General features: G+C 47.2%; 46 protein-coding genes and 2 pseudogenes (1 of these 48 running past the window's edge). 31 read left to right on the top strand and 17 right to left on the bottom strand.

Annotated features, from left to right (window positions below):
* Both astD and HG547_RS17765 read left to right on the top strand, forming a co-directional pair.
* On the top strand, positions 1-1,006 hold the 3' portion of the coding sequence (gene astD / locus HG547_RS17770) for a succinylglutamate-semialdehyde dehydrogenase (protein WP_144346501.1). Its footprint begins 458 nt before the window's first position; only the last 1,006 of its 1,464 coding nucleotides appear in the window; its start codon lies beyond the left edge, outside the window; it ends in the stop codon at positions 1,004-1,006.
* 164 nt (positions 1,007-1,170) lie between these two features.
* Positions 1,171-1,974: a DUF1338 domain-containing protein gene (locus tag HG547_RS17765; protein ID WP_169548608.1), complete on the top strand. Its 804-nt coding sequence runs from the start codon at positions 1,171-1,173 to the stop codon at positions 1,972-1,974.
* Between the two features lie 144 nt (positions 1,975-2,118).
* Here the strand turns inward: HG547_RS17765 and HG547_RS17760 are convergent, their stop codons facing one another.
* From HG547_RS17760 to crp, 4 genes are all read right to left on the bottom strand, one after another.
* Complete coding sequence (locus HG547_RS17760; RefSeq protein WP_037427010.1) at positions 2,119-3,447, bottom strand: ATP-binding protein; 1,329 nt, start codon at positions 3,445-3,447, stop codon at positions 2,119-2,121.
* Positions 3,444-4,118 carry a response regulator transcription factor gene (locus tag HG547_RS17755; protein WP_037414152.1) on the bottom strand — a complete coding sequence of 225 codons (675 nt, stop codon included), beginning with the start codon at positions 4,116-4,118 and terminating at the stop codon, positions 3,444-3,446. Before HG547_RS17755 ends, HG547_RS17760 begins: the two co-directional genes overlap by 4 nt.
* Positions 4,099-4,446 (bottom strand): hypothetical protein, encoded by a 348-nt coding sequence (locus HG547_RS17750; protein ID WP_169548607.1) that lies wholly within the window; start codon positions 4,444-4,446, stop codon positions 4,099-4,101. The genes HG547_RS17755 and HG547_RS17750 overlap by 20 nt, the downstream gene beginning before the upstream one ends.
* A gap of 82 nt (positions 4,447-4,528) precedes the next feature.
* Positions 4,529-5,164: a cAMP-activated global transcriptional regulator CRP gene (gene crp / locus HG547_RS17745; RefSeq protein ID WP_011070954.1), complete on the bottom strand. Its 636-nt coding sequence runs from the start codon at positions 5,162-5,164 to the stop codon at positions 4,529-4,531.
* 421 nt (positions 5,165-5,585) lie between these two features.
* On the opposite strand from crp, the gene HG547_RS17740 reads away from it, so the two are divergent.
* Positions 5,586-6,365: a tetratricopeptide repeat protein gene (locus tag HG547_RS17740; RefSeq protein ID WP_169548606.1), complete on the top strand. Its 780-nt coding sequence runs from the start codon at positions 5,586-5,588 to the stop codon at positions 6,363-6,365.
* Positions 6,366-6,433: 68 nt separating this feature from the next.
* On the opposite strand, the gene thpR is transcribed toward HG547_RS17740, so the two are convergent.
* Positions 6,434-7,009 (bottom strand): RNA 2',3'-cyclic phosphodiesterase, encoded by a 576-nt coding sequence (gene thpR / locus HG547_RS17735; protein WP_169548605.1) that lies wholly within the window; start codon positions 7,007-7,009, stop codon positions 6,434-6,436.
* Positions 7,010-7,180: 171 nt separating this feature from the next.
* Between thpR and HG547_RS17730 the strand changes: the two genes are divergently transcribed.
* The 9 genes and pseudogenes from HG547_RS17730 to HG547_RS17685 form a co-directional block, all read left to right on the top strand.
* The gene (locus tag HG547_RS17730) at positions 7,181-9,367 is read left to right on the top strand and encodes an EAL domain-containing protein (RefSeq protein ID WP_055648512.1); all 2,187 of its coding nucleotides are present in this window, start codon (positions 7,181-7,183) and stop codon (positions 9,365-9,367) included.
* 206 nt (positions 9,368-9,573) lie between these two features.
* Positions 9,574-11,580 (top strand): TonB-dependent copper receptor, encoded by a 2,007-nt coding sequence (locus HG547_RS17725; protein ID WP_169548604.1) that lies wholly within the window; start codon positions 9,574-9,576, stop codon positions 11,578-11,580.
* 169 nt (positions 11,581-11,749) lie between these two features.
* On the top strand, positions 11,750-14,278 hold the full coding sequence (gene hrpB / locus HG547_RS17720) for an ATP-dependent helicase HrpB (protein WP_140907382.1): 2,529 nt from the start codon (positions 11,750-11,752) through the stop codon (positions 14,276-14,278).
* A 77-nt stretch (positions 14,279-14,355) separates the two neighbouring features.
* Complete coding sequence (gene mrcB / locus HG547_RS17715; protein ID WP_169548603.1) at positions 14,356-16,659, top strand: penicillin-binding protein 1B; 2,304 nt, start codon at positions 14,356-14,358, stop codon at positions 16,657-16,659.
* Positions 16,660-16,739: 80 nt separating this feature from the next.
* Positions 16,740-17,018 carry a peptidylprolyl isomerase gene (locus HG547_RS17710; protein WP_140907380.1) on the top strand — a complete coding sequence of 93 codons (279 nt, stop codon included), beginning with the start codon at positions 16,740-16,742 and terminating at the stop codon, positions 17,016-17,018.
* 54 nt (positions 17,019-17,072) lie between these two features.
* Positions 17,073-17,159 (top strand): annotated as a pseudogene (locus HG547_RS20770) (transposase); the annotation flags it as partial.
* Between the two features lie 507 nt (positions 17,160-17,666).
* Positions 17,667-18,041, top strand: a complete 375-nt coding sequence (locus tag HG547_RS17695; RefSeq protein ID WP_169548602.1) for a hypothetical protein — start codon at positions 17,667-17,669, stop codon at positions 18,039-18,041.
* Positions 18,042-18,127: 86 nt separating this feature from the next.
* Positions 18,128-18,730, top strand: a complete 603-nt coding sequence (locus HG547_RS17690; protein WP_169548600.1) for a hypothetical protein — start codon at positions 18,128-18,130, stop codon at positions 18,728-18,730.
* A 126-nt stretch (positions 18,731-18,856) separates the two neighbouring features.
* Positions 18,857-19,261: pseudogene (locus tag HG547_RS17685) on the top strand (transposase); the annotation flags it as partial.
* A 240-nt stretch (positions 19,262-19,501) separates the two neighbouring features.
* Here the strand turns inward: HG547_RS17685 and HG547_RS17680 are convergent.
* Positions 19,502-22,615, bottom strand: coding sequence for a M9 family metallopeptidase (locus tag HG547_RS17680; RefSeq protein WP_169548598.1), 3,114 nt, complete (start codon positions 22,613-22,615; stop codon positions 19,502-19,504).
* A gap of 449 nt (positions 22,616-23,064) precedes the next feature.
* On the opposite strand from HG547_RS17680, the gene HG547_RS17675 reads away from it, so the two are divergent.
* A complete protein-coding gene (locus tag HG547_RS17675) occupies positions 23,065-24,063 on the top strand; it encodes an NAD(P)H-quinone oxidoreductase (protein ID WP_169548596.1) in 999 nt (332 codons plus the stop codon).
* A 321-nt stretch (positions 24,064-24,384) separates the two neighbouring features.
* A complete protein-coding gene (locus tag HG547_RS17670) occupies positions 24,385-24,789 on the top strand; it encodes a hypothetical protein (protein ID WP_037414254.1) in 405 nt (134 codons plus the stop codon).
* A gap of 101 nt (positions 24,790-24,890) precedes the next feature.
* On the opposite strand, the gene HG547_RS17665 is transcribed toward HG547_RS17670, so the two are convergent.
* From HG547_RS17665 to cutA, 5 genes are all read right to left on the bottom strand, one after another.
* Positions 24,891-25,922 carry an aldose epimerase family protein gene (locus tag HG547_RS17665; RefSeq protein WP_169548594.1) on the bottom strand — a complete coding sequence of 344 codons (1,032 nt, stop codon included), beginning with the start codon at positions 25,920-25,922 and terminating at the stop codon, positions 24,891-24,893.
* 123 nt (positions 25,923-26,045) lie between these two features.
* Positions 26,046-27,191: a galactokinase gene (galK, locus tag HG547_RS17660; RefSeq protein ID WP_169548592.1), complete on the bottom strand. Its 1,146-nt coding sequence runs from the start codon at positions 27,189-27,191 to the stop codon at positions 26,046-26,048.
* Between the two features lie 298 nt (positions 27,192-27,489).
* Positions 27,490-29,130 (bottom strand): cation:proton antiporter family protein, encoded by a 1,641-nt coding sequence (locus HG547_RS17655; protein WP_037414248.1) that lies wholly within the window; start codon positions 29,128-29,130, stop codon positions 27,490-27,492.
* Between the two features lie 151 nt (positions 29,131-29,281).
* Positions 29,282-31,123 (bottom strand): protein-disulfide reductase DsbD, encoded by a 1,842-nt coding sequence (locus HG547_RS17650; protein WP_037414246.1) that lies wholly within the window; start codon positions 31,121-31,123, stop codon positions 29,282-29,284.
* A complete protein-coding gene (cutA, locus tag HG547_RS17645) occupies positions 31,120-31,443 on the bottom strand; it encodes a divalent-cation tolerance protein CutA (RefSeq protein WP_037414243.1) in 324 nt (107 codons plus the stop codon). The genes HG547_RS17650 and cutA overlap by 4 nt, the downstream gene beginning before the upstream one ends.
* 222 nt (positions 31,444-31,665) lie before the next feature.
* Here cutA and HG547_RS17640 point away from each other — a divergent pair, with 222 nt between their 5' ends.
* Positions 31,666-32,256 carry an FxsA family protein gene (locus HG547_RS17640; RefSeq protein ID WP_047539805.1) on the top strand — a complete coding sequence of 197 codons (591 nt, stop codon included), beginning with the start codon at positions 31,666-31,668 and terminating at the stop codon, positions 32,254-32,256.
* Between the two features lie 154 nt (positions 32,257-32,410).
* On the opposite strand, the gene HG547_RS17635 is transcribed toward HG547_RS17640, so the two are convergent.
* Positions 32,411-35,494, bottom strand: a complete 3,084-nt coding sequence (locus HG547_RS17635) for an efflux RND transporter permease subunit (protein ID WP_169548590.1) — start codon at positions 35,492-35,494, stop codon at positions 32,411-32,413.
* 3 nt (positions 35,495-35,497) lie between these two features.
* Complete coding sequence (locus tag HG547_RS17630; protein ID WP_169548588.1) at positions 35,498-36,580, bottom strand: efflux RND transporter periplasmic adaptor subunit; 1,083 nt, start codon at positions 36,578-36,580, stop codon at positions 35,498-35,500.
* 128 nt (positions 36,581-36,708) lie between these two features.
* On the opposite strand from HG547_RS17630, the gene HG547_RS17625 reads away from it, so the two are divergent.
* Positions 36,709-37,698 carry a LysR family transcriptional regulator gene (locus HG547_RS17625; protein WP_169548586.1) on the top strand — a complete coding sequence of 330 codons (990 nt, stop codon included), beginning with the start codon at positions 36,709-36,711 and terminating at the stop codon, positions 37,696-37,698.
* Here the strand turns inward: HG547_RS17625 and HG547_RS17620 are convergent.
* Complete coding sequence (locus tag HG547_RS17620) at positions 37,695-39,053, bottom strand: MATE family efflux transporter (RefSeq protein WP_169548584.1); 1,359 nt, start codon at positions 39,051-39,053, stop codon at positions 37,695-37,697. The two genes, HG547_RS17625 and HG547_RS17620, sit on opposite strands and share 4 nt — an antisense overlap.
* Before the next feature lie 227 nt (positions 39,054-39,280).
* Between HG547_RS17620 and HG547_RS17615 the strand changes: the two genes are divergently transcribed.
* The 11 genes from HG547_RS17615 to HG547_RS17565 all read left to right on the top strand — a co-directional run bounded on the left by HG547_RS17615 (position 39,281) and on the right by HG547_RS17565 (position 48,363).
* Positions 39,281-39,571: a co-chaperone GroES gene (locus HG547_RS17615; protein WP_011071021.1), complete on the top strand. Its 291-nt coding sequence runs from the start codon at positions 39,281-39,283 to the stop codon at positions 39,569-39,571.
* A gap of 58 nt (positions 39,572-39,629) precedes the next feature.
* Positions 39,630-41,267: a chaperonin GroEL gene (gene groL / locus HG547_RS17610; RefSeq protein WP_037414230.1), complete on the top strand. Its 1,638-nt coding sequence runs from the start codon at positions 39,630-39,632 to the stop codon at positions 41,265-41,267.
* 436 nt (positions 41,268-41,703) lie between these two features.
* Positions 41,704-41,940, top strand: a complete 237-nt coding sequence (gene hipB, locus HG547_RS17605) for a type II toxin-antitoxin system antitoxin HipB (protein ID WP_169548583.1) — start codon at positions 41,704-41,706, stop codon at positions 41,938-41,940.
* 3 nt (positions 41,941-41,943) lie between these two features.
* Positions 41,944-43,245 (top strand): type II toxin-antitoxin system toxin serine/threonine-protein kinase HipA, encoded by a 1,302-nt coding sequence (hipA, locus tag HG547_RS17600; RefSeq protein ID WP_169548581.1) that lies wholly within the window; start codon positions 41,944-41,946, stop codon positions 43,243-43,245.
* Positions 43,246-43,492: 247 nt separating this feature from the next.
* Positions 43,493-44,596, top strand: coding sequence for an AAA family ATPase (locus HG547_RS17595; RefSeq protein WP_169548580.1), 1,104 nt, complete (start codon positions 43,493-43,495; stop codon positions 44,594-44,596).
* Positions 44,557-45,258 (top strand): DUF4276 family protein, encoded by a 702-nt coding sequence (locus HG547_RS17590; protein WP_248278764.1) that lies wholly within the window; start codon positions 44,557-44,559, stop codon positions 45,256-45,258. Before HG547_RS17595 ends, HG547_RS17590 begins: the two co-directional genes overlap by 40 nt.
* 288 nt (positions 45,259-45,546) lie before the next feature.
* The gene (locus tag HG547_RS17585) at positions 45,547-45,849 is read left to right on the top strand and encodes a cytochrome c (protein ID WP_037429997.1); all 303 of its coding nucleotides are present in this window, start codon (positions 45,547-45,549) and stop codon (positions 45,847-45,849) included.
* Between the two features lies 1 nt (position 45,850).
* A complete protein-coding gene (locus HG547_RS17580; RefSeq protein ID WP_037429995.1) occupies positions 45,851-47,077 on the top strand; it encodes a sulfite oxidase in 1,227 nt (408 codons plus the stop codon).
* Positions 47,077-47,460 (top strand): cytochrome c, encoded by a 384-nt coding sequence (locus tag HG547_RS17575; protein ID WP_037414220.1) that lies wholly within the window; start codon positions 47,077-47,079, stop codon positions 47,458-47,460. Before HG547_RS17580 ends, HG547_RS17575 begins: the two co-directional genes overlap by 1 nt.
* Positions 47,457-47,792 (top strand): c-type cytochrome, encoded by a 336-nt coding sequence (locus HG547_RS17570; protein ID WP_169548579.1) that lies wholly within the window; start codon positions 47,457-47,459, stop codon positions 47,790-47,792. The genes HG547_RS17575 and HG547_RS17570 overlap by 4 nt, the downstream gene beginning before the upstream one ends.
* 100 nt (positions 47,793-47,892) lie before the next feature.
* Entirely contained in the window at positions 47,893-48,363 is a 471-nt protein-coding gene (locus HG547_RS17565; protein WP_248278763.1) for a hypothetical protein, read from the top strand.
* Positions 48,364-48,512: 149 nt separating this feature from the next.
* Here the strand turns inward: HG547_RS17565 and HG547_RS17560 are convergent, their stop codons facing one another.
* From HG547_RS17560 to HG547_RS17550, 3 genes are all read right to left on the bottom strand, one after another.
* Complete coding sequence (locus HG547_RS17560; protein ID WP_169548577.1) at positions 48,513-50,756, bottom strand: TonB-dependent hemoglobin/transferrin/lactoferrin family receptor; 2,244 nt, start codon at positions 50,754-50,756, stop codon at positions 48,513-48,515.
* 234 nt (positions 50,757-50,990) lie between these two features.
* Positions 50,991-51,491 (bottom strand): hypothetical protein, encoded by a 501-nt coding sequence (locus tag HG547_RS17555; RefSeq protein ID WP_169548575.1) that lies wholly within the window; start codon positions 51,489-51,491, stop codon positions 50,991-50,993.
* 185 nt (positions 51,492-51,676) lie between these two features.
* The gene (locus HG547_RS17550; RefSeq protein WP_169548573.1) at positions 51,677-51,928 is read right to left on the bottom strand and encodes a DUF2999 family protein; all 252 of its coding nucleotides are present in this window, start codon (positions 51,926-51,928) and stop codon (positions 51,677-51,679) included.
* 387 nt (positions 51,929-52,315) lie between these two features.
* Between HG547_RS17550 and katG the strand changes: the two genes are divergently transcribed.
* The 4 genes from katG to HG547_RS17530 all read left to right on the top strand — a co-directional run bounded on the left by katG (position 52,316) and on the right by HG547_RS17530 (position 57,200).
* Positions 52,316-54,538, top strand: coding sequence for a catalase/peroxidase HPI (gene katG, locus HG547_RS17545; protein ID WP_169548571.1), 2,223 nt, complete (start codon positions 52,316-52,318; stop codon positions 54,536-54,538).
* Positions 54,539-54,735: 197 nt separating this feature from the next.
* The gene (locus HG547_RS17540) at positions 54,736-56,229 is read left to right on the top strand and encodes an ATP-binding cassette domain-containing protein (protein ID WP_169548569.1); all 1,494 of its coding nucleotides are present in this window, start codon (positions 54,736-54,738) and stop codon (positions 56,227-56,229) included.
* A 174-nt stretch (positions 56,230-56,403) separates the two neighbouring features.
* Positions 56,404-56,700, top strand: a complete 297-nt coding sequence (locus HG547_RS17535; RefSeq protein WP_169548567.1) for a DUF134 domain-containing protein — start codon at positions 56,404-56,406, stop codon at positions 56,698-56,700.
* Positions 56,697-57,200: a NifB/NifX family molybdenum-iron cluster-binding protein gene (locus HG547_RS17530; protein WP_169548565.1), complete on the top strand. Its 504-nt coding sequence runs from the start codon at positions 56,697-56,699 to the stop codon at positions 57,198-57,200. Before HG547_RS17535 ends, HG547_RS17530 begins: the two co-directional genes overlap by 4 nt.
* The last annotated feature ends 471 nt before the right edge of the window (positions 57,201-57,671 follow it).

The following is a 57,671-nucleotide window of genomic DNA, read 5'->3' as shown; positions in this document are numbered from 1 at the left end:
TCATATAGTGCCAGCGTTGCTTGCGGGCAATACCGTGGTGTTTAAGCCTTCTGAATTGACGCCTAAAGTGGCCGAGTTAATGGTCTCTCTCTGGGAAAAGGCGGGTCTGCCCGCGGGTGTAATCAACTTAGTCCAAGGTGAAGTCGATACGGGTAAGGCGCTGGCGTCGCACCCACAACTCGACGGGCTGTTCTTTACCGGCAGTTCTCGCACCGGTCACCTGTTGCACCAGCAATATGCGGGTCATCCGGGTAAGATCCTCGCCTTAGAAATGGGCGGTAATAACCCGCTGATTATTAAAGGCGTCGCCGATATTAAAGCGGCGGTGCACGATATTCTGCAATCGGCCTATATTTCATCAGGCCAGCGTTGTACCTGTGCCCGCAGGCTCTATGTTGAGCAAGGCGAGCAGGGCGATGCCTTAGTAGCCAAGCTGGTTGAAGCGGTGAAACAGATTAAAGTCGGCCCTTGGAACGCGCAGCCACAACCATTTATGGGTTCAATGATTTCCGAAGCGGCAGCGAAAGGTATGGTTGCGGCGCAGGCTAACTTGCAGAGCTTAGGCGGCGTGTCGCTGGTTGAACTCACTCATTTGCAGGCGGGAACGGGCTTAGTCTCACCCGGGCTTATCGATGTCACAGCGGTGAGCGAGTTACCCGATGAGGAATACTTTGGACCATTGCTGCAATTAGTGCGCTACAGTGATTTTGACCAAGCGATTAAGCTGGCTAACCAAACCCGTTATGGCTTATCCGCAGGTATCTTGGCCGATAGCCGTGATGATTATGAGTATTTCCTTGCTCGCATTCGTGCGGGGATTGTGAACTGGAACAAGCAGATCACTGGTGCTTCGGGTGCTGCGCCCTTTGGTGGCGTAGGCGCTTCGGGTAACCACAGGGCGAGTGCATTTTATGCCGCAGACTACTGTGCTTATCCCGTTGCCTCCGTTGAGGCCGATGCGGTGAGCCTACCTGCAAGTTTAAGTCCAGGGTTAAGTTTAGAGTGACATCATTGAGGAAGAACCTAGGTTCTTCCTTTTTCATTACAAGCAGTAACGTTACTTGGGCTGCTACTGAGCGCCGTTGTGCAGCAAGTAGCTAGGGTCGTTACATTGAGTGCGAGCGGCAAAACAATACGCACTATAGTCGCAGCACAATAAAAGGAGTTTTTATGCACACAGATATCAATGCGTTATTTGCCGCCCTCTGGCAAGACTATATTCAAATGACCCCATCTGCGGCCAAGGTGCACGAGCTACTTGGACACGGCAAGCCGATTATCAACGACCATATCGCTCTGCGTACTTTTAATATCGCTAAGGTGAATTTAGCCGTATTAGCAGAGCACTTTACTTCTTTAGGTTATGTGGCCTGCGGTGACTATAAGTTTGAACAGAAAAAACTGGTGGCAAAGCATTTTGAGCACCCAGATGCGACTCAACCTAAGGTGTTTATTTCTGAGCTATTGGTGGAAGAGTTTAGCCCATCACTGCAAAGCACCATTCAAGGTTTGATTGCCCAAGTGGATGAGCAAGCGACGAAAGCGGATAACTTTATCTATTCGGGTCGCCATTGGTCACTGGATGCTAAGACCTATGAGACGCTGCTCGAAGAGAGCGAATATGCGGCTTGGGTGGCGGCCTTTGGTTACCGCGCCAATCACTTTACTGTCTCTATCAACCACCTCGAGGGTTTTGATACCTTAGAGTCGGTAAATAATGCACTCAAGCAAGCGGGTTTTGTGCTCAATAGCTCAGGTGGCGAAATCAAAGGTTCACCAGAGGTGTTACTGGAGCAATCATCGACTATGGCCGATAAAATCGCTGTGGTATTTAGCGATACAACGGTTGAGATCCCAAGCTGCTTCTATGAATTCGCCCTGCGTTATCCAAAGGCGAATGGTGAGCTGTATACCGGCTTTGTGGCCGCATCAGCCGATAAGATTTTTGAGAGCACCAACGCGAAAAAAGCCTAATGAATTAGGTTGTTGCTGACTTAATCTCAAACAAAAACGCCATCAATTGATGGCGTTTTTTATGGGTGGCACTTAGAGCAAGTAGCTAGAACAACAATAGTTAGCTCAACACATGTTCGCTAAGCACTCTTAGCTAAGCACTCGTTAGCCAAAGACTAGTTCAATACTGAGGCCAGATAAGTGGCTGCTGTGTTTAAACTTAAGTTCAATGCCATATTGCTCGGCAATTTCCTTCACTATCGATAACCCTAGGCCATGGCCCATGACGGATTCATCAAGGCGCGTGCCCCTTTGGGTGAGTTTATCGAGTTCGTCGTCAGCAACACCTGGGCCATCATCATCGATGCTAAGGCAGAGTTTGTTTTGCGCCTTCCACAGTTTTACCGTGACTTGGCTACCCGCCCATTTAAAGGCGTTATCGAGCAAATTCCCTAAGAGCTCCATACCATCTTCCCTATGAATAGGCAGGCGCTGGATACTAGGATCGAGCTCAAAGTCGCAGTTAATGTTTTTGCTTCTGTGCACTTTGTTGAGGGTATTGGCGAGGCTGTGGAGATCCCTCGGCACCACTAACTGGGCGGCAGGTAACATATCACCGGTGATCCGCGCCGCCGCAAGCTTACGCTCGACCATTTTATGGATAGCGTCGAGTTGCTGTTGCAGCGCCATGGCGGTATCGGGATCTTTTAGCCCTAAGGCTTCTACCTGTTGCTGCATCACTGCCAGTGGGGTTTTGAGCCCATGGCTTAAGTTGCCTAAGTTATTGCGGCTACGTTCAATTTGCTTGGCGGTGTATTCTAATAACTCGTTGTAGGTCTTTGCCAGCGGTTGCACTTCGGGCGGAATGTTATTCAGCTCTAAGGCGTTAATCTCGCCTTCTTGTAGCCGTGACAGTGCATGTTGGATCTGTTTAACGGGTTTAAAGGATTGGCGCAGGATCAGGAATATACCCGCGATCATGGCCACTAACATGGCGAGGTTAACCCCAAGCTTAGTGCCGTAGACTTCACTAAATACCCGTCTACCAATACTCAAATCTTGTGCGACAGTGAGCGTAGCGGTCACATTGGCACTGCTGGAATTTAATCCAAGAGATAACAACTGCATATCATTATTTTTAGGTCCCTTTGCCTGCCAGACACGGGTCTGGTTTGGCGCTAAAGGTTCGATATCGAGCTGCATATCCCACAGGGAGCGAGAGCGGATCACTTCATTGGGCAGGTTTAGCTGGAAATAACGCCCCGAATAGGCGGGGCGGTAGAAGCTCGACAGTTGGCTCTGATCGATGTGGATTTCCCCATTATTGAAATGGGTTGCCAGCATAATGTGTTCTAAATCTTCTTCTAAGCGATTGATAATCGAGTCGTGAAACGCTTGGCGCAGCATGGACTCAAATAAGACGAGTCCAACTACTGTGCCTAATACCAATAAGCCCGTTAACCATAAACTGAGCTTAGTGCGAATCGAGATCATGCAGTCACGCCGTGGAAGATATAACCTTGACCGCGGCGGGTTTCTATCGCAGTTTTACCGAGTTTTTTGCGCAGATGAGTCACGTAAACTTCAACCACATTACTCTCTTTCTCGTCGTCAAACTGATAGAGCTTGTCCGTCAGTTGAGCCTTAGATAACAGCTTCTTAGGTGACATCAGGAAGATTTTTAACAGCCTGAATTCCATGGCGGTCAATTCATATAAATGCTCGCCAACGCTGACGGTTTGTTCGGCTTCATCTAAGGTGACGCCGCCATAGCTCAACTGTTTGCTGGAATTATTTAAACGGCCATGGGCGCGATGAATAAGCGCTTGGATACGCGCTAATAGCTCCTGTGCGTGGAAGGGTTTTCCTAAATAATCATCGGCACCGGCATTGAAACCTTCGACCTTTTCATGCCATTGGCTGCGGGCGGTTAACATAATAACAGGGGTGCTAATGCCTTGATTACGCCAGCCTTCGAGTAATTCCAGCCCATTGCCATCGGGGAGGCCAATATCTAAGATCACGCAGTCGTATTGGGTTTCTTTAACGAGGTAATCGGCTTCAACCGCTTTGTCAGTAATATCGGTAACGTAGCCAGCCTGTTTGAGTTGTTTCTCCAGTTCGGAGACCAACATCGGATTATCTTCAACGAGTAGCAGTTTCATGTTTTCGACATTCGCTCGGTAGTGCGGTGGAGTGTTCAAGTTGACCGTTGGTGGCATCAATACTCAGATTCACTATTTGGCCGCGTTGCACTTTGATTTGCAAATCATAGCGCCATTTATGATCTTCTTGATAGAGATGTGCGTCAATTAGTTCACCGTGGCAGAATTGATTGACCACGGCTAGGGTGCCATTGAGTGATAGAATTTGCCCAGAGTTGACTAAAGCCTTGGCTTGATAATGTTCTAATTCAATCGGTTCGGCGTTAATTATTGTTGGATGCACCAGCGTAAACAGACTGAAAAAACAGATAAATAACAGCCGTTTCATTTATGCTCCCCAATAAAAAATGGCCTAGATTTTATGCTAGGCCACTTTAATGAAACAGGCTTAAATCAAGCTGAAGTCTAACTTAACGGGTGCCATATACCACAATGGTTTTACCGTGTGCTTGAATGAGATTTTGTTCTTCAAGCATCTTTAAGATACGACCCACAGTTTCGCGGGAACAACCAACGATCTGACCAATTTCTTGGCGAGTGATCTTAATTTGCATGCCGTCTGGGTGAGTCATGGCATCAGGTTGTTTTGCTAAATGCAACAATGTTTGGGCTATACGGCCTGCCACATCGAGGAATGCTAAATTACCGACTTTCTGGCTAGTGCTCTGTAGGCGGTATGCCATTTGAGCCGAAAGCTTCATCAGAATTTCGGGGTTAACTTGGATTAATTGCTTGAACTTCTTGTAAGAGATTTCAGCAATTTCACATGCTTGTTTTGCACGAACCCAGGCTGTACGTTCAGCTTGTTCTTCGAACAATCCTAACTCACCGATAAAGTCGCCTTGATTAAGATAAGATAGGATCATTTCCTTACCTTCTTCATCTTTAATCAATACCGCAACAGAACCTTTTACGATGTAATAAAGGGTATCTGAGTCTTCACCAGCATGGATCAAGGTGCTTTTAGCGGGATACTTATGAATGTGACAGTGTGATAAAAACCATTCCAAAGTTGGGTCCGGTTTTGGCTTACCAATCAGAGCCATGTCGATGTTCCTCGATTGATTAAAACGAAAGTAAGAATATTCTAAATAAGCATTTTACGTCAATTACACCCATAAAAACTTGATGGACATCTTAGTTTAGAATGAGTGAATAAATGCAATTAACCAACTAAAATTAGAGCTTATTTTGCTACTTTAGTGATATTAGTCAACTAAATCGGTGTCAAACTCACTGGATTCACTTAACTCTGTAGAGTTAATCACATCTTATAAAGGCTTTTAAGGGTTTTTTGTGAGTAAAATAATCGTAAACCTTAGTGGCCTGACATGGTGAGTCGAGCAATTTAAAAATCAGCGGTGATTTTTCCCTTTATTTAAGGTCAATTGAACCTATTTAGACTCGACTTATGGGGTTAATTCTGGCTAACTTGGGGGCGCGGTTGTTTTTCGAAGAGGTTACCACGTGAAATACAGACAATGGGTTTTCGGTGCAGGATTGACTTTATCCGTTGGATTAAGTTCTGCTGCATACGCATTTTCTATCCCGCAGCCCGCAAATGAAATTGCGGCGAGTAAATTTGTGCATATTCAAGTTCAGGCGGAGCAAGGTGATGCCGATGCGCAATTTTTACTGGGACTGATGTTTCTCTCTGGACGTTATGTGCAGCAAGAAGTGCCATCAGGACTGCACTGGATAACTCTCGCCGCCGAGCAACAACACGAAAAGGCGCAGCAAACTTTGGCGGATCTCTCTTTTGAAGGCCAATTGATTAAACGAGACTTAGCTGTAGCCGAGCGTTGGTATAAGGATATGGGGGAGCGTGGTAATCGTTGGGCACAGTTTCGTTTAGGCTTTATTTACGCTTCGGGTGGTGATGGCATTAAGCGCAATTGCGGCAAAGCGGTAGAGCAATTTTCCCGTGTTGGCGATGATATTGCCCTTGGCAATGTGGCTTGGATTCTCGCAACTTGCCCTGAGGCCGAATACCGTGATGGCAATAAAGCGCTTCAGTTATCTCTACAGCTCCTTAAGGTCAACGAAAACGACCCCACTAATCTCGACAACTTGGCCGCGGCCTATGCGGAAGTGGGCGATTTTGGCGCTGCCGTTTCGACGCAGCAAAAAGCGATTGCAGCTTTGAAGATGACGGCTGAAGCGACTAAAACCGATGAATTTAAGCAGCGTTTACATAGCTATGAGCAAAAACGCGCCTACCGTGAGACACTGCGTTTGCTCGATTAAACCCGTTAGTGTTTTATTATCTTTATCAGCCCGGGCTATGCTCGGGCTGATTGTTTCTGGCGTCTTATTTATTGGGCGGATTCAGGCTGTTCGAGCGGCCAAGAATGTAAGATGCGATATTCCACCCCACGATTACCGCTTGAAGAAAGGTACAAATGAAGCTGCTCGGGAGCGAGCGTTAGTTCAGTTATCGGTGTATTCGCTAGATCTTTGAGGGGAAGTTCGTTATCAAAGGTGCTCAAAGACTTGGCTTTTCTAAACAAGCTGATATGCGGTCGAAATGGATGTTCGCTCTGATGCAATTGCAACTGCTGCGCTAAATCTTGCGCCTGTGATGCCAGTAACGCCAACGCAGGGCTAACCCTATCTCCCTTTAAACAACATACCTGTGCCTTGGGCCAAACGGCGAGCTTATCCAGTTGTACAGTAAATCGTGGCCGATGCAGTTTATCAACGGCTTCGAGCAGTTGCGTCTTTTGAGACTGATGGACTAAGCCTAAAAAAGCGAGGGTGAGATGAAAATTCGCTTTGCTTACGGGTTTTGCATGGGGCGTTAACTGTTCTGCTAAGCATTGCTGCAATTGCAGCAGTGGCATGCGTTGAGTCTCATTAAGGGCGAATCCAAGAAATAGTCGTTGTAACACTCTTTATCTCCGCTACCTGCTCAAATGCCAAACATAAGCTATGCTTTTGTTTGGTAATACAGAAAGGCCCGTGGTCATTATTCATCATCGGCTTTCGATGACTTGAATTTGTTTCTGGGAAGTGTAGCAATAATACCTTAAATGGAATTGTAGGTAAGGAAATCCCTTTTCATGTCAGATGGTTTAGCAAATTCACTCCAACAGGCATTAGTGACGATTTTTAGCGAAACGCCGCTAGAAACCCTAGAGCAAAATGTTGATAGAGCATTAGAGGCGATTACACTTCAGTTGCACTGTGATGGGGTGTTTGTGCTAACGGGGAGTTTATCCCTCGACCATTTACGCACCCGTAATTTGTATTTAAAACCGCAATTTAGCCAGGGCCAGCAGACTCGCGTTTGGCCGCTCGCGCGTATGCCTTTTTTTCGCTCCCTTGTGAGAAACCCCAAGCTGCTGAATCTACCCGATGTGAACACATTACCGCCAGAAGCTCAGGCGGAGCGGGCATTGTTACGGGATTGGGATGTCAAAAGTCTACTGGTGTTACCCCCCGTCGTATTTGGCGAAACCCGTATTGCCCTTGGGGCGGTAAATTGCTCCGAATGCTGTGAGTGGACCGAGGAGTTTATTCAGGAGTTTCAACATGCTGCGGTGATGATTGGTTCGGCGATGGAGCTGACCCGTATCGCCCATGATATGTTAGCGAGTGAAAACAAATATCGCGAAGTCTTTAATCAATTGCCCTTGGCTTGTGCTTTGCTCGATAAACAAAATCAACTGACGATGCTGAACAAAGTGGCGCTGCAAACCTTGCCAGTGCAGCATGGATACGATTTATTCAGTATGGTGCGCGATGAAGAGCACGCGATGCTCTCCGATACCTTGCATATGGTGCGTGAAGGCGTATTAGGACAAGCTTGGTGCGAATTGCCGCTTAAATCGCTGCATCAATTAGAGTGGTTAAGGCTCAGTTTTAGTCAGATCCACGGTGATAAGGACACCCTGGTTATGATTGCCGAAGATGTGAGTGAAAAGTATCGGCTGGCCGATGAGCTCTCTTTTCATGCTAACTATGATGCTCTTACCGGATTGCCCAATCGGCTGCACTTTGAGGCATTACTCGATAATTTGCTGCATAGCAAAGATGATATGCCAACCTGTGTTGCCTTTATCGATGTCGATCAATTTCAAGTAATCAACAATGTTAGCGGTCATCAAGCGGGGGATAAGTTACTGTGCCAGTTGACATTGCGGCTTAAACAACTGGTGCGTAAGGGCGATATTGTTGCTCGGCTTGGTGGTGATGAGTTCGGTATTTTAATGCATTACTGCAATGTGGATTCGGCGCAGCATATTGCTAAGCGGATTTGTACTCAGTTAGCAACTCACGAATTTATCTGGGAAAACCGCTGCCACAATGTCAGCGTCAGTATGGGGATAGCTAAGTTCGACAGGTCGGCCTCTGATATTTATACCGTGATGAGCCATGCTGATGCGGCCTGTCGACTCGCCAAAGATAAGGGGCGAAATGGCTGGCATTTATACAGTGCTAAAGATCCTAAAATGACCCGTCTTTACACTGAAATGATGGCCTCGGTAGATATTGTTAGTGCCCTCGCGTTAAATCAATTTGAGCTTTATTTTCAAAGTATTGCACCACTAAATTGCGAAGAGCCAGGATTACATTTAGAAGTGCTGCTCCGTATGGTGCAGCCCAATGGCAACATTGTTTCGCCAGCAATTTTCCTACCTGCCGCTGAGCGTTATAACTTGGCCGCCAAAGTAGACTTGTGGGTCATTGATAATCTACTGAAGTGGGGGAGCAGCCATTTAGCGATTTGGCAGCAATTGGGGCTGGTATCCGTCAACCTTTCGGCGACGTCTTTGGGTGATAGCGAGTTTATGAATTGGCTTGAAATGCGGCTAATGACTGAACCTGAGTTGGTGGATAAACTCTGCATTGAGATCACCGAAACCGCCGCCGTAAGCCAATTAGATCAAGCAACTAAATTGATTGAAGTGCTTAGGCCATTAAATTGCCAGCTCGCACTGGATGACTTTGGTGCGGGATTTTCAAGTTTCGCTTATCTAAAACGTTTAAATGTGGATTACGTCAAAATCGATGGTCAGTTTGTTATCAACCTGTGTGACGATGATGCGGATCAAGCAATCATCAAAGCCATCTGTCAGCTCGGACAAGATATGGGATTTGATGTGGTAGCCGAGTTTGTTGAATCGACAGAAATTGGTTTAAAATTAAAGAGCTTAGGAGTGGATTATGCTCAAGGTTATGCGATTAATAAACCCGCGCCATTGCTAACATTAACCTCTGGATTGGCCGAGCCTTGGCTGCTGTAACGGCGGTTATCCTTCATGTGAGTTTTTATACTTCTGCAATTCTTAATTTGTAAGTGACTCATTTATCACTATTTACCTTAATGTGAGCCCATGCAACTTAGGCTGCGACAGATTGTCGCGCCAAGCCGAGTTTTGATTGCACTTATATCACCAGTCATAACAATACCCCCACAAAAATCATTAAAAACAATATGTAGGGGAAATTTGTGCCATATCAACCGATCAAATTAGCGCTAATTTTAGTGAGTATTTTAGGCTCCACTTTACCTCAGTTGGGCTGGTCTTCAGAGGCGACCGACTGTGGTGATGGCCAAAAATGTAAAGATTATCTGCTGGTTACCGCTGATGTGATGCGTCAGCCAGTACACCTAGTGAGTGATCCCAAACAAAATCGATTGCCATTACCTGCCTATGATGGCTCAGGGTTTTTACGCACGATTCCGGGATTTAATATCACCCGTAAAGGCGGCTCTGGCGGCGATCCGATGTTTCGTGGCTTGGGTGGTTCGCGCTTAAACATCGTTGACGATGGCCAGCATGTGTATGGTGCCTGTGGTGGACGTATGGATCCGCCAACCAATTATATTTATCCCGAAACTTACGATCAGATAACGGTTATTAAAGGCCCGCAGACGGTGAAATATGGCCCCGTCGGCACCGCGGGCACAATTCTGTTTGAGAAAAATCGCCATCGTTTTAATCAAGCAGATCTTGAAGGGCGTGCCAGTGCGACGGGTGGCAGTTTCGATAGACGAGATGCCATGGTGGAGTTGAGTGCAGGGGATAAAAATTACTACCTTGATTTTGATATTAATCAATCGAGTAGTGATCATTATCAGGACGGCAATGGCAATAAGGTGCAATCCAGTTATGACCGCCAAAACGCCAATCTTGCCCTCGGTTGGACACCTACTGAGCGCACCGTTGTGGAGTTAGCTTACGGTGAGTCGAGCGGTGAGGCTGAGTATGCCGACAGATTAAATAAGGCTCGCCAAATTGATAACCGTGATGCGGCGGTGCTCATACAACATGAGTTTGAGTCGACCTGGCTGGCCGCAGTCGAGTTACAAGCCTTTAGCAATAAGAACGACCATATTATGGACCGATTTGATGAAGGGGTGAATTCTGGCTCGAATGTGCGCCGAATGACCGACGGTGGTCATCTTTGGTTTGATTTAACCCCGCTCGATGGCCTCGAATTAACATTGGGGCTGGATTATATGTCTAGCGCGCATGATGGCCGCAGCATGGCAACGGGGGATGTTGGTTTAGACGACTTACTCAATAAGCCGTTTAAGGAAGATATGCGCTATAAAAACTATGGCCTGTTTGCCGAATCCCGTTATGGCTTTGATAACCAAGGTTCAGGTAACAGTAGTTTGCACGCTGGACTGAGAGTTGATCGCTGGGATAGCGAATTGTTAATCGCCCAGCAGGGTGAGCGGGAGGATACCCTCTACAGCGGTTATGTGCGTTATGAATATCAACTCGATGCTCATCAATACTATGCTGGATTTGGCTCGGCGCAACGCGTGCCAGACTATTGGGAGATCATGAAGGCTAGCGCCGATAATCCCGCACAGAAAGCCTTTGATCTTAAGGCAGAAACGACCAATCAATTTGATATAGGCTGGATTTACCAAGGTCCGGTTGAAGCGTCAGTGTCACTCTTTTACGGTGAGATTAATGACTATATTTTGATTGATTCGACCAGCAACACCACGGTAGCCCGTAATATTGATGCCAGCTTATTCGGTGGCGAAGCAAGCCTAGACTATGCGTTTAATGATCAATGGTCGACTCAACTTACCTTAAGTTATACCCAAGGTGAAAACGATACCGACAAGGTCGCACTTGGGCAAATATCGCCGTTAGAGGCAAGATTAATTGTTAATTATCAATGGCAAGCTTGGACAATGGCGGCGCAGTGGCGGCTAGTTGCATCGCAGGATCGTTATACCTTAGGTCAAGGCAATATTGTGGGCCAAGACTTAGGCCCAAGTAGTGGCTTTGGTACCTTGGCACTCAATGCTTCTTGGTCATACAGCAAGGATTTATCCTTTATCTTCGGTGTCGAAAACCTGTTTGATGCAACCTACGCAGAGCATGTGAGTAAGGCCGGTACGGGTAATGATCTGCCTGGCAGTGAGGCCATGTTCAGGGTCAACGAGCCGGGGCGTAATCTCTGGGCTAAGCTGACCTATCAGTTCTAACTCGGCTTATTTGTGCTATTAGCGCCCCGAGAGCCTTGCTGTCGGGGCGATGCTATTTTTAGCAGGCCAATGCCAAACTGCGACGTATCAAAGCCGAGGCTGCGGGAGGGACACTGCCAAAGGCCTATGTTAAACTGCCACATCATTTTTCCCTGTTGATACTGTTGCATTGAACAATCTACCTATTCATTCCTTACTGCCATCTCTGCGTGATGCCTTTGCAACGCATGCCCAAGTGATCCTCGAGGCACCCACAGGCGCGGGTAAATCCACCGCCTTGCCTTTAGCTATCTTGGATTGGGCTGAGGTTTCTGGGCGGATTTTAATGCTGGAACCTCGACGTGTGGCCGCCCGCAGTGTGGCGCAATTTATTGCCAGTTGTCGGCAACAGGCGGTAGGGCAAGAGGTCGGTTTTAGGGTGCGCGGTGAGTCAAAGGTCAGTGGTGAGACTCGGCTTGAGATTGTTACCGAAGGGATATTAACCCGAATGATCCAGCAAGATCCTGAATTGACCGGGATCGATATGATCATTTTCGATGAGATCCACGAGCGGCATTTGACCACAGATCTTGGTTTAGCCCTCGCTCTTGAAGTGCAAAGCTCACTGCGGGATGACTTAAAAATCCTCGCCATGTCGGCAACCTTATCTGGCATTGCGCTCAGTGAGTTAATGCCAAACGCAGCTCTGCTCAAGAGTGAAGGGCGCAGTTTTCCGGTTGAAATCATCTACCGTGCTGTCGCGGGACAGCAGCATTGGCTCGATCATTTGAGTCGCACCGTGCTCGATAGTGCTACCTCAATAACGGATAGTGCGGCCTCAATAACGGATAGTGGCCCGCAGGATATACTGGTGTTTTTACCCGGTAAGGCGGAAATCCTCAGGGTGGCGCAGTATTTGGCGGAGCGCCTCGATAGCAACCGTCTGGCAATTTGTCCGCTTTATGGCGAGTTGTCTGCGCAGGAACAGGATTGGGCGATTAAGGCAGACGCAAGTGGCAGGCGTAAAATAGTGCTCTCCACCAACGTTGCCGAGTCGAGTCTCACCATTGAAGGCATTGGGCTGGTTATCGATAGTGGCTATAAACGCCAAGCGAGTTTTAACCCTAAAACGGGGGTTACGCGCTTAAGCCTTAAACGTATTAGCCAAGCTTCGGCAACCCAACGTGCTGGCCGCGCTGGCCGTTTAGCGGCGGGCGTGTGTATTCGATTGTGGGGCCAAGAAGAGCATCAACGTCTGCTCAAAGCCGATGAGCCCGAAATCAGCCAAGCCGATTTAGTCTCAATGGCCCATGACTGTGCCTATTGGGGCGCAAAATCCTTCAGCGATTTGCTGTTATTGACAGCGCCGCCGAGCGTGAACGAAGCGCTGGCGTGGCAACTGCTGCAGCACTTAGGCGTGGTCGATGGGCAAAACAAACTTACTCAGCACGGCAAGGCGGCCTATGAGCTGGGCTGTCATCCGCGCCTCGCGCACATGTTATTAGCTGCTAAATCCCATTCTACAGAACTTGCGGCCTTGGCCTGCTTGCTTGCGGGTATTTTAGAGGCGCGGGGATTACCGCGCAAAGGCGCCGATATCATGAATTACTTGCATTTTGCCACCCAAGGCAGTGCGGGGCAGCAGGCAAAACAATGGCTGAGAAAGCTGGCGCTAGATAAGCAATTCACTCAGGCCGATTTAGTGGCCATCGCCTCCCATGCGCATCATCAGGATGTCGGTTTACTGTTGGCACTGGCTTATCCCGATCGCATCGCCAAATCCCGCGGTGTCGAGGGTTACCAATTAGCCAATGGCACGGGCGTAGTGCTCAGCGCTGAAGATGCCTTAGCGCAAACGCCTTGGCTGGTGGTGGCTGATTTTCAAGAAACTGAAGGTAAAAATGCCGGGCGGGTCTATTTAGCTTGCCCGTTACAACCGAGCCTATTTGATCATGAGTTGGCCGACTTAGTTGATACTCATGAGCAATGCGGTTGGGATGAAACCAAAGGTCGCGCTGTTGCTGAGCGGCAAGCAAAAGTCGGGCAGATTTTATTGAAATCAGAGGCTATCCCTAATCCGAATCGCGGCCAAATTGTGGCGGCATTGCTGAGTTATATTCGCCAGCAAGGGTTACAAATTCTTAATTGGAACGCTAACTTAGAGCAGTTTCAAGCGCGATTGCATTTAGCGCGAAGCTTAGATCCGACTGCTGATTGGCCGGATATGAGCGATGCCGTCCTGCTGGCCGATCTTGAAACTTGGCTGGCGCCTTACCTTGAAAATGTGAATAATCTGCCGCAATTACAAAAACTCGATTGCTTTAGCTTAGTGATGAATCAATTGAGTTGGTCGCAGCAGCAGGCGCTTGATGCACTGTTGCCGACCTCATGGCCGTTAGCCACGGGCACTTTCGCGCCCATAGTGTACGAGACCTCGGGTCGCGCCTTACTGCGGGTTCGCTTGCAGGAAACCTTTGGTATGGCTGACAGCCCGCTACTAGCCCAAGGTAAGCTGAAGGTGACGATGGAGCTGCTGTCTCCGGCGCAGCGCCCTTTGGCACTGACGGCGGATCTCGCCAGTTTTTGGCAAGGGCCCTATGTTGAAGTGAAAAAAGAAATGCGTGGGCGTTACCCTAAACACCTGTGGCCGGACGACCCTGCCAATACGCTACCGACAAAATATACCAAGAAAAAAACCTTAGGTTTATCTCAGTCATAGCCTTTAGACTGCCTTGATTTACAACCTTGTGTTGTGCCTATGACTGATGCCGTTAACGCATAAATGATGAAGTAGATATGACAACTCATACGACAAAAAAAGCGCCAGCCCAACGTAAAGCGAAGCGAAGCCGTGGCCTATTTGGGCAAATTTGGTCGCTCACCTGGAAGCTCGCCTTAATCGGCCTCGCCGTTGTGACCTTCTACGGTATTTACCTCGACCAAATTATCGCCCGTAAGTTTGAAGGGCAAAAATGGCATTTACCTGCACAAGTTTTTAGCCGCTCCATGGCCTTATATCCAGGAGCTGCGGTGAGTCATCCACAGTTGATGGCCGAGTTAAAACTACTTGGCTATCGCAAAGTGGCGAACCCCCGCGAGGTTGGCGAGTTTTCGGCATCGAGCACAAAAATCGAATTATGGCGTCGACCCTTTTTACATCCCGAAGGCGATCAGCCAGAACAGCGAGTGATGATCACCTTCGATAGTGAAGGCGTCAGCGCTATTGCCCGAATGGAGGATAAGCGCCAGTTAGCGGTATTCCATTTAGAACCCGTTTTACTTGACCGCATGATCACTGGTGACGGTGAAGACAGGCTCTTTGTCTCTACCGAAGATATGCCCAAACATATTGTGCAGGCGCTATTGCTGGTGGAAGACCGCAGTTTTTACGAGCATCACGGGGTAAACCCCTTCGCGATTCTGCGTGCTGCTTTTGTGAACATCAGTGCGGGGCGTACCGTGCAGGGCGGTTCGACACTGACCCAGCAGTTGGCAAAAAACTTCTTTCTGTCGAGCGAGCGCTCGTTGCTGCGTAAGGTTCGCGAAGCCTTAATGGCGGTAATTATTGATTTTCGTTACAGCAAGGAAGAAATTCTCGAGGCTTATCTCAACGAAGTGTATATGGGGCAAGATAAATCCCGTGCCGTGCATGGTATGGGGCTGGCTTCGCAATTCTATTTTGGTCGTCCCATCGGTGAGTTAACCACGGCGCAGCAAGCCTTTTTAGTGGCGGCGATTAAGGGGCCATCTTACTACAACCCATGGCGTTACCCTGAGCGCAGCTTAGAGCGCCGCGATTTAGTACTGCGGTTATTGATGGAGTCGGGCGAGCTGACGACCGCGCAATATAAGGTGGCTGTGGAGTCGCCCTTAGGTTTGCGTAATGCCAATAAGCCTGTGCATCAAAAATTACCTGCGTTTTATGCCTTGGTTAAACAAGAGGTTAATGAGCGCTACGGCGATGCGTTATTAAAACAATCTGGGGTGAAGATTTATACCACTCTTGATCCTATGGCGCAGGAAGCCGCCGAAATCGCTGTGACTCAAACCTTTAAGAGCTTAGATAAGGGCAATAAGTCGTTGCAGATTGGTATGGTGGTCACCGACAAATACACTGGCGGTATCGCGGCTATGGTGGGTGATAAAACGCCGGGCTTTGACGGTTATAACCGCGCAGTGGAGATCCGCAGACCGATTGGCTCGCTTATCAAGCCATTTGTGTACGCCACCGCTTTGGCACCAAATAGTAAATTTACTTTGGCATCGCCACTTAAAGATCAGCCGATTACCCTAAAGAATGAGCAAGGCAAAACCTGGTCACCGCAGAACTTTGATAAGACCTTTAGCGGCCAAGTTTCCTTGTTAACAGCGCTGAAAAAATCGATGAACGTGCCGACGGTAAACCTTGGGATTGCCGTTGGGGTCGATGCCGTGGCAACCACCTTGGCTAAGTCGGGCTGGTCGGAGCCGCTTAACGAATATCCATCGATGCTACTGGGCGCGGTGAATGGCTCGCCCTTAATGGTGGCGCAGGTTTATCAAACCCTCGCCGATAGCGGCGCTTACCGTAAACTCACCACAGTCACCGCAGTGCTCGATAGTGATAATCAGCCTTTACCCGTAACGCGTTCAGCCAAAGAGCAAGCGATTACGCCAGATACCGACTTTTTGGTGCAATATGCCATGCAGCAAGTCGTGCGCTCCGGTACGGCAACGCGCTTAGGCAATGCCTTCCCCGGTGTGGCACTGGCGGGTAAAACTGGTACCAGTAACGATAGCCGTGATTCTTGGTTCGCCGGTTTTGATGAGCGTAACGTGGCTGCGATTTGGGTCGGTCGCGACGATAACGGTAAAACCACTCTTTATGGTAGCAGCGGTGCGATGGCGGTATACCAAGCCTTCTTGAAGGAGCGTCCACCCATTGGGCTGCGTTCGATTCCGCCATCGGGTGTGATCCAAGGCTATTTTGACCGAGATACGGGTGAAGCCAAGGAAGCAGGATGCAGCAATACTGAGGCATTACCCGCTCTGAGAGGCACTTATAATCCAGCTAAAAACTGCGGTGAGCCGTTGCAGTGGTGGCAGAAGATTTTAGGTTAGTAATACTTATTCTTGATAGGTAAAGCGATAACCGCGGTGCAGCAAAATGGCACCGCTGTCTTTTAAAAAGAGAGTACCAGATGTATAAAACCGCAGCCGCAGTGCATATCCTTGTTAAACACAAAGAGCAGGCGGAAGATATTATTAAGCAATTGAATAACGGTGCTAATTTTGGCGCCTTAGCGAAACGCTATTCCTCATGCCCGTCGGCGAAAAAGGGCGGCGATCTCGGTGAGTTTAAGCGTGGGCAAATGGTACCGCAGTTCGATAAAGTCGCTTTTTCCGGTGAGCTACTGGTGCCACATCTCGTTAAAACCAAGTTTGGCTGGCATGTGGTTAAGGTGCTGTATCGCACTTAGCTATTGATCACACTTAGCTATTGATCGCACTTAACTATTGGCTACCCAGTGGCGACCGAGCTTGGTAGGTTATTTTATGGCTCGGTGGGTATGCTGCAAGAACTGAGCGATTACTGCGAACATCTAGAAATACGACAACGGACATTGTGCCAAGCTGCCGCGCAATTAAGAGTTGGTGTCCATGTTTTATTCTTTAACAATTGTTTGCTCGATTTACTCTTTTCGGTCGATAAATTATCGCATTCGAGTATAGGCATGTTAGGTTGCTTGTTCAGCGACGCGCAGCAAGTCCATCCGTGGATGCTCGGCCGCCCCGTCCATGATGCGGACGGTCGCCTCGCCAATCATCCTAACTCGCCTTGTGAGCAATAGTGTTGACTGTTGAGTTAAAGCTCACCGAGTATTAACAATGGGTAGCTCGATTTACTAATAATCAGTCGAAAGTGAGCGTAACAGAATAAAAAAGGCAAAACGATATCAAGTGATTACTCATCAAACAGTATAAAAACCGCTACCGCAAAAAAGCAAATTCCTATAGCATCATTTATAACAATTTACATGGATGTGGCAACGGCCAAGTCCAACAAGCGATTTATGCCCTGCAAACAGCGCAGCGCATAAATACTAAGACATTATGTGTGAATGACTATGGATTGGCGTCAAATGGAAGTATTCAAAGGTATCGATCTGACTGACTCTTTTGTTTTAGATTGGAACCATAAGAATAACTGCCTTTACTTTGAGCTGGAGGCCAGCATCTGGCCAGAGTCCAAACATTATGCTGAGCCAAAGCCTAATGAATATACGTTTTACCGAAAAGCAATACTTCAATTCATTAATACAGTTTCCGTATCTGGTTTAAAGCACAAATCGGCTGCAATGTCATCAACTGATCCAGACGGTTCAATTGATTATGGAAACATTGATACAATGCAGGTAGTCGATGGTGGTTTTGAGCTTACTGGTAATTTTGGCAATATCAAAATATCTGGCGGGGAGCTTCGATTTGAAATTCGCACATAACAACCTGCGTCATTTGGGGCCTGCGGCCCCTACGACGCTCACAAGCTCGCGCGTATGCGCCAGAGTTAGCTGCTTATGGAGTTAAAATGGCAGGTATAGAACAACCTTTAAATATTATTGAGATTGTCAAAGCGGTTGGTCCATACGCTGTGGCGTTAGGGACAACCGCTTTCGGGTACTTGCAAACTAAACGTGTAGCTGAAATCACTAGAGAAAAAGATATTGAAATTACGCAACTTCAACAAAGTTCTATTCGAAATGCTGAAAGGCTTAAAACTCAGCATTTAGCGTTAACCCAGTTACAAAAAATACTCAGTCCAGTTTATGCAAAGGCTGAGGTGATATTACACAATTACGGTGGGTTAATTGCTGAGAAAGCAGAAGCTAGAGCATTAAAATTTGATTTCAACAACTTAGTTGTAGATGACTATATTTCTTTCACCGTTGAAAGCAGGAAAATAGCCTTGGCTGAAGCCATAGCAATTTGTCAGACGCTTCAAGATCATAAAGCTTATGAATTAGTCGTTCAGTTTGAGTCTGCAATTACAAAGGCATTAAGCTTGGTTAATGTGTCTGGGAGCAGTTCTGGGCTAGAACATTTCAATGAAGTTAAAGCAGCGAGACGTGAATATGGTCTTTTGTACGTAAGAATTTTTTATACACTATCGAACGCTGAAGAACGCAGCTAACAAGGCTTTAAATAAGAGCAAATCTGGACACCCATCCTTAAAAGCTAAAGTTGGACACCCAGCCTTAATAGCGCGTTAGCTAACCTCCGACTATGCTTTGGTTAAGCATTAAACATGGAGGTTTGTATGCCCCGTCCTCGCCGAACTCAAATAAGCCTTGAAGACACACCCTATTACCATTGCTGTAGCCGCGTGGTGCGGCGAGCATTTTTATGTGGTGATGACAGTTACTCGGGTAAAAACTACGACCATCGCCGCGCTTGGGTAGAGTCATTATTGTTTGAACTTGAAGCTGTTTTTGCTATTGATATCGCGGCCTTTACGGTGATGTCCAATCATCTGCATGTGGTGCTGCGGATGGACATCGAGACGGCAAATCGTTGGACTGACCGCGAAGTACTTGAGCAGTGGCATAAGTTGTTTAAAGGCGATGAGTTAACGCAAAAATTCGCTAAAGGTGAGTTAGTTGAAGCCCATGAGGTCAACCGATTAAAGCATTCAATTGCCATTTATCGCAGTCGTTTGTGTGACAGAGCAAATCTGGACACCCATCCTTAATCGTGCTGCTGAGACTATTCATCATTCTGTGTCAGATTCCCCCCTACTTTTAATCGCGGTTAACAATGGCTGTTTTTCCAAGCAATTGACCACATAGTGCGTGAGTTTGAGGTAAGGCTAAAGCTGTTTTAGTGTGCTAACCGATTGAAATAATAAAAATCCCTGCCGAGCAGGGATTTTTGCTTTTAGCTTATACCGCAATAGCGTGGCTGATTAGCGTAAATCGACCTGAAGGGCCACACCTGCACTTTGGCCTTCACTTTGGAGCGTAATGTAATACCAGCCAGTACTGGGATTATTGACCTTGATTTGCTCCGTAGTGCTGCCAGCGTTTGTTGAGGCGGCTTCATATTGCTGGGCATTGGCCCAGCTGCGACCCGAGTAAAGGCTGACATCTCCAGTTCCGTGGGCCGAGCGTACTTCTAATTGGCTTGTTCCTTCGGGAACCCAAAGGTAATAGTCATTACGGCCATTGGCGCTACAGACGGCATCACCCGGCGTGAGTTGGGTATAGCTCACGGGTGATTTAGTCGCACAGGCATTGGCAATTTGATTAGGAACGCTACTGCCACCACCGGCTTTAAGGTTGAAGCTCACGCCACTAAATTCACTTGCGGTATCAACAGTGATATATCGCCAGCCACGGTTTGCCGTAAAGCTAAAGGACTCTTTGTTGCCTTGATTTACACTGCTGGCTTGGGCATTGCTCGCGCTTGCCCAAGTATTGGCATTAAAGTAAATATTGGCATCGCCTGTTCCCCCGATTGTGCTGACACTAAATTGGCTGTTGTCAGCATCGACCCAGAAATAAAAGCTATTACGGCCACCGCTAAGGCATTCATCTTTTCCGAGGGTTAGCTTGCCGTAATTGATGGTTGCGGCACCGCAATTGCTGGGTACTTCACCACCAGTATCGCCGTCATCACCTAAGTCGGGATCGGTATCGGCAACTAACTCAGTGGTACTGACCAGCATATCAACACCACCAAAATCGCCTTCTAGGGTGATATAGTGCCAAAGTTCATTGGGGTTTAGGCTCACTTTGATCACTTGGTAATTACCGTTGCCGATGCCATAGGCCTGATTTTTTTCAGCACTTGCCCATCCCCTTGAATCGTAATAAATATCGGCATCACCCCAACCACCGCCAATTTTGATCCAAATATCCTGAGCCGAGCGGTCAGTGTTGGCAAAGCTAAAGCTGGCTCGGCCTTGTTTGGCGTCAATACACTCCATAGGTACCTCAAGACTGAGGCTGGCTGACTCGCTATAGCGGTATGCTTCGTTACTGACTTGGCAGGGCGAGTAATCTTTGCTGATGGTGCCCGCAGGGCCTGCCCAGTTACCTTCGCGACCACTGGCATTAGCCTGTTCATCACTTGGGCCTTTATCGACAATACCATTGTTAGTGGTGCTTAAACCGCTGGTGAGCCAGCCGCGCCATTCGTTGTCATAGCGGGTGCCAATGGAATCCATAAATGCTTGATATTCAGCATATTGGTTATTACGCAGGAAGGTTAGGATCTGGCGAACATCATCGCGGTGGTTTTCAAACATAAAGCGTACGGCGAGGTAACCCCAACGGTAGATGCGGTCTTGGCCAGAGTCATAGGTGTTTTTAAAGATGGTTGAGAGCATATACTCGCCCGTTTCCCCCATGGAGATGGCAGCGGGGTTGGCATCTCGATATGAAATATATTCTGCTAATCCTTCAATCCACCAAATTGTGTTGGCGGATACGCTGCGGCTGAAGTCGCCAAACAAGTTATAGCGGCCATCGAGGTAATGCACGTATTCATGCTGTAAGTTCCACACATGAAAATCTGGGCGACGCCATTCGGCCTCATAGGCAATAAAGCGCGCTTGGTTTTTAAGTCCTGCGGGAGAGCCTTCTAAATACATGCCGCCATTGTTGGTATTGATCCCAAAAATGCTGTTGGCAAGGGATTGATATTCTGACGAGCTGCCAAAAATCACCAGTTCTAAATCATCATTGTTATCCTGGGCGACCGCCTGCATTCCCGTTTCGAGTATCGTGTGGAAATGGCTTTCTTGCTGGCTTAATACTCCACATGCCCATTTGGCTTGATCTTGGTAAAGATCTTGGGCGCGGATCTTGAGGCTGTCGGAGCATTTCCAATTAAACGGTAAGCTATCGGCGGCTAATTGCGCCTTGAAACCGCAGATCTGATAAGCATTGCAGTTGCTGCGATCGTAGTAATCTGCCATCTCGGCGGCAGCAAACCACAGTACTTTACTGGGATCATTTTTGCTGGTGCTATTTAAGATATTTTTGACCAATTGGGTGACTTTGGGGCGCATGGTATCAATGTAGTACAGTCTAGATAACTCTCTGACAGCATTGACTAAAACATATTCAGCATTGGTGCCGAGTAAGTCCCTATGGTTAAGTTGGAACTGGTTGAGCGCATCCAAAATGGCATGATCTCGGGCAAACAGCGCCTGCATGTCAGGATTCCACTGGGCGCGGAATAAGGTGGTAAATACGGTATTTGCGGCCGCATTCATTGCAAAGCTGGCTTGCCATGTGCTGTTGTAGTCATTGAGCACTTTGAGGGTGACAAAGTTAAAATCAGCCCCCAGTTCAGCCGAATCAATCAGGATCAGTGCTTCTTTGAGCACGCTGGCATTGGCATCGGAGAGTGTCCAAATGGCGTTATTGGTAAAGAGAGCATTAAGCGCTGATTTTAAATTGTTTTTCACCGCGCTGCTGTAGGCGGGTACGTCGCTGGGATTGTAAAACTGCACATAAAGCGCGGCGCGCACAAAGTAAATATGTGACTCAATGCCTTGGTTATCCACGCCAGTGTATTGGGGCGCCTTGGCTGCAATCGCATTAGCAACTGTGGATACATTCGCTTCACTAAATACGCTGCTTGCGTCACTTCCCTTGAGATTAAATAGCTTACCGACACACTGTGGTGTGGACTGCGTTAGCTCATCTAACAGGGCTTGGCCCGATTTTCCAACAAAGTTACTACAGTCGGCATTGGCAGCAAAGCTGCTGGCTTTTGATCTCGGAGAGTTCTCGAGCAACGCTTGCTGTTGTGAAGAATGTGCATCGAGATACTCAGAGTGTGTTGGCTCGTTAGGGGAGGCTATCAAGCTGCTACTGGGTAATAACGGCCGATGGCTGGCATCAAAATTGAGTGGCGCTGACGGCGAAGCTAACGGTGCTAGCGCACTAGGGATTGCTGTGTTTTTCGCTTGTACTGAATGGTTTGGGTCTTGTTGTGAATGGTTATGGGCGAGCGAGGGTGTAGCGATGGCTAAGCTAATAGCCGCGAAAAGTAGGGTCTGTTTCATGGTGTATCCATAGTTATTTTTATCTGCAAAGCAGATCTTCCTTGGGCGTTATCCGATGTATTACAGCAATTAACCTCGGACCTCATTGGTCCAACTGAATTTAATGCTTGTCTAATTCAGTTAGCGCCGAAATATCATGAAATAAATTGCATAAAATATCCAATATAAATCGATAAAAATTTACAAGTTTTTCACATATTTTTTATCGTTATGTTTTTATTGTATTTTTTATTGAATTATCGTGCGGTTAATAAAGATTGGTAATGTAGACGGCAATTGTTTTAATGTGGCATCGTTTCATTCAAGTTGCTGGCGTCCTTTTGTTACCTCGTTAACGGTCAACAAAGTTCATTCCAACATTGTTTGGGTTAATATGTTTTAACCTGAGTATGATGCCGCTATGTTTGCAGCGATAAGCCGAAATCCCAAAGTTGTACAAGGAGTTAGCTATGTCAGATTTACCAAAAGATTATGCCCATATACATATTGAACAATCCGGTGCGCCAGAGGTAATGCAACTTTCCCGTTCACCCTTACCGGTTGTCGGGGCCGGACAAGTTCTTATTCGAGTAAGTGCGGCTGGGGTGAATGGGCCGGATCTCAAGCAAAGGGCTGGAGCCTATCCGCCGCCACCCGGAGCATCGTTAATTTTAGGGCTTGAAGTGGCTGGTGAAATTTGCGCCATAGGTGAAGGCGTGACTCAATGGCAACTGGGGGATAAGGTTTGTGCTTTAGTCCCTGGTGGCGGTTATGGCGAATACACCTTGACCTATGCAGCTCATTGTTTGCCTATTCCAAAGGGATTTTCGATGGTGCAAGCGGCCGCGTTACCTGAAACCTTTTTTACCGTTTGGGGCAACCTCTTTATGCGCGCGGGACTCAAGGCTGGCGAAACCGTATTGATCCACGGCGGCTCAGGTGGCATTGGCAGTACGGCGATTGCGCTGGCGAATCGTCTTGGTGCGCAAGTGATTGCGACTACTGGGCAGGATGAAAAGCGCGACTATTGCTCAGGATTAGGTGCCCATCTTGTTGTCAATTACAACACTCAGAATTTTGTCGAAGAAGTCATGAGCTTTACGCAGGGTAAAGGCGTTAATGTGGTATTTGATATCGCGGGTGGCGATTTTATTAACCTCAATTTGCAAGCGCTTGCGTTGGATGGGCGTATGGTGTCGGTCTCAACTCAACGTAGTCCTAAAGCTGAGGTTAATATTCTCCAGCTGATGGCTAAGCGAATTGTCTGGACAGGTTCAACCCTAAGACCACAAACGGTTGAAGCCAAAGCTGAAATCGCAAGGCAATTACACGAACGTGTTTGGCCATTACTTGATAGCCAGCAAATCGTGCCGCATATTTTTGCAACGTACCCATTGAACGATGCACCTAAGGCCCATAGATTAATGCAGTCGGGCGAACATAGGGGCAAAGTGGTATTAACATTTTGAATTAACTCAGCTACAAGCTGTAACCTCTTATCGCTTCAATAATTTAATGGTTATAGGTGCATAATTAAAACTTGATGTGATGTTTTTTTAGACTAAAGTCGTTAGTGACAAATTTTTTTAGAGACTTTGGCCGAAATTAATGCGTAATAAGTGAAAATTTCATGGTTTGAGGCATTGATTATCGAAAATATTCTGTAAAAATACCCAGTTGAAAACGTCAGAGACTTTCCGGCGCTATTCGTGGATCAAAGCAAGCGTCGCTTCGCTTATTCAGACTAAAAAACTCATAGTGTATGTGTTGATTTAAGGGTATTGGCATATATGTATAACACAGCAAAGAAACAGGTTTGGTATGGTGAGCTGAGAACATCGAAGGGCAATGCGATTGTCGTCCACGACAACCAGCTGCCAGAGGCTTCCCCTGGACGAATTTACCTCTACAATACCGACCGTGATGCCATTGTTGAGTATGTAGAAGACATAGTAAAAGTGAACCTATACGACTTAGATGAGGCCGCATTAAAAGCTGCTGAGGCTAAGTTTAGCGGTGCATGGAAAGCGGCTCGCGCTCAATTTATGAGCAAGCATCAAGCTCGTATTGATCTGAACAACGTTAAGGATTCTGGCCCAGTACGTAAGGCTAAACCTGAGGTTGAGCCTGAAATCGAAACCGATGCCATTGGTGCTGATTTCGATGAAGATTGGGGCGATGATTTCGACGATTAATATCCAATTTGCTTCGGCAACATTGGATAAAGGTAAGGAATGAAACGACTTTATTCCTTACCAGCCTTTCTTTTTAATTCCTACAGATGTTCATTTCAACTTTAGTCAACAATATCAAATTGATATCGACTAATATGATGATAGATTTTCCCTGGTACTAACCAGGCATCATCACCCAATTGCGGTTGATTGGGCGAGTCAGGCAGCTTTTGCGGTTCAATACACACGCCCTGATGTTGGTGCAAACTTTGTTGGTTTCGTCCAACGGTTCCCGCTAAAAAGTTAGCGCAGTAGAGTTGTACGCCAGGCTGATTGGTAAATACCGTCATGGCGCGGCCGCTGACAGGACTGCTTAAACAACCAAAGCGGCGTAGTGAACCATCGGGGTTATCCATCAGATAGCAATGATCATAACCTTGGGTGCTTGTTAGTTCGGGAGCGTGAAGTTTTTCGCCAAGGGAAACACTTTGAGTTAAATCGAAAATACTATCTTTAACCTCAGCAATTCCTGTCGGGATGCCGACTTCATTCATCGTCAAATAGCGTGTCGCATCGATTTGTATCTGGTGCTGATAATTATTGCTCGTACCATCCAGATTAAAATAGCTGTGCTGCGTCAGGCTCACTGGACAAGGTTTATCTATGGAGGCCAGCATTTCTACATAGAGATTATTGGCGGCAAGGCGATAGTCTAATTGCACCGTGCAATTACCGGGGAAGCCCATATCGCCATCTGGACTCACTAAGGTTAATCTTACCCCATCGGGAAGCTGACCTAAGTGCCAGTTTTTTCGATTAAAACCCTCTCTGCCGCCGTGCAAACAGTTACTGGCCTGATTGATATCCAGTTGATACTCTTGCCCTTGATATTGCAGCTTGCCCATCGCAATACGATTGGCAAAGCGCCCAGCGATAGCGCCAAGGTGGGCGTTTTGGGTTAAATAATCTTCGGCACTGTCGCAGCCAAGCACGATATTAGCGCGCTCTCCCTGTCTATCCGGCGTCCAAAGTGAGCGAATAATGCCACCTAAACTGAGCACTTCTAAGGCGATGATGCCATTGTCTATCCGCACTCGTTCAATTTCGCCGCCGCGGGGATCTGTCCAAGGATCTAATACACTAAAACGCACCATTTAGCTTCCCTCTATGTGATTTAACCTTTTGATTTTGCCTCTTAAAAATAACAAATACCACTCATTCATGGCTGAATTCGTATGGTATTGGTCTGGATAAATGGATTGAGCGTAATTGACTGACTAGCTATCGATTCGCCCCGCGCCAGCACTCGCTGAACAGAGATAAACAGTTGCATCTATCCCTGTTTGCTCAAAAAAGGCCTGTTCGACCGCAGAAACTACCGCATCGGTTAGCTCATGATCCACTAAGGCAACCACGCAGCCATCGGTCATGCGAATGCCACCGCGCTCTCCAATGACTTGGCTTACTATATCCACCAGAGTGTCGAACTCAGGCAGCGTTACCTCAAAATCATCCCGTAACGATTGATGGGACTGTGCCATTAATTGGCTGAATTTAGATAGATTATTTTGCTCTAGTGCCCGTGCTGCACTCTGAGTACGTTTGTTCTCGGTGATCACATGTTTAGCGCGGCGATACAGAGTTTCATCCAATTTATCCTTGGCACTTTCAAGTTGACGCAGATCGAGGTGGCGCAGGGCGTCGAGGCCAAAATACTCGGCAGCTTGAGCGCATTCTTCACGTCGCAACTCATTGATTGCTGCTAAACGCTGTTTCTCAATATGGGCATCAATAATGATCAGGCTGAGGTTTTCAGGGATCGCAATCGGTTCGCTATCAAGATCCAGACAGTCGATAAGCAGGGCATGATCCGGCTCGCCCATGGCACAAACCATATGGTCCATAATGCTGCAAGCCGATGAAACATATCGATATTCACCACGTTGAGCGAGCTGTGCCACCGCCATGGGTGACAGATGCAATTGGCTACTGTCGCTAATGGCAGTGCCAAAGGCGACGACCAAGGCGCCAGAGGAAGATAACCCAGCTGCGAGCGGTACATCGCCTACCACGGCTAAATCTAAGCCCTTGGCAATGAGCCCTGTGTTGGCCATCGCCGCGGTGAACCCTTTTAAATAATTTACCCAACCGTCCTCGGGATGGATTTCGGTTTCTTTGCCGAAGGTCCATTCTTTAATTTGCCCGGGAAAGGCATCAGCAACGGCGCGAAACTTGTTGTCTTCACGGCGTTTAACGGCAATCACCGTATGAAAATTAATGGCGGCAGGCAAAACAAAGCCGTCGTTGTAATCCGTGTATTCACCGATCAGATTTACTCGACCTGGGGCTTGATATAAATCATCGGCTTTAGTGCCAAAGGTTTGGACAAATAACTTGGTGGCGCGCTGCGCAGGGTTCGACATGCTGAGAAGACTTCCAAAAAAGCTGGGCTAATTTCGTTCTTGTCTTCGATTTATATCACGACTAAGTCGGCGATGTAACTGAGATTTTCTATGGCATTGACGATAAGCTTGTCAGAGAAAACCGATAGTCAAAAACGCCGCAATGTTTGAGCGTGTGTAAGTGAGTTAAGGTGATTGATTTTTAGTGGTTTTGATAGGTTTTATCGGGTGAGGTAATGACTCAGGTTAATCCCTTTCCTGAGTCATTTTTAGCCTAAATAGGATGAGTTTTATTCATGATAACAAACGTAAACACGCCTTAAACTGCGGCAGAATGTTGTTTGGTGTCATCGTCTAGCTCGGCAACTGCCTTCGTTTCAGAGTCTGGTAATAACTCATGAACTACATGGTCGACAAAACCCGCACCCGCCGCTTCGTATAGGTTGTAAACGCTATGCACACCAGAACTTCTGAGTGATGCAGCATCCTCACCATATTGTACGATTGCACTTAGTTTACCTTGATAATTCAGCTTTTTAAGTTGCTCAACGGCGAAGAGATTTCCCGCATGATGCGGCATTGCTAGCAGCACTAATTCAAGATTGGGCGCTTTATCAAGCTTCTCCCAAAAGTCGGTATCGGAAGCGTCCCCTTGCACAACATTACGGCCTTTAGCGCGGTGTAAATCGACCAAGTCTTGCTTATGCTCAATCCCGAGGATCTCACCGTCGAACCGGGCACGCAGTTCATCGTAGGCTCCACTACCAATACGCCCCATCCCTAGGATTAAAAAGCGTGGATTACCAATGGCAATGGGGCGATCTTCTGGGTGCAATGGGCGTTTTTCTAACCTAACGAGTCGCTGTTGGAAGCGTTGATAAATATTTCCGACTGTAGCATTGAGCGGCGCTGCTAATAAAAAGCTAAAGCTTAAGGCCACGGCAATAATCACCAACCATTGTGACGGTAGCCAGCCTTTGCTGGTGGCAACCGCAGCGACGATCAGACCAAACTCGGAGAAGTTACCTAGGTTAAAGGAACCTAACATCGAGGTGCGCGAACGTAATTTAAAGCGAGTAAGAATATAGACAAACAATAGGATTTTTAGCGGTACTAACAGTACTAATAATGTAGCCAGCACGATATCCGAAATCGTGGGTAAGCCATTGAGACCAATGGTTAAGAAGAAGGCGACAAGAAAGAGTTCTTTAAAATAGAACAATGATTTAGCCAGCTCAGAGGCTTTTTTATGTCCCGCGAGCAAAATACCAATAACTAATGCGCCGAGATCCGGTTTTAAGCCAACGGATTCAAATAACCAAGCGCCGACAACCAGTGCCATTACTAATCCAAAAAGCACTAATAATTCACCGTGGCCAACACGGTCAAAGGCTTTATAAATCAGTGGTTTTGCCAGAGGTAATAACAATAACGCAAATGCCCACACCGAAGGCACATCGCCCTTAGAAATGGTTAAAAAGAGTACGGCAAAAATATCCTGCATAATCAGAATACCAATAGCAACACGGCCATACAGGGATTGCATATCCCCTTTATCTTCTAAGACCTTTACCGCAAAAACGGTACTGGAGAAGCTTAACGCAAATGCCAGTAAGGTTAACTGCTCAATCCCTAAACTGGTAAGTTGAGATAATCCTAATAACCCTAATATTTTGAGAATAGGGACGAATACTAGGATCGATAGCATCAAATGCACACTCGACCCCGCCCACACTTCAGCCTTAAATAGGCTACGAATATCGAGTTTTAAACCAATCGCAAACAGCAGTAGCGTAACCCCTAAATTGGCGAGTTCTTGCAGCAGTGGCAGGCTTTCTTTTTCAATACCTAATACAAAGAGTACAAAGCCCGCCACTAAGTAGCCGATGAGTGGGGGCAGTCCTATACGGCTAACGAGCATGCCGCAAATAAGGGTGATAATGAGGATAGCTGGTTCCATAATGCTCCAATCTAAAAAGTCCACGATAAACAAGGATTGTATAAGAAATCGATGACAGCGCGATAAAAAAGCGGACTTTTAATGAAAAAAGTCCGCTTTTTGTTGATTTTACGCTAAAACGCCGCAGAGGAGTGTTAGCGTTTAGTCGAGATTATTTCACCAAGTGATCTAAATGAGCTGCAAACTCCTTGGGACCCATAAAGCCGGTTACCCTTAAATCTTCTCGCTGTTCACCTTGCTCGTTAAACATCAATAATGTCGGTAAACCGAGGACATTGTATTTTTCAAGCAGAGCGACATCCACAGCATCACTCTTAGTCACATCCGCTTGCAGCAGCACGATTTTGTTCATTCGCGCTAATACTTCGGCGTCTTTAAAGGTAATGGCTTCAAACTCTTTACAAGCCACACACCAGTCAGCGTAGAGATCCAGCATCACAGGCTTACCAACTGCCGTGGCAGCGGCAATTTCGCGGTCCAAATCTTCAATGGATTTTATCCGTTTAAAGCCATGGGCTTGCTCAGTCGTTGTCGCAGTCGCAACCGGACTGTGGCTAAAGCCAAAGTGACCCATCACGGCTTGGAAGCCATAGGAGAAGCTTGCCAGCAGGGTTAAGGTGAGTAGCACTGAGCGTACGGTTTGTTTCCAGTTAAAGGCGCTGAGCTTATTTTGGTGCATCAGGTAACCGGTGAAGCTAATGCCCCAAAGCGACCAAAGCACATCGGAAACCACGCCCGTCCAAATACGGCCAAGCATCACAATCGATACCGCAATCAGCAGGAAGCCAAACACGGTTTTAATGATATTCATCCAAGCGCCCGCGCGAGGCAGTAACTTACCACCCGAGGTGCCGATGATAAGTAGTGGTACGCCCATGCCCATACTCAGCACATACAGGGCGAGGAAGCCTTGTAATAAATCCCCGGTTTGCGCCACATAGACTAAGGCGCCAGAAAGTGGAGCCGTGGTGCAAGGTGAGGCGACCAATCCTGAGATTACCCCCATCAAAAACACGCCAATCAGATTGCCGCCCTTTTGATTGTTGGAAATGGAGTTCATCTTCTCCTGCCAGCTTGAAGGCAGTTTGAGATCGTACAAGCCAAACATAGATAAACTGAGTACAAAGAACAGGATGGCTAATACCACGAGCACAGCAGGATGTTGCAGCGCCGCTTGGTATTTCATCCCCGCCGACGCGACGACTAAACCTAAAATCGAGTAGGTGATTGCCATACCTTGCACATAGGCCATCGACAGGGTGAAGGCTTTGGCGGTCGACAGTTTTTGCCCTTGACCAACAATAATGCCCGATAAAATCGGATACATGGGGAACACGCAAGGGGTGAGCGCTAAGCCAATCCCTAAGCCGAAGAAGATCACTAAGGTCCAGAGTAAACTGTCGTTAGACAACATCTGGCTTAGGCTATCCTGCTGAGTAATCGGCTTAGCAGGGGCGCTGCTTGCTTTGGCATCTGTGTCAGTGGCGGCAGGCTTGGTATTTTCGCCGCTATCTGCGCTAGAGGCGATTTGTCCATCATTAGCTGCTACCGCTTTTAAGCTGACATCGCGCTTGGTTGGTGGATAACAGAGTTTACCCTCGGCGCAGCCCATAAAGGTGACGCTTAAGGTGCTGTTTTCATCCGCTTGCTTTAGGCCAACGGGAATGTCGATATAGGTGTAGTAAACCTCTTGTTCACCAAAATACTCATCGTTATGAGGTTTGCCTTTTGGTAGGTCAATGGTGCCTAATTCAGCGCCATTGACACTAAATTTGAGTTTATCGCGGTACATGTAGTAGCCGTCGGCAATCACCCAATTAAGGGTAACCTTATTGCCTTCCTGCTTAAAATCAAAGGCAAAGGCTTGATCAACAGGCATTAACTCAGGTTCGCTTTTTAGAAAACCAAAGTTATTCGCAAAAGCATTGCCACTTAGAGTGAGAGGCGCGAGAAGCAATAATGCAGTAAAGGTAAGGCTAAGTAGTTTTTTCATGGCTGAGTGTTATCTTTTATCCAATCTAAGTAGGCTGGTAGCCCGTGAGTCACGGGTACGGCAATAATTTCAGGCACTTGATAAGGGTGAAGTTTAAGCACAAGCTGTTCTAACTCTGGATAGCGTGTTTGTAAACATTTAATGTGTAAGCTAATTTCTTGCTCTTCACAGATTTTTCCTTCCCACGTATAGACCGAGCGGATGGGTGCTGAAATATGCACACAAGCCGCGATACGCGCTTCCACTAACGCATGGGCGATGCGATTGGCATGAACGTCGTCTGGACAGCTAGTGCTGACCATTAAATACTGAGGTTGCATAGTGTGGGTATCGTCCCCTAACAATCTTAAACTTCGCTTAAGCCTATTAGGCTAAGCTACTTTACGTGTTTTTATGGTCTCATACATTAACGGCTTAACGAAAGAGTGAGCTAACTATCAGAAGTTTCACCGCTTTAGCGCAGTCTGCGCCCTAATGACTTGAATTAAGACCGGATTGCCCCCATTTAGTTTTCAAACGAGCAAGATAAATCTGAGGTCGGTATGTTTTTAATCCTATTTTTATTATTTGTGCTGATCCCAGTTGTTGAGCTGTCAGTGTTAATCCGCGTGGGTGAGGTACTGGGTACTTGGACCACTATTGGCCTTGTATTATTTACCGCTGTATTGGGCGTGTCTTTAGTACGCAGTCAAGGATTAAGTACTCTAATGCAAGTGCAGCAAAAACTCGCGCGGGGTGAGGCGCCAGGGCAAGAAATTGTCGAAGGTATGATGCTAGCCATGGCAGGGGTATTGCTGGTTATTCCTGGATTTGTGACTGATTTTATTGGTTTATTGTTGCTCACTCCTTTAACCCGTCGTCCGATAGCAGCCTTAGTGTTTAAACGTATGCAACTGCGAGTGGTGTCGGGTTTACAAGGCGGTATGCACGGCGGTTTTGGTGCGGGTCCCTTTGGCTCTCATTCTGGCTCACAAACAAATCCTTTCGAGCAACCTCCCTTTGAGCAAAATAAACATGCCGATGGCAATGTGTACGAAGGCGACTTTGAACATAAGGCCGACCCTAGCGATAAACGTCCTGAAAGCCACCAATTGGTGGATAAAGACGAGCAACCCAAAGATCCAAAGGCGTAATCCGCTTTTCAGCTCGACTTTCTTTCCTCTGTGTAAAGCCTCAAGTTATCCGGGTTAGCCGCTATTCTTCGACATCCCAATATGAAAAGGCCAATCGATGCTAATAAGCAGCATCGATCGGCCACGCCGGGAAGCGTTTAGGGGGAGTGGCGGGCTAGTGTTTCTCGCTCGCCACCGCATTCGGTTTGATGTTAAAGGCCAAGCTGTACATCACTGGCAGCACGATAAGGGTCAGCAGCGACGCAAAACCTAAACCAAAGATGATAGTGATCGCCATGGAGCCGAAAAAGGCGTCGGGGATCAGAGGTATCATCCCGAGCATGGTCGTGATAGCCGCCATCATCACAGGGCGAACGCGGCTGACACTGGAATCGATTAAAGCTAAATAGGCGGCTTTGCCTTCACTGAGTTCGAGGTTGATCTGGTCAACCAATACAATACCGTTTTTAATCACCATGCCCGATAGACTCAGTAGTCCCAGCAGCGCCATAAAGCTAAAGGGCGCGTCGAAAATCAATAATCCCGCCGATACCCCAATCAAGGCCAATGGCACGGTAAACCAAATCACCAACGGCTGGCGTACTGAATTGAATAGGAACACTGTGATTAAAAACATCGCTAAGTAACCCAGTGGAATTGAACTAAATACCGCGGTTTGGGCTTCGCCCGCCGTTTCATACTCGCCACCCCATTCTAAGTGGTAACCCGCAGGCAAGCTGATGGCTTCGACCTTAGCTTTGACTTTACGTAATACTGAGTCGGCGGTTTCATCGCTACCCAGTTTAGGGTCGGCTAAAACGGCTAACATCCGCATCCGATCGCGACGTTTTACTAAGGGGTTTTCCCATTGAGTATCGAAGCTGCTTACAACTTGCGTTGCTGGTACAAAGGTGCTGTGCTCGCTACTCCAGATTTGCAGTTTCCACAGGCTGTCCGCCTGTAAACGTTCCTCGGCGGGTGCGCGGGCAACGATGGGGAGTAAATGGCTGGTTTCGCGGTACAGGCCAATCTGTTTGCCGCTAAAGTTAACTAACAGTGCGTTATCCAGATCCTGTTTACTGATCCCCGTTTCCCTTGCTTGAGCATTTTCTAATTGCGGACGAATTAAAGTCACTTGGTTGCGCCAGTCATGGCGAATACCGTCCATACTCGGCTCCGCATGGAAGATGGCTTCGGCTTGAGCGCCTAGAGCACGCAGTACTTCGGGATCATCACCGTAGAAGCGAGCCTCAATCTTCGCGGCGGGAGAAGGGCCGTTTTCCATATTCTTTAATCTGAACTGTGCCTGCGGGAATCTCTGATTTAAAAAGGTTTCTAGCTCTGGCATATAGACTTTTAAGGAGGCTAAATCTGCCATTTCAATAATGAGCTGCGCATAGGCGGGATAGCCCTTTTCGGGTTGATAGGGCAACACAAACCGCTGCGCCCCTTGGCCAATGACCGTTGTTAAGTGTTTTAAGCCACTATGTTGTTCCTCGGCTTGCTTGAGTAACTGCTGCTCAATATCGGCGGTAAAGCGTTCAGTGCCTTTAATATCTGTACCTTCTGGCATCCAAATATCGACAAAGAAGATGGGCGTATTAGATGCGGGGAAGAACACATTCTTGATATGACCAAAGCCAATCACTGCGCTAACGAGCATGGCACCGACTAATAAAATGCTGGCGATTCTAAAACGTAGGGCAAAGGTTAAGCTCGCGCGGTATATGCTAAAGAACCAGCCTTTGTATGGGTCCTGCTCTTCCTCATCTGCGGGGGCATCTTTAAACAGCAAATGGCAGAAGAAAGGTGTCAGGGTGATCGCGGTAATCCAACTGATAAATAAGGAAATCATCAACACTTGGAACAGTGAGCGACAAAACTCTCCCGCGGCATTTTGCGATAAGCCAATCGGTGCAAAGGCTATAATCGCAATAACGGTGGCACCAAGCAGTGGCCACTGAGTTTGCGACACAATTTGTTTGGCGGCTTCAAGGCGAGTCTTGCCACGACGCAGACCAATCAAAATGCCTTCGGTAACGACAATGGCGTTATCGACCAACATGCCCAAAGCAATAATCAGCGCGCCGAGGGAGATCAGTTGCAGCTCAATGCCCAGCACTTTCATCACGATAAAAGTACCGAGAATGGTCAACAGTAAGATGACCCCCATCAATAAGCCTGAGCGTAAACCCATAAACAGCAAGAGTACGGCAATAACGATGGCAATCGATTCTAATAGATTGATCAAAAAGCCATTTACTGTGTCATCCACCGCCAAACTTTGGTTATAAACCGTGTCTAAGCTCATCCCTATTGGGCGCTGAGACTCCAGTTCGGCAAGGCGCTCGCTAACGCTTTTACCCACTTCGACCACGTTGACGCCACTTGAAAAGGAAATCCCAAGGGAGAGGGCGGCTTCGCCACGGTTGTGATAGAGCACGTCAGGGGTTTCATCATAATCTTTTTCTATATGGGCAATATCACCAAGATAGATAAGCTCAGTGCTGCCGGGCGGGCTGACGATCAGACGTGCGAGATCCTGCACACTGCTAAATTCTCCGGTGGGATGGATGCGAATACGATTATCGCCCACCACTAAACTGCCCGCGTTGGAGACCACGTTTTGATTGTTAATCAGGCCGTGGATATAGCTTTGATCTAACCCCAGTGCCGAGAGTTTTTGTTGTGATATTTCAATCACAACCTGCTCAGTTACGCTGCCCGCAACTGAAACCTTTTTGACCCCTGGCACCAGTACCAGTTCGCGGCGCAAATAATCGGCATAATTGCTTAATTCGCGGTTACTATAGTCAGGCCCTGAGAGATTAAACAAAATGCCGTACACATCGCCAAAGTCGTCATAGACTTTGGGCGTGCTAGTACCGGGAGGCAGTTGTCCTGCGGTGTCGTTGACCTTACGACGTACTTCATCCCACACCTGCGGCAGGCTCGTTTTGTCATAGGTTTCTTTGACCTCAATTTGGATCTGCGACAAACCCGCACTGTTAATGGAGGTTACGTGCTTAACCGCATCGAGCTGCTGTAAGGCATCTTCGAGGGGAAGGGTGACTTCTTCTTCCACTTGCTCTGGCGATGCACCCGGATAGGCGGTGATCACTAGGGCTTCTTTAATGGTAAATTCGGGAAACTCTAACTGCCCAAGACCGGTAAAGCTCACACTACCGCCCACGAGTAGCAGTAATACAAACATCCAACTGATGACTTTGTGGCGGATTGAATACTCAGCAATATTCATGGATTAAACTCCGCGCTGCCAGCGTAGTGGTTTGACTTTCATCCCGTCGGATAATTGGGATACACCTGCACTGACAATTAAATCGCCATTATTAATACCGCCAAGCACTTCAACACCTTCACTGGTGACTCGGCCTAAGGTGACAGCAGCGGGTTTCACTTCGCCCGATTGCGTTTGATATACCCACACTTGGACTCGGCCATCCTGATCGCGTTTATCGATAGCGGTGACTGGCACTATGGCCGATGCTGCTTGGTCTGGGCTTTTCATTAAGGCTAGGGTTAATTCAGCGCTCATCCCTGGAAGTAATTGAATATCCTTGGGTTGTGGTAGCGAAAACACCACTTCATAGGCCTGAGTGCCGGGTGTAACTTGGGTGGAGTACTCCTTGAATTTCGCATCAAACTCCATGCCTGCTAATGCACTAAAACGCACTTTAGCGACAAACTTTTGCTGCTGGATATAAGTGTTTAAACCCGCGGCCATTGACTCGGGGACTTGAATACTCACATCGAGCAAATGGTTGTTTTGTAGGGTTAATATTCCTTGATTAGCCTGCACAATTTGGTGGTTATCCACTAAACGTTTGGCCACAGTGCCACTAAAAGGGGCGATAAGCTTGGTATAACTTAACTGGTCACGGGCGGCGGCTAAGGCGGCTTTGGCCGATTTAAGCTGTGCTTGGGCGCTATCAAACTCGGCTTGGGAGATTAATTTACGCTTTAGGAGTTCGGTTTTACGCTGAAAATCCGCCGCTAACAGTTCATGGTCTGCTTCGCGGGTCATTAAATTGTTATAGGCATCCCTGTCGTCCAGTTTAGCCAATAGGCTACCTTGGTTAACACTTTGCCCCTCTACCAGCGCCAACTCTGTAAGTTGCCCAGAAATGCGAAATGACAATTCTGCGCGACTATTGGCGCTCACCCGCGCGGGGAAGGTTCTAAAATCTCCGCCCTCGAGTTTGGCAACCTCAAACAGTTTTACGGGTCTGATGACACTCGCCTGTACCGAGCTTTCCGCTGGCGTGCAGGCTGTAAGCAGGGCTGGCAATAACGCCGCCAAGGGAATAAGTCGATAAGATTTCATGGTGGAGAGTCCTCAATAACAATTTATCAGCATTTCAGGGGCGCGAAGATATCAGCTAAAGTTGTTGCAATAAACGGGATACTTTGGGATTATCAATCCCACATAATGAGATTGATATTAAGTTAAAAATGAAGACAGAGGACCTCGCGTTATTTCACCGAATCGCTGAAACCGGCAGTTTGATTGAAGCGGCGGATTTGCTTAACTTACCAAAATCGACCGTGAGTCGGCGTTTACAGGCATTGGAAGATGAGCTGAATATCAAGCTATTCCACCGACAGAGCCGCTCGATGACGCTGACCTCGGCGGGAAGCCATTTTTACCAACGTTCACAGAATATCTTGGCGCAGCTTGATGAAACTCTGTTTGAGATGACTAACGAAGATGCTGAGATCAGTGGCCATCTCCGCATTCAAATGTTTCCTATCCACAGTATGAATGTGTTGATGCAAGCCATTTTTCGTTTTATGGATCTGCATCCTAAGCTCACGGTTGAAGTGATTAGTAGCGCAGAATCTGTTGATATGGTGAAGAATAATCTCGATGTAGCCTTTGTGGTCGAACCCGCATTAGATACCTTAGATTTAGTGGTGCGGCCGATATTCACCACGGATTTGCGTTTTTATGCCAGTCCCCAATACCTAGTGCAACATGGTATGCCGCAGACTCCACAGGAGATTGAGTCCCATAATGTGGCCTTATTTAGGCTCTCAAATGGCAAGATCTTTAATGAGTTATGGATTGGTGCAGAACAGGAAGTTCGGGTTCGGGGAAATTTCTGCTCCAACAGTGTTGAAGTGGCGGTAGAGTTTGCTCTGCAAGGGCGCGGCATTGTGTATGCGCCTGCGGAAGTGGTGGCTGATTTTGTGGCTTCAGGGCAGCTAATTACCCTGTTACCTGAGATAGAGTCCCATCCCGGCGAATGCTATTTGGCCTACCCATCAAGACGTTATGTAAGCTTGGCCAGCAGACGCTTTATCGACTTTATTATTAAAGAACTGGCGCCGAAAGGTGTACCAACTAATCTCAGCACGCAAAGTGTGCGCCGAGTTTGTAAGGCATCGGAGGAGTCCTTCCCACCCAATGATGTGCGTTTTAGCCTAAAAAGCACAGCCTAAATCGCGTCGGCGGTCGTGACCTTGGTCGGCTCGCAAATCCGCTGCGCTAAGTAATAACAGGCAATCCCCATCAAGAGGTTGGTGATGGGGAGCGCGAGTAATAAGCCTTTTACGCCATCAATATAAGATCCCAGCGCCGCCAGTGGCAGCATCAATAGCACTAAGCGGCACAGGTTAATCACTAACGAACTCATCGGCCTATGGTACGCATTAAGCGCCGTGGCAAAGATAATCACAATTCCCAGCGGGCCGTAGGCGCAGGGTAGCACCAGAATATAAAAACTTAACCACTCTAGCACCTGCGGATCGGTACTAAATAAATTCGCAAGTGGCTGGGCCAAAAACGCCAGCGGAATATAGAGTAAGGTTTGGAATACAAAGATAAATTTAAGCGATAGCAGCAAAGCCTGCTTCGCCCTTTGGGGTTGGCCAGCACCGAGATTTTGCGCAATAAACGGCATCAGGCTCGATGATAATGCCATCACCACAATCAACAGCACCGATTCTAAGCGTGTGCCTGCACCAAAGGCTGCTACGGCGCTGTGATCGATATGGGCCAGCATCGCCATAATCACCGCATTGGCGAGCGGATTGATTAAATTCATCAGGGCCGCAGGCTGGGCAATATGGGCAAGTTTACTCCAGTTGGCACGCATTCTATCGATATCAAATACCGCCCGCTCAAGCATTCGCCGCTTAATAATCAGTAAATACCCCGAGAGCGACAACGCGACAAGCCATGAGAACAGGGTTGCAATCGCTGCGCCTTGGATCTCTAAACGGGGAAAAGGCCCAATACCGAAGATAAGCAAAGGATCGAGGATTAAGTTAATCAGCGCCGCCAGCATCATAATCATCGCTGGTGAGCGAGTGTCGCCCGTGGAGCGTAAGCCTTGGTTGCCCACCATCAATAACACCAACAGCGGCGCGCCCACATACCAATACATCATATAGTCATTAATGAGTGGCAAACTGGTTTCATTGGCGCCAAGTAAACTAAACAGTGGCTCGATAAAAATACTACCTAGAGCGGATAAACTGGCGATAAGGATAAAGGTCAGCAGCAGCGCATCGTGCAAAAACACCTTGGCACGTGGCGCATTACCCGAGCCAATCAGCCTGCCAAGGTTAGTAGAAACGCCTGCACCAATCCCAATAGCAATGCTGGAAATAATTAACGTTACTGGAAAGGTAAAACTGATCGCCGCTAAGGCTTCGGTCCCTAATTGGCTGATAAAAAAAGTGTCAGCGAGGCTAAAACCTAGAATGGTCATAATGCCAATCAAGTTAGGGAGGCTCATGTTGAGCAGTACACGACCAATTGGCGCGCTAAGCAGCCCGTGTCTGTCTTTCATGGGGAAAATAGTGCCTTGTTTGCGAGCGGAGGCGAGATTCTAGCAGGATTGTGCCCGCTTGAAAAAACCGACATCAAAAATTTGAATTTTTTTTTGTAAAGGCACTTGGATCTGGCAGGGGTTAACCCCATATCACACACATCAAAGGGGAAGGCGGAAAGGCCTCCTCTTTTTCATCACAAAATCGCCTCGATTGTTGGGCATTAAATCATTAGGAGAGTTCATAGATGAATATTCGTCCATTACATGACCGCGTAATCGTTAAGCGTTTAGAAGTTGAATCAACTTCTGCGGGTGGCATTGTATTAACAGGCAGCGCCGCCGAAAAATCGACTCGCGGGGAAGTCCTTGCAGTAGGTAATGGCCGTATTTTAGAAAACGGCACTGTAAGACCTCTGGATGTGAAAGTGGGTGATGTAGTGATCTTCAATGAAGGTTACGGTGTTAAGAAAGAAAAAATCGACGGTCAAGAAGTCTTGATCCTGTCGGAAGCTGACCTGATGGCCATCGTAGGTTAATCCACGACATCAATTCGACATTCCAATTAATCATTAAAAATGTAAAGGATATTCAATTATGGCAGCTAAAGAAGTTGTATTTGGTAACGACGCACGCGTAAAAATGCTGGCTGGTGTAAACATTCTGGCTAACGCAGTTAAAGTGACCTTAGGCCCTAAAGGCCGTAACGTGGTATTAGACAAGAGCTTTGGCTCACCACTGATCACTAAAGACGGTGTGTCTGTTGCAAAAGAAATCGAATTAGAAGACAAATTCGAAAACATGGGCGCGCAAATGGTGAAAGAAGTTGCTTCTAAAGCCAACGACGCCGCCGGTGACGGTACCACTACTGCAACTGTTCTGGCACAAGCCATTGTCACTGAAGGCTTAAAAGCCGTTGCAGCCGGTATGAACCCAATGGACTTAAAGCGCGGTATCGATAAAGCCGTGATTGCCGCCGTTGCTGAACTGAAAAACCTTTCTCAAGATTGCGCTGACTCAAAAGCGATCGCTCAAGTTGGTACTATCTCTGCAAACTCTGACGAGTCAATCGGCCAAATCATTGCCACTGCAATGGAAAAAGTCGGTAAAGAAGGCGTGATCACCGTTGAAGAAGGTCAAGCACTGGAAAACGAACTGGACGTTGTAGAAGGTATGCAGTTCGACCGTGGTTACCTGTCTCCATACTTCATCAACAAGCCAGAAACCGGCAGCGTTGAATTAGATCACCCATTCGTACTGTTAGTCGATAAGAAAATCTCTAACATTCGCGAACTGTTACCAATCCTTGAAGGTCTGGCAAAAACCGGTAAGCCATTACTGATCGTTGCCGAAGACGTTGAAGGCGAAGCCTTAGCTACGCTAGTTGTTAACAACATGCGCGGTATCGTGAAAGTGGCAGCGGTTAAAGCCCCAGGCTTTGGTGACCGTCGTAAAGCCATGCTGCAAGACGTAGCGATTTTAACTGGCGGTACTGTTATCGCTGAAGAAATCGGTTTAGAGCTTGAAAAAGCAACCTTAGAAGACTTAGGTACTGCTAAGCGTGTTGTGATCACTAAAGACAACACCACCATCATCGATGGTAACGGTGAACAAGCGCAAATCGAAGCGCGTGTAAGCCAAATCAAGCAACAAATCGAAGAATCAACTTCAGACTACGACAAAGAAAAACTGCAAGAGCGTATGGCTAAACTCGCTGGCGGTGTTGCGGTAATCAAAGTCGGTGCTGCGACCGAAGTTGAAATGAAAGAGAAAAAAGCTCGCGTAGAAGACGCGCTGCACGCAACCCGTGCTGCGGTTGAAGAAGGCGTGGTACCTGGCGGCGGTGTTGCGCTGGTACGTGTAGCTTCTAAGATTGCTGACGTTGAAGTAGCTAACGAAGACCAAAAACACGGTGTGGTTATTGCCCTACGTGCAATGGAAGCGCCACTACGTCAAATCGCGACCAACGCAGGTGAAGAAGCCTCTGTTGTGGCTAACAACGTGAAAAACGGCAGCGGTAACTACGGTTACAACGCGGGCAATGACACCTACGGTGACATGTTAGAAATGGGTATCCTTGACCCAACTAAAGTAACCCGTAGCGCACTGCAATTCGCAGCGTCTATCGCAGGCCTAATGATCACCACCGAAGCAATGGTAGCTGAACTGCCAAAAGCTGATGCGCCAGATATGGGCGGCATGGGTGGTATGGGTGGAATGGGCGGCATGATGTGATCCTAGCTGGTTAAAATCGTTTATAGCTGCGTTACTTTGTTACTCGTGTAGAAAAACACTACACGTCGCAACAAAAAGCCTTGCTCTACAACGATTTTTCCTGCGCTAGATTCGCAAAAAGCATCTGTGGTCTTTAGCTTAATCGCTTAAAACCCAAATAGTTGTAAGAGAAAAATGAAAACCCCGACTCAGGTAACTGAGTCGGGGTTTTGTTTTTGGATTGGTAACTTGGGGAAGCGGCGTTTTTCAAGTTAGGTGTACTTACCTACACTTTTTTGTAGTTAAGCACTAAAAATTGCTTTTAAAGTGTAACATTGTACACCTTTGGTTGGCTTGTTATTATCAACAATCAAAAAGTGTACTTATATACACTTTTTGATTGAATGGGACTGCTATTAAGGCTAAGGTGTATGAAGTTACACTTTTGGAGACGATAATGTCATCACCGTTAAATCAACAATCCCTCGGCTTGTTAATTAAAGAACGCAGGAAAAGTGCTGCTCTTACTCAAGACGTGGCGGCCATGCTGTGCGGCGTAACCAAAAAAACGCTGATCCGAGTTGAAAAAGGTGAAGATGTTTATATCTCAACCGTATTCAAAATCCTTGATGGTCTGGGGATTGATATCGTTTCAGCTCAAACCAGCGACACCGAAACTAACGGCTGGTATTAACCTATGAGTACAGCTAAAACGCTTACGCTAGAGATGCACCTCGGTGATTTAATGATCGGGGAATTATCCTTTGATGCGACGACCGACACCTTTGCCGTGCATTACACCAAAGACTGGCAGCAAAGGGGATTTCCACTTTCACCAACTATTCCCTTAGATGGCACTGGAACGAGCAATCAAATATCAATGTTTTTGGTTAACTTATTACCAGAAAACAAAGGATTAGATTATCTTATTGAATCGCTTGGCGTCTCTAAGGGCAATACCTTTGCCTTGATCCGCGCCATTGGTCTCGATACCGCTGGTGCCATCGCTTTCGTTCCTAAAGGGGCTTTACTGCCTGAAACACAATTGCGGCCAATTAAGGCTGAAGAAGTTATTCAACGCATTGAAGATCCCACAATGTGGCCGATGGAAATCTGGGACGGCAAACCTCGACTATCGGTAGCGGGTGTTCAACCTAAATTAAACCTGTTTTATAACGGGAAAGAATTTGCCTTTGCCGAAGGTACGCTGTCATCGACCCACATAGTTAAATTCGAAAAATATCATCATTTAGTGATCAATGAATTTATAACGATGCGTTTAGCCAAAGTGATTGGAATGAATGTGGCGAATGTCGATATTGTTCATTTTGGCCGTTACAAAGCCCTTTGTGTTGAACGCTTCGACAGACGTTATATACCAAGCGAGCAAAGAGTGTTAAGAAGGCATATTGTCGATAGCTGCCAAGCACTTGGTTTTAGCGTAAGCAAAAAATATGAACGTAATTTTGGTACGGGGCGTGATGTTAAAGATATTCGAGAAGGGGTCAGTTTTAACAGGCTATTTAGTCTTGCCGCAAAATGCCGCAATCCCGTGGCTGCTAAGCAAGACATGCTGCAATGGGCGCTATTCAATTTATTGACAGGCAATGCCGATGCACACGGTAAAAACTACTCATTTTTTATGACGCCAAGCGGAATGGAGCCAACTCCTTGGTACGATTTGGTCAGCGTGGCTATGTATGAGGATTTTGAACAACAGCTTGCGATGGCTATTGATGACGAATTTGATCAAAATAGCATTTACGCCTATCAATTAGCCGCATTTATGGATGGTTTGGGTTTACCAAGAAATCTATTAATCAGTAACTTAACGAAAATGGCGCGAAGAATACCGCAGGCAATAGCGGAGGTGATTTTAATGCTCCCTCCCCTTGATGAAGATGAAGCATCATTTGTGGCTCATTACAAAAACCAGTTACTGGCTAGATGTGAACGTTACCTTGGTTTTGCTGACGAGGTCAGGGATGTGGAAGTGTAGCATTGGCTACAGCTATAGCTGATGACCCTGCGGTAATTTCGAAGGGGGAGTGCAATACTGTCACCTTGGCTTTGTTTGTTAATCTATGGATAGTTGGGATATCCCTTTTTATTGAGGAGATAAAGAGAAAAGCGTAGAAAATGGAGGTTGTGAGGTATAATCGCCCATCAATCGCAATGCGCTTAGTTCTACTAAATCAACAAGCCATTCAATCAACTATACGTCGTAATCAGAAAAGAGGAAGCCAATGAGTAAGATAGACAGGTTAACCATCCAGGGGTTTAAGTCTATCCGTTCGCTGGATAAGCTACCGCTCAACAACTTAAACGTCCTTATCGGTGCAAATGGCGTCGGTAAAAGTAACTTTGTCAGTTACTTTAGAATGTTGCATGAGTTAGTTGAAGGTCGTTTGCAAGTTTGGACGAGCAAACAAGGCGGTGCTGATCGTGTATTGTCATATGGCGTCAAAGAGACTCAGAAACTTCATACCACTATACGTTTTGGGGTGAATGGCTATTCGGCAGATTTAGAGCCTACCATGGACGATAATTTCACTTTTTCGAGTGAGAAGCTATATTTCGACGGCCCATTTTTTGGAGTTACTGAGCCCAGATTAGGAGCAGGGCACAAGGAATCTAACTTAAAGAAAGAGATGCAATCAGGCACGTCATCAAAAGTGGCCTCTTTCTGTTATTCAGCGATTTCTGCCTGGAAGGTTTTCCATTTCCATGATACGAGCGACACAGCAGCAGTTAAGCGCCTTGGGGCAATTCACGATAACGAGTATCTACGTTCAGATGCAGGCAACTTAGCTGCGTACTTGTTTAAGTTGCACCGTGAAAACCCTGAAGTATACGCTCAGATCTGTAAAACAGTTCGCTTAGCAGTACCATTCTTTGATGACTTTGTGCTCAAACCTATTCCGCTTGCTTCTGGTGAAGAACAAATACGCTTACTATGGAAACAAGTCGATAGTGACTACCCTCTTTGGCCTAGTCAGCTTTCCGATGGCTCTATCCGTTTTATTTGTTTGGTCACCGCTTTATTACAACCTAATCCACCTTCGACCATCATCATCGATGAGCCTGAACTAGGCTTACACCCTTATGCGATAACGCTATTAGGAGCATTGTTACGCAGTGCGTCAAAACGGATGCAGGTGATCGTATCTACACAATCCGTTCCACTACTAAATGAATTTGAATTGGATGATCTGATTGTTGTAGAGCGTGAAGAAGGTGCATCGACATTTAAACGCTTAGACGCTGATAAATTCCGTACATGGCTAGATGACTATTCGGTTGGCGAGCTATGGGAGAAAAACATCATTGGTGGAAGACCATCAAAATGACCATAGTGCATGTAATATGTGAAGGACAAACAGAAGAAGCCTTTGTGAAAGAGTTACTGGTGGAGCCATTCGCCCGTAAAGGCATTTACTTGATGCCAGGGCTTATCGGTCGCCCAGGCCATAAAGGAGGAAACTTCAAGTTTGAACGGCTTGCTCCTGATATCGAAAAGCGTTTGCAGGCAGATCAACAGTGCTATTGCACCACCTTCTTTGATTTCTACGGGTTACCAGAGAGCTTCCCTGGGAAGAATGCAGTCAATGCCAATGCACCTGTCGCCATTAAGGCTCAGACACTACAAAACGCATTCACAGAAAAACTGGCTGAGAAAATCGGTGCGAACGCTATGCGTCGGTTTATTCCTTACGTGCAGATGTATGAGTTTGAAGCACTGCTCTTTAGCGATCCTATAAAGATGGCTCAAGGGATGGATAGAATAGAACTTGAAGCGGCCTTTACTCAGATCGCAAACAGCTTCGACTCACCAGAACATATCAACAACAGTCCGCAAACAGCACCAAGTAAGCGCATCGAAAGGCTTATTTTCGGCTATGAAAAACCACTTTTAGGAACTTTGGCTGCTTTAGAAGTGGGCCTAGAAACCATGCGAGAGAAATGTCCTTTGTTTAATGCTTGGCTAACAAATATAGAAGCATTGGCTTAACCTCGGTTAAGCTTGGTCGGGTGTGGGATGAAACCCCACGACGTTGATCCAAACGAAGTTTGGATAATTCACCTTAACTCCCTTTGGCCATAAGGCCAAAAAACATCTCCCTTTTCTAATCAATGGCTTGCCATTTTACTACTTGCTAATGCAAGTCACTTCTCTTGAGCTTTTGACTCAATTGTATTGAATGTAAACTGCGATAAGCATTGATGTAACTTAATGTTATCTGAATGGCTGCGTTCAATGACAGTCGTCGTGATGAACACTAACTGAAGAGAATAACGGATGTTGCTGCGAGTGATTTATTCGGCGGGTGTGCTGATGCTTTTGTTGCCGGCGGTCACCCACGCCGATGAGAGCAATAAATTATTGAATATGTGCAAGGCCTGCCATGGCGAGTCTGGCATGAGCCGTTTTGAACATATTCCGAATATCGGATGGCAAAACTCGGATTATCTGTTGAAGCAGCTTCGAGCCTTTAAGGCTGGCACGCGTCAAGACCCCACTATGACTAAAGTCGCTCAGTTGTTGAGTGAGGCGGATATGCAGCAGATGGCGGAATACTTTTACCTCGGAAAGGACAAATAACATGGATCTTAATCGTCGAGTATTTATAAAAGGTGCGGTAGCGACGTCGGTGTTATCCGCGCTGCCGGTTAAGTGGGTATTTGCCGATAAGCTTCCTGCTGGGGTGAGTGCTTTGGATATTTCGGCATTAACCTGGACTAAGGCTGAGGACTTACCGAGTTATTTCAAAGTATTAAACACTAATCCGCTGAATGCGTATCCGCCAGAGCATATGCTTGCGCCTGCGGTGACGCCTGCCGATGTTTCGTTTATCCGCTGGAATGGCATAGTGCCTGATTTTAAGACGCTGGATGCTAAAACCTGGACTTTTACAGTGGATGGCGAGTCGGTCATCACCCCTAAAACCTACACCATTGATGAGTTAAAACGCCGCTTTAAACATCATACCTTACAGCTATTGATTGAATGTGGCGGTAATAGTCGCGCGGGCTTTTTCCCGAGCACTAAGGGCAATCAGTGGAATAACTCGGCGGTATTTTGTTCCGAGTGGACAGGGGTGTTGGTGAGCGATGTACTGAAGGATTGTGGTGTTAAAGCCGATGCGGTTTACACCGGCCACCACGGGGCTGATGTGCATTTGAGCGGAAAAGGTGAGGCCATTTCCCGCGGTGTTCCTATCAAAGCAGCGCTCGAAGAGCTTGGGCTAATCGCATGGTCGATGAATGGTGAGGATATTCCTTACCTGCATGGTTATCCCCTACGTATCGTATTTGGTGGCCGGCCAGGCTCGGTTTCGCAAAAAGCGGCAACGGGGATCAGTGTGCGTAATAAAGTCCACGATGGGCATAAAATGGAAGCGCCAGCGTATCAAGTGCCTAAATATCCGATTGCACCGGGCGAGACGGTTGCTGAAAAAGACTATCGAATAATTGAAGAAATGATCGTGAAGTCTTTGATTACTCAACCACAATCTGGCACTGAACTGGCTCAAGGGCAAAAACTGACGGTTGCGGGCCATGCGTGGGCGGGCGTGCGCGAAGTGGTGAAGGTGGAAGTGAGTTACGATTATGGCACCCGTTGGTTTGTCGCGGAGCTACAAAAACCGAAAAACGCCACCGCATGGCAGCAATGGAGCATTGAGTTGCAGCTGCCAACACAGGGCTATTACGAAATCTGGGCCAAAGCGACCGATAGCGAAGGTGATAGCCAACCGGTTGTACAGCCACAATGGAACCCAAAGGGATATATGTTTAATGGTTGCCACCGTATTGCCGTCAGGGTGGTGTGATGAGAGCGCATGTCAATAAGCTGATCATGTGTGGGCTGCTTTTCACTGGGGCGTCGTTTGCCACCGAGTATCCCGTGGACCCTCAATCGGGCCTTATTATGGCGCCCGGTTGGGAGTTGGTTAATTATCAATGCAATGCCTGCCACACCAGTATGATTGTTACTCAGAATCGCGGTGATAAAGCCTTTTGGAAAGAAACCTTGCAGTGGATGGTGGATACCCAAGGCTTATGGGATTTGTCGGATACGTGGGAGCCGACGTTGAGCTACCTCAGTACCTATTATGGTCAGGCTGAAATGGATATGACCCTCTTTAGGCGTTTGCCCCTTGACGCAAGCCAGTTACCACCGCCAGCTAAACCTGCCGCTAAGGGATCTCAATGAAAACGTTTATCGTCAGTTTGCTTGTCCTGTGCGGCTTATCCACAGCGGTTTATGCCGAAGGTTATCAAGCCGATATCGAGCGGGGTAAGGTGCTGGCCACGGCTCAATGTGAGTCATGCCATGGGCTGGCGATGATCGCCATGGCCAAGCAATTCCCCAATTTAAGGGGGCAAAAACCGGCTTACCTTAATAAGCAGTTAGTCGATTTCAAAGCGGGCTTACGCCTCGATCCGTTAATGCAATCACAGGTCAGTGCGTTGACTGCCGAGCAATTACAGGATGTGGCGCTGTTTTATAGTCAGCAAGAGATCCCCAATCTCAGTGCAAATTAGTGCGGCTAGCCGTTTGCTTGCTGACAAGAGTAAGTTAAGCGGTTAGCATCAAGGCCATCGGCTTATAGCGACGACACGGCTGGAAATGGCGTTGATAGGAATGGCATTGATAAATCGCAGAAAATTAGCATCTCTTATTGGCATGCTGGTGTTATTGCCAGCATGGGGATATGCCCAGCAAGCGGAGGTGAGCGAAGCTAATCACTGTCAGCCTGTTAGCGGCTCTGAACAACACTCAGGTCAGTGTGAGCGCAGCGCGGATAATACCGCCTACGATAAATTTGATGGCGTGGTATACCGTGGTGTCATTAATACTAAGCCCGTCACGCTGGAAATTATTGGTCAAGGCAACCAATATCGTATGACTGTTGATGGCTTGGTAACATTTGGGGAGTTGAATACCGAGCGCGGCTTTGAGCAGGATGAAAATGCTTCGCTCTTTATCCTTAACTGGCAACAGCCTGAAGCAGAACAGATAAAGTTTGTTAAATTATCCAAAGACCATTCAGTACTGGTACGGGTTGATGCCAATGGCCAGCTCGATAACACCGCAATCTTGCATACGCGATAAAAGCATCCAGTGAATCATTGTTGTTGCGAGCGCTTGATTACACATCAGGGGATGAAGCCGCGATTTTGATCGAGTGTATGGCTCAGAGAGATTGCTAAACATTCCCCGGTAAACACCGGGGAATCGCTTAGAAAGTACAACAGCTTGAATTAAAACTGATAATTCACACTCAGGTTGAAATAACGCCCAGGTTGGGTGAAATCATCCTTTTGCAAGTTCATGGTGCTATTGAGTAAGAACACGGATTGGCCAGCCACATCGGCGTAGTCAACATATTCCTTATCAAACAGGTTATACACCCCAGCACGCAGATGCAGATTGTCGGTCACGTGCAGGCCCATGGTTAAGTCAAACACGGCGTAACCGGCGGTGTTGTAGACTTCGTTAAAGCTTTCTTTAGGAATACATTGGCCCATCACGCAAATATCATCGATGGTCAGGTTGATATCGTGGGTGCGGTCCATCTTATCGGCCCAGCGTACTACTGCGCCAATATCGGTTTCCATTCCACCAATATTGCTATACCAATTCACCCCTAGGTTACCTTTTAGCGGGCTAACGCTGTTAAGGTATTGACCGTTTTCATCGGTTCCATGGGTATAAGCGATATTGCCCCATAGCTCTATGGTATCTGTCAGCCAATGGTTGGCTTGGGCCTCTGCGCCATAGAGGGTCACTTGATCGCGGTTGAAGTACTGGTATTTGAACTCCATGGGCTGCATCACCGGACCAAACACTGGCGGTTTAAAGCTGACATATTGCCAGTCAATAAAGTCGACCGCGTGGGTGTAGAAGGTGGTGAGCTCATATTGAGTATCTGCATGATTGCCACGGATACCCAGTTCCCAGGTGTGGGATTGCTCAGACTTTAAGTCATAGTTGGCTTGAATGATCACATCGGTCATCGAGCCGCCATCGACCTCTAACTCACCCCATTTTTGATCGGGCGTAGGCATTTTATAGCCATAGGCATATTGAGCGTAGGCGCTAACTGTGTCGGTAAGTTTATAAACGAGGCCCACTTTGGGTGACCAAAAGGTGTCGCTCATTACCGCAAAGTCGGCCGGATCTTTACCTGCTTCCATCGCTTGTTGTTGGTCGGGGCTGTTACGGAAATAGTCATAACGTAGGCCGCCAATCAGGTTTAAATCACCATTTAACAGGGTGATATCGTCCTGCAGAAATAGCCCTAAACGGTTGCTATCGGTATCGGCAAAGGTAAAGGGGGTTTCGGTTTGCCAATCACCGCCGCTGCTGGCGATATTGTTGTTGCGATGGCGCATCATTTTGGACCATTCATAGTCCATACCGTAGGTGAGCTGATGGCCGTATCCCTCTGCGCCTATGTATTTGCTAAAGGTGCTGGTTAAACCCAGTCGCTGATCTTTAAATTCATAGTCGCGATATTCGGTAAGTGGGCGCGCTGCGGTACGCAAATCAAAATAATCACGGTGTTCGAGTTGCTCCGTTTGGCCAAAATAGGCGGTCACGGTCAAATCATCGTGTAAATAAGTGGCTTTATCGGAGCGCAGTTGTAGGGCGCCGTTGATCACTTGGGTATCGCGATCGGTATCAATCCGCTCCTGCGGTACTTGGGCACGATTGAGCTTATCTTCCCAGCGTTCTAGCGTTTGCTCTAGATAGTCGAGGGTGAGCTGCACTGTGGTGTGCTCATTAAAGCGGTATTTGCTCTTGAATAGCAGGCTGTCCTGTAACAGATCGCTTTCAGGCTGAGTATCAAAGTAGTTCGGTAACTCTTCGCCTTTGCGGTGCTGGTAGGTGAGCAAATTCTCAAAATCGCTATAGGCCGCGGCGCTGGTAAAACCGCCGGAGTACTCGTTATTGATGCCTGAATAGCCCGCATTGATCGACACATAATAATCTTCGCCCCGCAGGTAGTCGCTGGCATCTTTTGTGCGCATCACTACTACGCCACCAAGGGCATCGGAGCCGTACATAGTGGATGCAGCGGCTTTAACTACTTCAATTTGCTTAAGACTTTGCACTTCGGTTAAACCGCGGCCTGTGCCTTCTGCACCTGGGCCTAACGGCGAAGCATACTGGTTATTTACCCGCACGCCGTCTTTTACCATCATGACTCGGTTGCCGCCAATACCGCGAATGGTCACTGAGGTCGGTTTGCCCGCGCCGCCCTTGATATCGACAGCCGATTCGTTACGGAACAGGCTACCAAAATCATTGCTCATATTGCGTTCGATGGCTTGTTCATCTATCACCAAAATAGATCCTGCCACCTGCTCAATGTTTTGTTCCATACGGGAGCCTGATACCACAATCACTTCTTGAATAAGTGGTTTAGCTTGTTCTTCTGCCCAAACGGGCAATGCACTTGCGACGGCAAGGGCGCACAGACTGAGCGGCAACGGTTTCATCAATCACCTTTATGCTTAGAAATGAGAATTGTTCCTACCTTGAATATGCGCGATAGCTTATATGGAATTTACCTTGAGATCAGGTTTTAATTGCCATTATGTGATCAAGGCAAAGCCTGTGAGTGATGTTTTAAAAGGGAATTATTGATTGATGCTGTAAACCTTACTTTTCATGTCACCCACATAGATGCTGAGGTGAATGATGGGCGATACGCAAAGAGGCTTGAGATGTCGCTATAGCCGCGGATCGGCCGATTGACTCTCAACTTGGCCGATGACAGTGATATCACTCAAGTTTGATAGTTTGCCCCACTGCTGAATAGTCATCATGCCGGTGATTTCCTGGGCGCTGAAACTTAAGCGTATACCGTCTTTGCGGTATTCCTGCGGCAGATTTTTAGGCAATATTTTTTGGCCGGTGTCGGCGATAATTCCCCAAAAACCCCCTTCTAAATTGAGATATCTTACAGTGCCTTGCAGCATCATACCTTCTCCTTTAGGTGAAATACTTGGCTTGTTAACACCTTGTTTAGCCGCTTGCTGTTGCTGACTTTCGCGCTTATCCATATTGAGCGGATTAATCTCTGCTGTACTTGCTTGAGCCGTGCTTGTTTGTGAACTCGTTTGCTCGGCGGGTTTGTCCATACCTTGTGCATGTTGCGCTTGAGTTTGCTTTTGACAACCCAACAACAGTGCGGGCAACAGTAATGCAAATAGACGAATAGGTGGGCGCATCTTGATTCCTTTCAATCACTTTTGGTTATGATGGCGTGTTGCAACACTCTAGCAAATATTGTCCGCGAGGGGCGATAAGGTTTTTATATCTTTGTGTAGCAGTGTGAAAGGGTAGAGATAACAATTTGAATAAAAAGGCAAAGCCAATACTGCTTTGCCTTTATAAGCCGATTGGCTGGGATAAATTACTTTTGTAGCTGCGCTTTAGCGGCTTCAACCTTAGCAAAATCTAAGCCCAGCTCGAGTACCGCTTCTTTAATCACGGCAGGGTTTTGCATTACCAGAGCCATCAGTTGTTGCAGTTTTTCAGGTGGAATACCGAGCTGGCCAATAATGCCCATCGCCATCAGGGGATTATCGGTTAATGATTGAAAAAGCTCGTTAATTTTTGCATCGGTGACATTGTGTTCTTTTAAGATGGCAATAATCGGATTCATTGCAATACCTTATCGACGTTAACGGAAAACGGCCGCTATGCTATCACAGATAGCTAAACCTTTTGGATGAACAATTTTATACCATAGTCATTCCCTATAAGTTGACTACTAATACAGTATGGATTTCGGTAAGTGGCAACTTTCTTAATGCTTTCATAAATTAACCATCGTTAATCTATTTTCGCGATTCCAATCATCGGTATTAATCGTTTCAATTACTTAGAAGCCTGTCATTAGACTGCAATCTCGGTTGTGTTAACGGCATATGACAATTTTGCCTTGGAGTAACACAACGATAAGGATTGCTGTATGCCGTCAAGCAGCAAGCGGATGGCTCATTGTTAATACAAATCAATGGGCCGAACAGGACGAAACTAGGTAACGATCATGAAAATAAACACCCTTCCTACGCTATCGGCGTTAACTTTGGCTATGTCTCTCGCATTGGGGGCGGGAACTGCCACAGCGCAAGAGCAAGTCACAGGTAATCAATTTTGGTGGCCTGAAAAATTAAACTTAAGCCCATTACGGCAAAATGCGATTGAATCCAATCCCTATGGCAGTGATTATCACTATGCCGAAGCCTTTAAAACCTTAGATCTCGATGCGGTAAAAAAAGATATCAAAGCCTTGATGACAGAGTCTCAGGACTGGTGGCCCGCCGATTATGGTCACTACGGGCCTTTCTTTATCCGTATGGCGTGGCATAGCGCGGGCGTATACCGGATTTTTGATGGCCGCGGTGGTGCTGCGGGTGGCCAACAACGTTTTGAGCCCTTAAATAGCTGGCCGGATAACGTGAGCTTAGATAAGGCGCGCCGTCTGTTGTGGCCCATCAAGCAAAAATACGGCAGCAAGCTGTCTTGGGGCGACTTGATGGTGCTAACCGGTAACGTGGCATTAGAGTCGATGGGCTTTAAAACCTTTGGTTTTGCGGGTGGTCGTGAAGACGACTGGGAAGCCGAAATGGTCAATTGGGGCTCAGAAAAAGCGTGGCTCGATAGTAAAAGACGCAACGAAAAGGGCGAATTGGCTAAACCTATGGGCGCGACCCAAATGGGCTTAATTTACGTTAACCCAGAAGGCCCGAACGGGGTACCCGATCCCTTAGCATCGGCAAAGGAAATCCGCGATACCTTTGGCCGTATGGCGATGAATGACGAAGAAACCGTTGCCTTAATCGCCGGTGGTCACACCTTTGGTAAGGCGCACGGCGCACACGATCCCGCAAAATGCGTGGGGGCCGATCCGGCAGCAGCAGGCATTGAAGAGCAAGGTCTAGGCTGGAAAAACAAATGTGGTAAAGGCCATTCAGAAGACACTGTCACCAGTGGTCTGGAGGGGGCTTGGTCATCAAACCCAACGAAATGGACCATGGAATATTTAACCTGGTTGTATACCTTTGACTGGGTACAAACCAAGAGTCCAGCGGGCCATATCCAATGGACGCCGGCCGATGATAAGGCGGCAAATCTGGTACCCGATGCCCACTTACCGGATAAGCGCCACGCGCCGATTATGTTCACCAGCGATATCGCGTTGAAGGAAGATCCTATTTATCGCGAAATCACCACGCGTTTCCTGAAAAATCCTAAGGAGTTTGAACTAGCCTTCGCCAAGGCATGGTTTAAGTTAACTCACCGCGATATGGGGCCAAAAGCGAGATATTTAGGTGCCGATGTGCCAGCAGAAACGCTGATTTGGCAAGATCCTATTCCTGCCCTTGACCATCCGCTTATCGATAACGCCGATATTAAAGCCTTAGGCAATAAGATCTTAGCATCTGGGTTAACAGTGCCTGAGTTGGTGAGAACCGCATGGGCGTCGGCCAGTAGCTTCCGTGATACCGATATGCGTGGCGGGGCAAATGGCGCGCGCATTCGTTTAGAGCCTATGATGAACTGGCAGGCCAACAACCCAAAAGAGTTAGCTAAAGTATTGGCTAAGCTTGAGAAAGTCCAAAAAGACTTTAATGGTTCGCTCAAGGGCGGCAAAAAAGTCTCCTTAGCGGATGTGATTGTGCTGGGTGGTAGCGTTGCGGTTGAGAAAGCCGCGAAAGAGGCGGGAGTGACGGTTTCGGTGCCATTTACCCCAGGGCGAATGGACGCGACACAAGCACAAACCGATGTGAACTCTTTTGCGGTGCTTGAACCTGCGGCCGATGGTTTCCGTAACTATTACTCAAAAGACAACAGTCTTTCTCCCGCGGAGATGCTGATTGAGCGCGCCAATATGCTCAACCTGACCGTGCCCGAAATGACGGTGCTGGTGGGTGGTTTGCGTGCGTTGGATGCCAATAGTGCTGGTGTTAAACACGGTGTATTTACCGATAAGCCTGGAGTGCTGAGCAATGACTTCTTCGTTAACTTACTCGATATGTCGACTAAGTGGAGCAAGTCAGCCAAGCAAGAGGGCATTTACGAAGGACAAGACCGTAAGAGCGGTAAGCTCAAGTGGACAGCAACCCCTGTGGATCTCATCTTTGGCTCTCACTCTGAACTGCGCGCCGTGTCTGAAGTCTATGGTGCACAAGATGGCCAAGACAGATTCGTGCAAGACTTTGTTAAAGCGTGGAATAAAGTCATGAATGCCGATCGCTTCGACATCTAAAGTGAGCGGTTAACCTCAAGCCCATCCGTGCGTTTTTGTCGGGTGGGCTTTTTTATTTTTGTGGGTAATCAGTGTTTGAGCGATTGCTGACTGGCATTCCATTCTGCTTATTTACTCAGTAGTATCAATATCATGATAAATTTTAAGTACATTCAGTCGAGTCAATGTTAATCGGGTTGAATACCTAAGGAAGTGGGATGGGGAATAGTGCAACGTACGGGGATAAAACGCTTGTGGTAAAAGGGTTGCGCTACGGTCGTGGCAATGAGCTGCTAGTCGTTGAAGATTGGCAGTTAATGCCGATGCAACATTGGGCTATTTTTGCGACCGACAGCTATAGCGGCTCACTCCTTGGGCGAATATTAGCGGGTGATATACAGCCTGATGAAGGCGAAATATCTGGATTACCGTCGCGAATTGGTTGGGTGTCACTCGGTTTACAACAGGCATTACTTGAACGTGAGCTAGCAAAGGATGAACTCGACTATGGTTCAACGGTCGAGGCCTTAGTGCTGGAATCTTGTCTGCATACTGAACGTTTGAGCACCTTTTTACAAAAAGTGGAACTCGAACATTTAGCGCAAAGAGGATTTAGACAGTTATCGACTGGTGAAACCCGGCGGGTGATGTTAGCGAGGGCACTGGCAACTGAACCTGAGTTATTGATTTTAGATGACCCCTACGCTGGGTTGGATAGCGAGCATCAACTCAGCCTATCACGGCTGTTAGTTGAAATTGCCGAATATACTAAGTTGCTTATCATCACCTCCCGCCAAGAAGAGTTACCACCCTGTATTAGCCATGTGGCACTGTTTAATAGCGATATGCTCAAATCGGGTCAGCATGTGCATCAACTCAGTGCACCTATGTCGATTGAGCAATGGCATAGTCACCCTGTGATGGCACACTTAAATGCACTTTCTGCCAGCCGTAGTGCCGAGTTGTTGGCGTTAATGGAACGCCAACGCCACAATGCCGAAGCCTTTGATCCCCTAGTCGAGATTAAAAATGGCAAGGTGGAATATGTTAGCGGCTTGATTTTTAAAGATGTGAATTGGCGGATTAATGCGGGCCAACATTGGCAAGTGCGGGGGCCAAATGGTTGCGGTAAGAGTACCTTACTCGGGCTGATTTTGGGCGATCATCCCCAATGCTACAGCAACGATATCACTCTCTTTGGCCGGCCCCGTGGCAGCGGTGAGAGTATTTGGCAAATAAAACAACGGATTGGCATAGTTTCATCGGCCTTGCATTTGCAATACCGAGTGAGTTTTTCGGCGCTTGATGTCTTGTTATCGGTTTTTTACGATTCTATCGGCCTGTACCATAAACCCACTAAACCTCAGGTCGATTTGGCGAAGGAATGGCTGGCAATTTTACATATGAGTGAGTTTGCCAGTACGGGTTTTAAGCAATTGGATTACGGCCAGCAGCGGCTATTGCTGATTGGTAGAGCCTTGATTAAACAGCCGTTATTGTTGATTTTAGATGAGCCGTATCAAGGATTAGATTTTATTAATCGCACTTTGGTGATGCGGGCGCTGAATATGATTGCCGAGCACCATCTTAGCCAATTGCTTTATGTCTCCCACCATAGGGAAGATGCCTTGCCTGCCATTAAAAACTTTGTCGATTTTATCAAGCAGGAAGAAGGTTATTCGGTTGAGATTAGTGAGGGGGCCGATGTGTAACTCGACTTAGCTATCGAGCCTAACCTTATCATCATGGTGAGTAAATTGTGATAACAGCCTCGGTTTAAAAGTGGTAAATGACCATAATAGTTTTTGGCGTACGCCAAAAACTATTCAAAGGGAGCATCAATACTCGATTGCTTTCTAACATTTGCCCCTGAGGTGCAATCATAGATGCCAAGACCCAAAAAGTGCCGTCAATTATCGAGTTGTGTGCCCTGTAGCCTGTTTAAACCTAATGGCATACCAGCGTCCAACTTATCCCAGATCCTTTTAGCTGCCGACGAGTTTGAAGCCTTAGAGCTTGGTGATGTGCAGCGCCTAAGTCAGCTTGAGGCTGCCGCGCAAATGGGGATCTCGCGGCAAACTTTTGGTTATCTCCTCGCCAGTGCTCGCCAAAAAGTGGCGACTGCCATTACTCAAGGGTTAGTACTGAAATTACCGACTCCAAATGATAAGGACCCAATATGATTATCGCCCTACCGATTAGCCGTGGACGGCTTGCCAGCCATTTTACTAAGGCGCAGCAAGTCCATTTTTACGATGAAAATCATCAGCTTTTACTTTCTATCCCGAACCCCGCCCTTGGCGGCAATTGCCAAGATAAAAAAGCCTTGTTAGACGCCATTCGCACCCAACGCACCAGCATTGTGGTGGTGCAGCATATTGGTGAACGCATGTTAGGTAAGCTGCTCGATGCGGGGATCAGTGTGAGCCGAGGGGATAATCAATTATCGATTGCCACGCTGCTCGCCCAGAGTAAAGAGGTGAATTTGCGTTTAACCGAGGCATCACAGGGGCGTGCATCCCTAAAACATTTAGCCAAGGGCGGATGCTGTGGTGCTAAAGGAAGTTGTGGCTGCGGCGGTAAGGCAAAGACAACCCAAACCTTGTTGAGCCTGACTCAAGCGCAGCCAAGCTTAACCTTAGCTAAACCCATCGCATACAGTGGTTTTAAATTATCAAAATAGTCATGGCGTTATTGTAGGAGCGGAATAAAGTTTGATACTAAACAATCAATTACCCCTGCGAGTACCGTTTTAGATTAAACATGACCAAAAATAAAGATTCATACTAATTGCTACTACTCAGTCCGAATCGAGCTACAACCAAGTTTTAAAGTATCATACCCGTTGTAGCTCACTTCGGGACATCTAAACGCTGGATTTGATTGATGGGTGAGTCATGGTATTTGCTCAACGACACGCAGCAAGTCCTTCCTTGGATGCTCGACCGCCCCATCCGTGGGTCGGACGGTCGTCTCGCTAATCACCATAACTCACCCTTTTAGCATCGGTGTAGCTTGCAGGTTTCTTACAGGTTTTAAAGAAACGCACAGCATGCTTTGGGACAAAACCTTGCTAGATTTTTTACTTAAATTCATTAGTTTCGGGTTAATATTTCTATGGGTCAACGCCTGACTAAGGGGTTAGCAACACAAT

The sequence above is a fragment of the Shewanella sp. DNRA4 genome, from assembly GCF_012843185.1.
Classification (GTDB): domain Bacteria; phylum Pseudomonadota; class Gammaproteobacteria; order Enterobacterales; family Shewanellaceae; genus Shewanella; species Shewanella xiamenensis.
Note: the sequence above shows the minus strand (reverse complement) of the source record. Positions and strands in the feature narration are given on the sequence as shown.

Coding starts and splice junctions, on each gene's coding strand:
- HG547_RS17665 (WP_169548594.1), bottom strand. CDS start 25,922: ATGGTGCGTTTTAGTGTATTAGATCCTTGGACAGATCCCCGCGGCGGC.
- HG547_RS17585 (WP_037429997.1), top strand. CDS start 45,547: ATGTTGCTGCGAGTGATTTATTCGGCGGGTGTGCTGATGCTTTTGTTG.
- HG547_RS17590 (WP_248278764.1), top strand. CDS start 44,557: ATGGGAGAAAAACATCATTGGTGGAAGACCATCAAAATGACCATAGTG.
- crp (WP_011070954.1), bottom strand. CDS start 5,164: ATGGCTCTGATTGGTAAGCCAAAACCGGACCCAACTTTGGAATGGTTT.
- HG547_RS17750 (WP_169548607.1), bottom strand. CDS start 4,446: ATGAAACGGCTGTTATTTATCTGTTTTTTCAGTCTGTTTACGCTGGTG.
- HG547_RS17635 (WP_169548590.1), bottom strand. CDS start 35,494: ATGAATATTGCTGAGTATTCAATCCGCCACAAAGTCATCAGTTGGATG.
- cutA (WP_037414243.1), bottom strand. CDS start 31,443: ATGCAACCTCAGTATTTAATGGTCAGCACTAGCTGTCCAGACGACGTT.
- mrcB (WP_169548603.1), top strand. CDS start 14,356: ATGACAACTCATACGACAAAAAAAGCGCCAGCCCAACGTAAAGCGAAG.
- HG547_RS17530 (WP_169548565.1), top strand. CDS start 56,697: ATGATTATCGCCCTACCGATTAGCCGTGGACGGCTTGCCAGCCATTTT.
- HG547_RS17625 (WP_169548586.1), top strand. CDS start 36,709: ATGAAGACAGAGGACCTCGCGTTATTTCACCGAATCGCTGAAACCGGC.
- HG547_RS17730 (WP_055648512.1), top strand. CDS start 7,181: ATGTCAGATGGTTTAGCAAATTCACTCCAACAGGCATTAGTGACGATT.
- HG547_RS17555 (WP_169548575.1), bottom strand. CDS start 51,491: ATGCGCCCACCTATTCGTCTATTTGCATTACTGTTGCCCGCACTGTTG.
- HG547_RS17630 (WP_169548588.1), bottom strand. CDS start 36,580: ATGAAATCTTATCGACTTATTCCCTTGGCGGCGTTATTGCCAGCCCTG.
- galK (WP_169548592.1), bottom strand. CDS start 27,191: ATGTCGAACCCTGCGCAGCGCGCCACCAAGTTATTTGTCCAAACCTTT.
- HG547_RS17560 (WP_169548577.1), bottom strand. CDS start 50,756: ATGAAACCGTTGCCGCTCAGTCTGTGCGCCCTTGCCGTCGCAAGTGCA.
- HG547_RS17655 (WP_037414248.1), bottom strand. CDS start 29,130: ATGGAACCAGCTATCCTCATTATCACCCTTATTTGCGGCATGCTCGTT.
- HG547_RS17670 (WP_037414254.1), top strand. CDS start 24,385: ATGTATAACACAGCAAAGAAACAGGTTTGGTATGGTGAGCTGAGAACA.
- HG547_RS17675 (WP_169548596.1), top strand. CDS start 23,065: ATGTCAGATTTACCAAAAGATTATGCCCATATACATATTGAACAATCC.
- HG547_RS17765 (WP_169548608.1), top strand. CDS start 1,171: ATGCACACAGATATCAATGCGTTATTTGCCGCCCTCTGGCAAGACTAT.
- HG547_RS17650 (WP_037414246.1), bottom strand. CDS start 31,123: ATGAAAAAACTACTTAGCCTTACCTTTACTGCATTATTGCTTCTCGCG.
- HG547_RS17575 (WP_037414220.1), top strand. CDS start 47,077: ATGAGAGCGCATGTCAATAAGCTGATCATGTGTGGGCTGCTTTTCACT.
- HG547_RS17580 (WP_037429995.1), top strand. CDS start 45,851: ATGGATCTTAATCGTCGAGTATTTATAAAAGGTGCGGTAGCGACGTCG.
- HG547_RS17570 (WP_169548579.1), top strand. CDS start 47,457: ATGAAAACGTTTATCGTCAGTTTGCTTGTCCTGTGCGGCTTATCCACA.
- HG547_RS17695 (WP_169548602.1), top strand. CDS start 17,667: ATGGATTGGCGTCAAATGGAAGTATTCAAAGGTATCGATCTGACTGAC.
- HG547_RS17710 (WP_140907380.1), top strand. CDS start 16,740: ATGTATAAAACCGCAGCCGCAGTGCATATCCTTGTTAAACACAAAGAG.
- katG (WP_169548571.1), top strand. CDS start 52,316: ATGAAAATAAACACCCTTCCTACGCTATCGGCGTTAACTTTGGCTATG.
- HG547_RS17565 (WP_248278763.1), top strand. CDS start 47,893: ATGGCATTGATAAATCGCAGAAAATTAGCATCTCTTATTGGCATGCTG.
- HG547_RS17680 (WP_169548598.1), bottom strand. CDS start 22,615: ATGAAACAGACCCTACTTTTCGCGGCTATTAGCTTAGCCATCGCTACA.
- HG547_RS17755 (WP_037414152.1), bottom strand. CDS start 4,118: ATGAAACTGCTACTCGTTGAAGATAATCCGATGTTGGTCTCCGAACTG.
- hipB (WP_169548583.1), top strand. CDS start 41,704: ATGTCATCACCGTTAAATCAACAATCCCTCGGCTTGTTAATTAAAGAA.
- HG547_RS17535 (WP_169548567.1), top strand. CDS start 56,404: ATGCCAAGACCCAAAAAGTGCCGTCAATTATCGAGTTGTGTGCCCTGT.
- HG547_RS17540 (WP_169548569.1), top strand. CDS start 54,736: ATGGGGAATAGTGCAACGTACGGGGATAAAACGCTTGTGGTAAAAGGG.
- HG547_RS17620 (WP_169548584.1), bottom strand. CDS start 39,053: ATGAAAGACAGACACGGGCTGCTTAGCGCGCCAATTGGTCGTGTACTG.
- hipA (WP_169548581.1), top strand. CDS start 41,944: ATGAGTACAGCTAAAACGCTTACGCTAGAGATGCACCTCGGTGATTTA.
- groL (WP_037414230.1), top strand. CDS start 39,630: ATGGCAGCTAAAGAAGTTGTATTTGGTAACGACGCACGCGTAAAAATG.
- HG547_RS17640 (WP_047539805.1), top strand. CDS start 31,666: ATGTTTTTAATCCTATTTTTATTATTTGTGCTGATCCCAGTTGTTGAG.
- HG547_RS17760 (WP_037427010.1), bottom strand. CDS start 3,447: ATGATCTCGATTCGCACTAAGCTCAGTTTATGGTTAACGGGCTTATTG.
- HG547_RS17595 (WP_169548580.1), top strand. CDS start 43,493: ATGAGTAAGATAGACAGGTTAACCATCCAGGGGTTTAAGTCTATCCGT.
- HG547_RS17615 (WP_011071021.1), top strand. CDS start 39,281: ATGAATATTCGTCCATTACATGACCGCGTAATCGTTAAGCGTTTAGAA.
- HG547_RS17550 (WP_169548573.1), bottom strand. CDS start 51,928: ATGAATCCGATTATTGCCATCTTAAAAGAACACAATGTCACCGATGCA.
- HG547_RS17690 (WP_169548600.1), top strand. CDS start 18,128: ATGGCAGGTATAGAACAACCTTTAAATATTATTGAGATTGTCAAAGCG.